The 57,671-nt window shown below is 33.9% G+C and carries 37 protein-coding genes, 1 other RNA gene, 6 pseudogenes and 1 riboswitch; of the genes and pseudogenes, 10 read left to right on the top strand and 34 right to left on the bottom strand.

The window, feature by feature from the left end:
- Positions 1–437 precede the first annotated feature (437 nt).
- Positions 438–1,139, bottom strand: a pseudogene (locus tag ACFVR1_RS18045) (AAA family ATPase); the annotation flags it as partial.
- 20 nt (positions 1,140–1,159) lie between these two features.
- Here ACFVR1_RS18045 and ACFVR1_RS18040 point away from each other — a divergent pair.
- A pseudogene (locus ACFVR1_RS18040) lies at positions 1,160–1,732 on the top strand (MFS transporter); the annotation flags it as partial.
- A gap of 237 nt (positions 1,733–1,969) precedes the next feature.
- Here ACFVR1_RS18040 and ltaS read toward each other — a convergent pair.
- Together ltaS and ACFVR1_RS18030 are read right to left on the bottom strand one after the other, a co-directional pair.
- On the bottom strand, positions 1,970–3,922 hold the full coding sequence (gene ltaS, locus ACFVR1_RS18035; protein WP_387586011.1) for a lipoteichoic acid synthase: 1,953 nt from the start codon (positions 3,920–3,922) through the stop codon (positions 1,970–1,972).
- 364 nt (positions 3,923–4,286) lie between these two features.
- Entirely contained in the window at positions 4,287–4,829 is a 543-nt protein-coding gene (locus tag ACFVR1_RS18030; protein WP_387586009.1) for a DUF3267 domain-containing protein, read from the bottom strand.
- A 308-nt stretch (positions 4,830–5,137) separates the two neighbouring features.
- Between ACFVR1_RS18030 and ACFVR1_RS18025 the strand changes: the two genes are divergently transcribed.
- The 4 genes from ACFVR1_RS18025 to ACFVR1_RS18010 all read left to right on the top strand — a co-directional run bounded on the left by ACFVR1_RS18025 (position 5,138) and on the right by ACFVR1_RS18010 (position 9,907).
- On the top strand, positions 5,138–5,935 hold the full coding sequence (locus ACFVR1_RS18025) for a helix-turn-helix domain-containing protein (RefSeq protein ID WP_387586008.1): 798 nt from the start codon (positions 5,138–5,140) through the stop codon (positions 5,933–5,935).
- Between the two features lie 226 nt (positions 5,936–6,161).
- Entirely contained in the window at positions 6,162–6,560 is a 399-nt protein-coding gene (locus ACFVR1_RS18020; protein ID WP_387586007.1) for a cytidine deaminase, read from the top strand.
- A gap of 496 nt (positions 6,561–7,056) precedes the next feature.
- Positions 7,057–8,481, top strand: a complete 1,425-nt coding sequence (locus ACFVR1_RS18015) for a YfcC family protein (protein WP_387586005.1) — start codon at positions 7,057–7,059, stop codon at positions 8,479–8,481.
- Positions 8,482–8,749: 268 nt separating this feature from the next.
- Positions 8,750–9,907: a M20 metallopeptidase family protein gene (locus ACFVR1_RS18010; protein ID WP_387586003.1), complete on the top strand. Its 1,158-nt coding sequence runs from the start codon at positions 8,750–8,752 to the stop codon at positions 9,905–9,907.
- Positions 9,908–10,032: 125 nt separating this feature from the next.
- Here the strand turns inward: ACFVR1_RS18010 and ACFVR1_RS18005 are convergent, their stop codons facing one another.
- The 7 genes from ACFVR1_RS18005 to ACFVR1_RS17975 form a co-directional block, all read right to left on the bottom strand.
- Positions 10,033–11,670: a pyridoxal phosphate-dependent decarboxylase family protein gene (locus ACFVR1_RS18005; RefSeq protein ID WP_387586002.1), complete on the bottom strand. Its 1,638-nt coding sequence runs from the start codon at positions 11,668–11,670 to the stop codon at positions 10,033–10,035.
- 114 nt (positions 11,671–11,784) lie between these two features.
- Positions 11,785–12,978, bottom strand: a complete 1,194-nt coding sequence (locus ACFVR1_RS18000) for a methyl-accepting chemotaxis protein (RefSeq protein ID WP_387586001.1) — start codon at positions 12,976–12,978, stop codon at positions 11,785–11,787.
- Positions 12,979–13,317: 339 nt separating this feature from the next.
- Complete coding sequence (locus ACFVR1_RS17995; RefSeq protein ID WP_387586000.1) at positions 13,318–14,028, bottom strand: hypothetical protein; 711 nt, start codon at positions 14,026–14,028, stop codon at positions 13,318–13,320.
- A gap of 46 nt (positions 14,029–14,074) precedes the next feature.
- Positions 14,075–14,443: a hypothetical protein gene (locus tag ACFVR1_RS17990; protein ID WP_387585999.1), complete on the bottom strand. Its 369-nt coding sequence runs from the start codon at positions 14,441–14,443 to the stop codon at positions 14,075–14,077.
- A 128-nt stretch (positions 14,444–14,571) separates the two neighbouring features.
- A riboswitch (cyclic di-GMP riboswitch) is annotated at positions 14,572–14,658 on the bottom strand.
- 294 nt (positions 14,659–14,952) lie between these two features.
- Positions 14,953–15,162, bottom strand: a complete 210-nt coding sequence (locus ACFVR1_RS17985; RefSeq protein WP_387585998.1) for a hypothetical protein — start codon at positions 15,160–15,162, stop codon at positions 14,953–14,955.
- A gap of 199 nt (positions 15,163–15,361) precedes the next feature.
- Positions 15,362–16,540 (bottom strand): NupC/NupG family nucleoside CNT transporter, encoded by a 1,179-nt coding sequence (locus ACFVR1_RS17980; RefSeq protein ID WP_387585997.1) that lies wholly within the window; start codon positions 16,538–16,540, stop codon positions 15,362–15,364.
- An 881-nt stretch (positions 16,541–17,421) separates the two neighbouring features.
- Positions 17,422–18,909, bottom strand: coding sequence for an MFS transporter (locus ACFVR1_RS17975; protein ID WP_387585995.1), 1,488 nt, complete (start codon positions 18,907–18,909; stop codon positions 17,422–17,424).
- Between the two features lie 211 nt (positions 18,910–19,120).
- Here ACFVR1_RS17975 and ACFVR1_RS17970 point away from each other — a divergent pair, with 211 nt between their 5' ends.
- Both ACFVR1_RS17970 and ACFVR1_RS17965 read left to right on the top strand, forming a co-directional pair.
- Positions 19,121–19,393, top strand: coding sequence for a DNA/RNA helicase domain-containing protein (locus tag ACFVR1_RS17970; protein WP_387585994.1), 273 nt, complete (start codon positions 19,121–19,123; stop codon positions 19,391–19,393).
- A 119-nt stretch (positions 19,394–19,512) separates the two neighbouring features.
- On the top strand, positions 19,513–20,277 hold the full coding sequence (locus ACFVR1_RS17965; RefSeq protein ID WP_387585993.1) for an SDR family oxidoreductase: 765 nt from the start codon (positions 19,513–19,515) through the stop codon (positions 20,275–20,277).
- 67 nt (positions 20,278–20,344) lie between these two features.
- On the opposite strand, the pseudogene ACFVR1_RS17960 reads toward ACFVR1_RS17965, so the two are convergent.
- Positions 20,345–20,512, bottom strand: a pseudogene (locus ACFVR1_RS17960) (IS3 family transposase); the annotation flags it as partial.
- Between ACFVR1_RS17960 and ACFVR1_RS17955 the strand changes: the two are divergent.
- Positions 20,508–20,896: pseudogene (locus ACFVR1_RS17955) on the top strand (flavin reductase family protein); the annotation flags it as partial. The pseudogenes ACFVR1_RS17960 and ACFVR1_RS17955 sit on opposite strands and share 5 nt — an antisense overlap.
- 192 nt (positions 20,897–21,088) lie before the next feature.
- Here ACFVR1_RS17955 and ACFVR1_RS17950 read toward each other — a convergent pair.
- The 11 genes and pseudogenes from ACFVR1_RS17950 to ACFVR1_RS17900 all read right to left on the bottom strand — a co-directional run bounded on the left by ACFVR1_RS17950 (position 21,089) and on the right by ACFVR1_RS17900 (position 36,160).
- The gene (locus ACFVR1_RS17950) at positions 21,089–21,694 is read right to left on the bottom strand and encodes a flavin reductase family protein (RefSeq protein WP_387585992.1); all 606 of its coding nucleotides are present in this window, start codon (positions 21,692–21,694) and stop codon (positions 21,089–21,091) included.
- A 17-nt stretch (positions 21,695–21,711) separates the two neighbouring features.
- Positions 21,712–22,650 carry a ring-cleaving dioxygenase gene (locus ACFVR1_RS17945; RefSeq protein ID WP_387585991.1) on the bottom strand — a complete coding sequence of 313 codons (939 nt, stop codon included), beginning with the start codon at positions 22,648–22,650 and terminating at the stop codon, positions 21,712–21,714.
- Positions 22,651–22,758: 108 nt separating this feature from the next.
- Positions 22,759–23,700: a ring-cleaving dioxygenase gene (locus tag ACFVR1_RS17940; protein ID WP_387585990.1), complete on the bottom strand. Its 942-nt coding sequence runs from the start codon at positions 23,698–23,700 to the stop codon at positions 22,759–22,761.
- 143 nt (positions 23,701–23,843) lie between these two features.
- Entirely contained in the window at positions 23,844–24,449 is a 606-nt protein-coding gene (locus tag ACFVR1_RS17935; protein ID WP_387585988.1) for an NADPH-dependent FMN reductase, read from the bottom strand.
- 18 nt (positions 24,450–24,467) lie between these two features.
- A complete protein-coding gene (locus ACFVR1_RS17930) occupies positions 24,468–25,451 on the bottom strand; it encodes a ring-cleaving dioxygenase (RefSeq protein WP_387585986.1) in 984 nt (327 codons plus the stop codon).
- An 81-nt stretch (positions 25,452–25,532) separates the two neighbouring features.
- Positions 25,533–25,928, bottom strand: a complete 396-nt coding sequence (locus tag ACFVR1_RS17925) for a MarR family winged helix-turn-helix transcriptional regulator (protein ID WP_387586032.1) — start codon at positions 25,926–25,928, stop codon at positions 25,533–25,535.
- 454 nt (positions 25,929–26,382) lie between these two features.
- A pseudogene (locus tag ACFVR1_RS17920) lies at positions 26,383–27,740 on the bottom strand (IS3 family transposase).
- A gap of 194 nt (positions 27,741–27,934) precedes the next feature.
- Positions 27,935–29,221, bottom strand: a complete 1,287-nt coding sequence (locus tag ACFVR1_RS17915) for a DUF2399 domain-containing protein (RefSeq protein ID WP_387585985.1) — start codon at positions 29,219–29,221, stop codon at positions 27,935–27,937.
- Entirely contained in the window at positions 29,221–33,468 is a 4,248-nt protein-coding gene (locus ACFVR1_RS17910; protein WP_387585983.1) for a TIGR02680 family protein, read from the bottom strand. Before ACFVR1_RS17910 ends, ACFVR1_RS17915 begins: the two co-directional genes overlap by 1 nt.
- On the bottom strand, positions 33,465–34,637 hold the full coding sequence (locus ACFVR1_RS17905; RefSeq protein WP_387585981.1) for a TIGR02678 family protein: 1,173 nt from the start codon (positions 34,635–34,637) through the stop codon (positions 33,465–33,467). Before ACFVR1_RS17905 ends, ACFVR1_RS17910 begins: the two co-directional genes overlap by 4 nt.
- On the bottom strand, positions 34,637–36,160 hold the full coding sequence (locus ACFVR1_RS17900) for a TIGR02677 family protein (protein WP_387585980.1): 1,524 nt from the start codon (positions 36,158–36,160) through the stop codon (positions 34,637–34,639). The genes ACFVR1_RS17905 and ACFVR1_RS17900 overlap by 1 nt, the downstream gene beginning before the upstream one ends.
- Positions 36,161–37,110: 950 nt before the next feature.
- Between ACFVR1_RS17900 and ACFVR1_RS17895 the strand changes: the two genes are divergently transcribed.
- On the top strand, positions 37,111–37,359 hold the full coding sequence (locus tag ACFVR1_RS17895) for a hypothetical protein (RefSeq protein ID WP_387585978.1): 249 nt from the start codon (positions 37,111–37,113) through the stop codon (positions 37,357–37,359).
- Between the two features lie 52 nt (positions 37,360–37,411).
- Here the strand turns inward: ACFVR1_RS17895 and ACFVR1_RS17890 are convergent, their stop codons facing one another.
- The 11 genes from ACFVR1_RS17890 to secG all read right to left on the bottom strand — a co-directional run bounded on the left by ACFVR1_RS17890 (position 37,412) and on the right by secG (position 55,619).
- Positions 37,412–39,472: a UvrD-helicase domain-containing protein gene (locus tag ACFVR1_RS17890; protein ID WP_387585977.1), complete on the bottom strand. Its 2,061-nt coding sequence runs from the start codon at positions 39,470–39,472 to the stop codon at positions 37,412–37,414.
- A gap of 2 nt (positions 39,473–39,474) precedes the next feature.
- Entirely contained in the window at positions 39,475–41,496 is a 2,022-nt protein-coding gene (gene gajA / locus ACFVR1_RS17885) for a Gabija anti-phage system endonuclease GajA (RefSeq protein WP_387585976.1), read from the bottom strand.
- A 1,067-nt stretch (positions 41,497–42,563) separates the two neighbouring features.
- On the bottom strand, positions 42,564–43,640 hold the full coding sequence (locus tag ACFVR1_RS17880; protein ID WP_387585974.1) for a DGQHR domain-containing protein: 1,077 nt from the start codon (positions 43,638–43,640) through the stop codon (positions 42,564–42,566).
- On the bottom strand, positions 43,621–45,201 hold the full coding sequence (locus tag ACFVR1_RS17875) for a hypothetical protein (protein WP_387585973.1): 1,581 nt from the start codon (positions 45,199–45,201) through the stop codon (positions 43,621–43,623). The genes ACFVR1_RS17880 and ACFVR1_RS17875 overlap by 20 nt, the downstream gene beginning before the upstream one ends.
- Before the next feature lie 652 nt (positions 45,202–45,853).
- Entirely contained in the window at positions 45,854–48,505 is a 2,652-nt protein-coding gene (locus tag ACFVR1_RS17870; protein ID WP_387585972.1) for a DEAD/DEAH box helicase, read from the bottom strand.
- A gap of 5 nt (positions 48,506–48,510) precedes the next feature.
- Positions 48,511–50,421, bottom strand: coding sequence for a site-specific DNA-methyltransferase (locus tag ACFVR1_RS17865; RefSeq protein WP_387585971.1), 1,911 nt, complete (start codon positions 50,419–50,421; stop codon positions 48,511–48,513).
- A 723-nt stretch (positions 50,422–51,144) separates the two neighbouring features.
- Positions 51,145–51,498, bottom strand: a transfer-messenger RNA (tmRNA) gene (ssrA, locus tag ACFVR1_RS17860).
- Between the two features lie 126 nt (positions 51,499–51,624).
- Positions 51,625–52,092, bottom strand: coding sequence for an SsrA-binding protein SmpB (smpB, locus tag ACFVR1_RS17855; RefSeq protein WP_387585970.1), 468 nt, complete (start codon positions 52,090–52,092; stop codon positions 51,625–51,627).
- A gap of 45 nt (positions 52,093–52,137) precedes the next feature.
- Positions 52,138–54,447 carry a ribonuclease R gene (gene rnr / locus ACFVR1_RS17850; protein WP_387585968.1) on the bottom strand — a complete coding sequence of 770 codons (2,310 nt, stop codon included), beginning with the start codon at positions 54,445–54,447 and terminating at the stop codon, positions 52,138–52,140.
- A gap of 42 nt (positions 54,448–54,489) precedes the next feature.
- Positions 54,490–55,236, bottom strand: a complete 747-nt coding sequence (locus ACFVR1_RS17845) for an alpha/beta hydrolase (protein WP_387585967.1) — start codon at positions 55,234–55,236, stop codon at positions 54,490–54,492.
- A gap of 155 nt (positions 55,237–55,391) precedes the next feature.
- Positions 55,392–55,619, bottom strand: coding sequence for a preprotein translocase subunit SecG (secG, locus tag ACFVR1_RS17840; RefSeq protein WP_387585966.1), 228 nt, complete (start codon positions 55,617–55,619; stop codon positions 55,392–55,394).
- 196 nt (positions 55,620–55,815) lie between these two features.
- On the opposite strand from secG, the gene ACFVR1_RS17835 reads away from it, so the two are divergent.
- Positions 55,816–57,354 (top strand): hypothetical protein, encoded by a 1,539-nt coding sequence (locus ACFVR1_RS17835; RefSeq protein WP_387585965.1) that lies wholly within the window; start codon positions 55,816–55,818, stop codon positions 57,352–57,354.
- A gap of 222 nt (positions 57,355–57,576) precedes the next feature.
- Here ACFVR1_RS17835 and ACFVR1_RS17830 read toward each other — a convergent pair.
- Positions 57,577–57,671, bottom strand: a pseudogene (locus tag ACFVR1_RS17830) (polysaccharide biosynthesis protein); the annotation flags it as partial.

The raw sequence follows: 57,671 nt of genomic DNA, 5'->3' as shown, positions 1-57,671 counted from the left end.
CATTTTTATTTGATCAGTTGTAATTTTTTTCATGTGATTCACCACCTTATTTAGTTAATAATGAAACATATTATTATAATACTCAAATATTTTACAATAGTCAATTTTTTTGTTAATTTTACAACATTTTGTATTAATTTCAATCTAATTTTCAAAAAGGATTAATTTATGAACCTATTATTTCTAATTGAATCTTGCAATTGCTCTAGCTTGCTAATCGTGACAACTATTATGCGATTAAACTATATATGTTGAAAAATCCATACTATATTGCGCCAATTCCATGGAATGTTGTGGTATAAGATAAAATCTTGCACATAACTTATAAAGCACTTTATTTGAATTTCATAGGATACTCCCATTTTTATGAAACACTCAAAAAAGGGTTAATACAAGTTACTTCGCCACTTCCATCAACCAATTAATATTGTGTGGAATTATTGAATTTTTAATTGGTCTTCTTCAATTGTAGTTACTACTGTACTACCAGGAAGAACAGTGCCTCCGACTAAAAACTTCGCAACGACTGTTTCTAAATGACGTTGGATAAATCGTTTTAATGGTCTTGCACCAAATGAAGTATCTGTACCTTCTGACACAATCCATTTAATGATATCATCGTCTACTTGCAACGTAATTTCCTGCTCCAGCAGCCTATCTTGAAGTTGTTTCACATACTTTTCTGCAATTTTTTCAAAATGGTCGTTCGTTAAAGAAAGGAACATAATGATGTCATCCAACCGATTTAATAATTCTGGTTTGAAATGCTCACGTAAAGAAGCCATTACAAGATTCTCTTCTTCTCCAATAACACCAGCAGAATTCGTCAAATATTGAGTTCCAATATTTGACGTTAGAATAACAACCGTAGTTGTAAAGTTGACAATTCTACCTTTGCTGTCTGTAATGCAACCGTCATCCATTAATTGCAATAAAATATTCGCCACAACGGAATGTGCCTTTTCAATTTCAACTAGCAACACAACAGAATATGGATTTCTGCTTACTGCTTCCGTTAATTGACCGCCTTCTTCATATCCAATATATCCTGGAAGTGCTCTAACTTAACGAAAAACACTATGTTTTTCCATATACTCCAACATATCAATTCGGACAAAATGCTCCTCCGAGTCAAATAAGTTGAAAGGTTGGTAATCGTTGGTTAATTAGTGGAGCACTATTTATCGGTGCAATCGGAATATTCGTTCTTCGTTATATGATCGAAGCTCCGGTTGAATGGAGCTATCTAATGCCCGGTTTTATACTTTTAGGTATTAGCAATGCTTTAGTCAATCCTCCTATTTCAAATGCTGCTATGAGTTCAGTTGATAAAGAGCAAGTGGGGATGGCTTCTGGTATTTTAAATGTCTTTAGACAAGTGGGGATTTCTTTTGGCGTTGTGATGCTAGGAATTAAATTAACGGAAGGATATAACGATTCGCTGAACACTAATATCATGAACTTAACCAATATTCCTACCGAGTTTGGAAATCAAATGCTGGCTGTTTTCCATAAAGCTGGAGCTTTTGCAGGTTCACAAATTTTTGATAGCAAGCAAGCTGAAACATTTAAAGCTATGCCAGCTTTTGATGAAATGAAGAAACTCGTTTTTAATGCTTTTAATTCAGGTATGCAAGATGTAACACTAATGATTGGTATCTTCTTATTAATTGGTACATTCGCTAGTGCAATTTTGATTAAAAACAAACAGAATATACAGATCGGGAATTAATCTTCTTTCATCAGAGTTTTTGTTCCCTGCGTTACTAAGAACAATTTGTGAGTACAATAAAAAAGACCATTTGATGTGTGGGCATCAAACGGTCCAATATAATAGTGGGCTCCCTACAAGGGTTCTTTTTGTTCCCTATGTCAGAAACAAACATGAAAATCACAACATTCATGATTGTTTGAATTAACGTGAATGTTTTTGACACAGGGACACGATTTTACACAGGGACATGATTTATTAGTTAGATTTTTCATTCGCATCTTTGTTGTAATTGAACTGAGAAGGATCAACTGGAGTATATCCTTTTGGCGTATAGAATCTTAATAAGTCACCATTCACGACTTTATCAGAAAGCTCCAATTTACGATCCACTTCTTTTTTAATAGTATCTGCGAACTCTAATTGACTATCATCTAGTGGTAAACCTGTTTTATTGTCATAAAATTTTTCATTAATTGAATCAATCATAGGACTGACAAAATCACCATTTCTAAATGGAACAATTTCATTATGCTCCTCTGATAATAAGTCTGAACCAAATTGAACAAACTGTTTCGTATCAATTCCTAATAAATGTAATAACGTTGGTAGAAGGTCTGTTTGGCCACCATAAGTGTGGTTGATTCCACCTTTCATCCCTGGAACATGTATGAATAATGGTACGCGTTGTAAATTAGCACTCTCATATGGTGTAATTTCTTTTCCCATGACTTGTCCCATCGCTTTATTATGATTACCCGAAATTCCATAATGGTCACCATAAAGAACAATCATCGAATTATCATATAAGCCTAATTCTTTTAATTGATTGAAGACCTGTTCGATTGCTTCATCTGTATAACGAGCTGTTTGAAAATAATCGTCAACACTTGCATCTCCAGTATCGGCTTTATTAATTGTTACTAGGTCTTGATTCATACTATATGGAAAGTGGTTTCCTACCGTAATAAATTTCGCATAAAAAGGTTGTGGTAACGAACTTAAAAGACTTTCAGATTGTTCATAGAATGGTTTATCTAACAAACCATATTCAGCCATATCTTTTGAAGAACTCGTGTCATAATAACTAGCATCATAGAAGTGATCGAATCCAAATGATTTATAAATTTCGTTTCGATTCCAGAAGCTTCCGTTATTACCGTGGAATACAGCTGATGTATAACCATAATCTTTTAAAATACTAGGAGCTGCTTGGTACTTATTTTGTGCTTTTGTAATATAAGCAGACCCTTGTGGTAACCCAAATATAGAATTTTCCAACATAAATTCTGCATCGGACGTTTTACCTTGACCAGTTTGATGGAAGAAATTATCGAAATACATTGTATTCTTATCTTTTGTTAATGAATTTAAAAATGGTGTAACTTCTTCGCCGTTTAATTTGTAGTTGATAAGAAAGTTTTGGAATGATTCTAAATGTAAATAGATGACGTTCATTCCTTTTGCTTTACCAAAATATTTTGCATTAGGGTCGGCGTAGTTAGATTGTATATAGTTATTCACTTCTGTAATATCACTACTATCCGCCATAGCTCTAAGTGATGATGCTTTCATAGTTTCTACTGAGTCATAAATCGAATAGTTATACATTCCTAGATATTTCACAATATAGTTTCTATCAAAACCCCTAGTTAATAGTTGCGGACGACTAATTTCAGCTAGTCCTAAATTTATGATTGATACTACTAAAGCAAAAGCAATAATTGCTATTGCTTTTTTATACCCAAAACGATTTGTTTCTTTTTGTATTTTTCTTGAGAATCGTAAGAATAACATTACAAATACATCCACAAAGAACAAGATATCAAAAGGTTTTATTAAAGTAAGAATACTTCCACCTAAATCTCCGAAGTTCTGCGTTTGGAAAATTGTGGGTAATGTTATGAAATCACTAAAAAATCGGTAATAAACAACATTGGCATATAAAAGAATAGACATAAGAGTATAAACTATAACTAGTGATGTGTATTTTTTCTTTCCTCTAAATAAAAATGAAATTCCTAGAAATAGTAATGCTGAACCTAGTGGATTTAATATTAAAAGGAATTGTTGAAGAGGTCCTTCTACACCTAGTTTAAATTGTGATGTTTGAGTGATATATGTTTTAATCCATAACATCAAAACAGCTATTATATATATTCCTAAAAAGTTGTTTAAACGATTATCTTTTTTACTTATTAGATTTTTCATTTTCGCACCAACCTTTTACTTATTTGAATTCAAATCTTGATTTATAGTAATTTACATTATTGACATTAAACTTTAATAAATGTTACTTTACTATAACTTTTTTCTGTAACTAGTGTAGAGTACTCCCATTTTACACTTCCGTCAAGTTATTAATATCCTATAACATGACACTAAAAAAACGTCAAAGCCTTGTTGTATCAAGGTTTTGACGTTCATAGAAAATATATCATCCCATAAATTGGAATCTGTGTGTGACGGTGCATTTGTGAGAAACTTTCATGAGAATGCACCCCAATCCTAACTTTTTATTACGGGAAATGTTGCCTCTCTCAACTTGCACTCTTAAATCCTACCCCCTTCTGACTTAGATGACTTTTCCCCGATAGTACCCTCTGCAAAATACAGATTGATTTGGTTTTATTATGATCAAAATTGAATTAACAATATCGGATGCAGAGATGATCAAATTGAACCAACTGATAAATAACAGGAGTGCTTTCAAATCCCCCGATACAAAAAACGAACTAACTGCCGGGATTATTGATAATCCTATAAAAGGTAAGCTCATGAAGACCCAATATCTTTTTTTAGAAAGAATTGCATTTGTATGGATCCAAAAATAGATTCCTCTGAACGTTAAGCTCATGTCGCCTTTCTTGTGTATGACAAGCATATGAAGCGCTTCATGTATGACAAATACTAGAAGAATGATTAGAAGAAGGGGGAAGTTTGTCAATTGAGCGAAGCTTACCTCGAACCAAATTGGTGCTAGAAAAAAAGCAGCCATTAATAAGTAAACAAACTTCATGAAATGCTTTCTAAACCATGGATGTTGAATGAAAGGCTTCCAATCTTCTACATCCATACTTATCTGAGGCAAATGTCGAAACCACACGATCATAACCATTCCTGCCTTTCCTATAATCTACTCTTAACAATTATATGCACTTAGCTATTTTCATTTTTTATTTACTCCACCTGCTTTGTGAAATGAAAAGCGGCTACCTCTACTCCCTTTCTTAAAGTATCTATTTCGTTGTCATTTCCTGAAATCCTTTATTCCTGTTTTAATAATGTTTCTTACTCAGGGAAGATATTTTATTTTCAGAATAGCGGGAATTATTCCTGACACAGGGACACGATTCAAAACTTTCCCATCCCCCTGTCCACTTTTCGCTTCCTCCCTTCTATATAGAAGGAAAAGGGGGAATATTAATGACTCACTACTTACAAAACTACGCTCGTTTCAATTCAATAGCGGAGATGGATGATGCTGCTGCAAAACATTGCGCGTTCCATCGAAACGAGCTAAACCAATCGGACCAACTTGTGCTAGATGTAATCCGAAGGTATTCGGTGAAATATGGAGCTGCCCATTTAAAACACGCAACGATTGAAACAGCTATCGGCAAGTCGAATGCGACTGTTCGTCGGGCGATTCGGAAGCTCGAACAGCTTTGCATTATTCTACGCCTTCACTATGTACGTCCTGTTATGAGCGGGCTAGGTGCTAACATTTATATTATTTTACCCTTCGATGACCAGGGGGGGCTGAACAGTCGGGATGATGCGAACAAACCGCATGACGACGAGGAAAATGAGCCGATTTCTGAGAATGAACCGTTATTCTTAAAATCTTCTATTAAAAATATTACTACCACGTCTCCTATGGAATCAAAAAAGTTATCCACAAGTCTATTTAGCAGAATGAAAGAATTACTTGCAAATACAATTGGTGAAACAAAAGGAGCACGCGATTTTTTCGGCATCCACCTGTCTTTATCGGGTGATATGTTGCGTTTTGATGTTTATAAAGATGATGGAGAAGTTTTTGATGACCTGGCCTATCGTGCGCTGAGAATTGCAGTGATGGCAACAAAGCGAAAACAAATTCGTAACTTGCCTGGTTATTACAAAGGCGTGCTTCGCAAATTAATTGATGAGACTTATTTTAAGGATATGTTTATGTATTTTGATGTCCCACTAGAAGACTTTTATTTTCCGGAGAATTGAAATTTGTTCCCTGTGTTAGAAACAAACGTGAAAATCACAACATTCACGTTTGTTTGAATTAACATGAATGTTTCTGACACATGGAAGGTATTTGACACAGGGAAGGTATTTCTACAGATATATTGACAAATATTTTTTTAAATATATCATTAGAAGTCCTGCCAACAAAATGTTGGTGTTAAGGGAACTGTGAAAAGTTCATTCTTTTTTATGGAGGATGGAAAATATGAACAAAGAGCTACTAATGGAAAGTGCACGTAAAATGAAAGCAGCAGCATATGTACCTTATTCTAAATTCCCAGTAGGAGTAGCATTATTACTAAAAGATGGTACTGTAATTAATGGAGTGAATGTAGAAAATGTTTCATTAGGTGCAACTAATTGCGCCGAAAGAACAGCTATTTTTACTGCAATATCAAATGGTTATAGAAAGGGAGATTTTCAGGCTATAGCTGTCTCAGGTGACACGGTAGATTTTCTTCCACCTTGTAGCATTTGTAGACAAGTTTTAGCAGAATTCTGTTTACCCGAAATGCCTGTTTATTTAACAAATGAGAACAAAGATATATTAGAATTGACCTTGGGGGATTTACTACCCTACGCTTTCACTGATTTAGAGATGTAAATATAATATTTAATGAACTAATGATTGTTCCATAAATTCAATAAGAGCATGTTATGATTAATATTTTTTCATAACATGCTCTTTCTATTTGTTCATTTTTATTAGTATTCTGTTAAGTATTGTGTCGGCATGGTTGTTTCTTTTCGCTTCCAATACCCAGCAGGATCATTCAGTAATCCATGAACGGACCCTGTTAGTTTAGCTAATATTTATATCATTCAGTTCATCATTCTATTTCCCCTTCCCCTAACTAAATAAGTAGGGCTATTTTTCTCCTCCTTACAACATTCATTAACTTCTCTCATTACATTTTGTATATTTTTTGATTTGCTTGAACTTTGCAGAGAGCTTTTGAATTTCATAAAAATACTTATAACATCTCTAATCTACCACTATATTTCTCAACAAAATAAAAATTTCCATTGCACACTTAATGAATATACCTTACAATAAGTTGAATAAAAATTCATAAACAATCTTAAAAGGAGCTTATGGAATGGAGAAAAACATCGAAGTTACACACCAAAATCATTCTCAAAAAAAAGACAAGAAAGCTCTGAACATTAATGCATTTGTATTACTTTTCTTTGTGATTGTCATTTCGGCTATTTTGACATACATTATGCCAGCTGGAGAATATGATCGAGTAGAAAAAGACGGACGTACGATTGTCACTCCTGATTCTTTTCATTTAACAGATTCATCTCCAGTCGGTTTTTTTGATATTTTTTCTAGTATTCATACTGGTTTGGTCAATGGTGCCGGCATTATCTTTTTCATTTTAATTATTGGCGGGGCTTTTGGAATATTAAAGACAACAGGCGCTCTCGATGCATTGATACTAAATTTAACAGCCAAACTTGCCAATCGAGAATTACTGCTTATCCCAGTTCTTATGTTGTTTTTTGGAGCAGGCGGCACATTAATGGGGATGTCTGAAGAGACCATTGTATACATTGCAATTATCACTCCACTCGCGATTGCTTTAGGGCTGGATGCAATGGTTGGTTTTGCAATTGTATCACTTGGAGCAAATATCGGTTTCATGAGTGCTATCTTGAATCCTTTTAACGTTGGAATCGCACAAAGTATTGCCGAATTGCCTACATTCTCAGGGATCGGTCTCCGAATTGTATTATTCGTTACGTTATACCTTGTTGGAGTCATCTACGTTTACCGTTACGCTAAAAAAATCAAAGCCAATCCTGAAAAGAGGTTTATCGGAATCGTTCAAGAAGGAAATCAAGTGAACGTCGATTCTACTGTTAAACTAACGACTCGTCATAAATGGATTCTATCCATCTTTTTACTAAACTTTGTAGTCTTGATTTTCGGAGTTATCAAACTAGGTTGGTATATAACTGAAATCGCCTCTTTGTTCCTACTATTTGGCATTATTATCGGAGTCGTTGGTAAACTAAGTCCGAACAAAATGGCAGACAGTTTCATAGACGGTGCAAAAGAGCTTATTGGTGGTGCTTTAATCATTGGGTTCGCACAAGCAATTCTCGTTGTTATTCAAGATGGGAAACTTATTGACTCTGTTTTATTTTACTCTTCAACCTTTTTAAGTCAGCTATCGCCGATTATGAACGCAATCGGCATGTTCTTTTTACAACTCTTTCTCAATTTCTTTGTTCCTTCTGGAAGTGGGCAAGCGGCACTTACAATGCCAATCATGGCACCATTATCTGACCTTGTAGGCGTGACAAGACAAACTGCAGTACTTGCTTTCCAGCTTGGTGATGGTATTTCCAATTCTATCTTCCCAACATCAGGCGTATTACTTGCTGGACTTGCTGTTGCAGGAATACCCTATACTAGATGGGTAAAATGGGTTCTCCCTTTACTTTTGATTCAAATAGTTATCACTATTCTTTTCTTAATTATTGCTCAAGTAATTCATTACGGACCGTTTTAACTTCATTCAACTGAAGTCCCCCACTTCTATAAGTGAGGGGCTGAATGAGGCTAAAGCCTCCGACTGATGCCACAGATTTTAAAGGGAGTTAAGGAAGGCTGTCTAAGTTCGCGACGTCCTGTCGCAGACTGCATAACCAAAAGCTCAATTCAAAATCTTGGAGCAATCAAGCCGAGGCGAGATTGATTAATTATTCAGTAAGAGGTCAAACTCTTGCTGAGTTTATTTTTTCTCTGCGTAATTGAACATGACTAACGGAGGTTTAACTATGTACAAAACAAAACTTGTAGATTCAAATTTAATCGATTGGACAATTGAACAACGCAGACATTTTCATATGTACCCTGAGTTGTCTGGTCAAGAATATGAAACAGCTGCATATGTAAAAGGAAAATTAGACGAATTTGGCATCCCAATCGATCCAAAATTTTCAGCACCTAATGTTGTGGCGTATTTCAAAGGGACAGAAGGGAAAAAGACGATTGCTCTTCGGGCGGATATGGATGCCCTTCCACTGTATGAAGAAGGAGATAAACCTTATATTTCAACAGTTCCTGGCGTTATGCATGGTTGTGGACATGACGGACACACTGCAACTTTACTTGCAGTTGCAAAATGGATGAGTACGCACCCGGATTTAATAAAAAATAATATCGTTTTGATCTTCCAAAGCTCTGAAGAAGCATCACCGAGCGGGGCGAAACAGCTTGTCGAGGAAGGTGTATTAAACGGTGTCGATGTCATTTATGGCATTCATTATATGTCCAATATGCCGCTAGGGAAAATTGGATTTGCGACTGGTCCTGCAATGGCATCTTGTGATGACTTTGACATTGTTATTGAAGGAAAAGGTGGACATGGGGGTAGTCCACACGAAACAGTAGATCCTATCTACATAGCAACTCATCTTATACAAGCATTCCAATCCATTATTAGTAGAAATTTAAATCCTTTACATGCAGGTGTCATTTCATTTGGAGGCATGCAGGCTGGAAATTCATACAACGTCATTCCAGATAAAGTACATTTACAAGGTACAATTCGTGCTTTAACGTATGAAGGTGCTGAGTTAATGAATACTAAAACTGCTCAACTGACGAAATCTATTTGTGAAAGTTTTGGCGCAACAGGCCATTATCATTACATCGAAGGCACGCCCCCAGTATACAATCATCCAGAAGCATGTGAAGTTGCAAAAGAAATCATCCAAAAGACGTTTGGGGATGAGGTGTTTATACCATTTGAACCTGTACTCGGAGCTGAAGATTTTGCGTACTACTTAAAAGAAAAAGTAGGTGGCTTTATTAACGTAGGGATGCAAAGTGAAAATAGCCAGTATCCTCACCATCATCCGAAATTTGATATCGATGAAGCTGCCATACCAGCTGGAATTGAACTAATGATTCATTTAGCTTTATATGCTTAACAAAACAAAAGGCGATTTATCCCACATTAAGTGAGATGAATCGCCTTTTGTTTTGTTCCCTGTGATAGAAACAAACGTGAAAATCACAACATTCACGTTTGTTTGAATTAACATGAATGTTTCTGTCACAGGGAAGGTATCAATTCTTTTTTCACAAAAAATTCTAGGTGTTCTTTTAGAAATCCAACATAACGGTCGACTTCTTCTAATGTTGTGTATGGTGAGATTGCAAAAAATTTATGTGCATATATGGATATCCGCTTGTTTGAGTCTGCTGCTTCGACCAGACACTGCTTTTTTGTGTTTCCAAAGAAGACGGTATCTCGTTCGATACCAATAACCTCGGCAAACTCGTCATTAAATTGATTAATTTCCGTCAATTCTTCTACTGTTAACAGTCCGTTCAATTCATCATTCCATTTTGTCTTTTCAGGATAAAAACGGAATGTTGTAATCGGTGAAATCTCATTCGTGATCACCACATTTGAAACTTCTTTTATTAACGTCTCTCTAAATGCTAAATTGACACGAATATAGTTGGCTAAAAGCTCTTGATAGCCTTCGATTCCAAATGCTAATAAAGACGCATAAATCGACAAAGCACTTCCCATTCGTGAGCATTCGAGCGTGTAGCCTGTATGATAGCTACCATAACCTCGATTTCCAACATAAGGCGTTTCCGCCGCATCCAAATCAACATACTTAAGATACTCTCTGTTTTTGATTAAAAATAAACTCGTGATGTATGGAGTTTGTCCAAGCTTATGGAAATCAAAGACCATACTATCTGCAAGCTTGATATGTTTAAAATTCTGTTGATAGGATTTCAATACCTCATTAACATTGTCTTCAAATCCCAGAGCATTGCTTTCAAAGTCGTAATTATTAAAGAATGTATACATGCCACCCATAGCAGAGTCTGCATGAATGTAGATTGGATATATGTAATGTGTGCGTTCCAATTCTTCCGCTATCTTCTTAATTCCTTCAATGTCATCAATCCCGAATGTATCAGTACTTCCCATTGTGGCAAGGACATAAAGAGGAACGCCGCCTTTTGCAATAACATGCTCCATTTTTTCTTTTAAATCTTCTAGATTCATAGAATGATCAGCATTAGCCTTCACGCGAATCATGTTTTCTACGCCAATCCCAGTTGCTTCTACAGATTTATACAGACTGTAGTGTGATAGCTCAGAACAGAAGCAATAGAGATTTTGCGGTACTCCATTTTGATTAGAGGACGGCGCGTAACGGGCAATGGCAAGACGTAAAGAATTAAAGACAGCCCCTTGTCCTCCCCAAGTTGTATATCCTGCACTGATGTTTTCATCGTATCCGATAAGTTTGGATAGCATACTTGTTATTTCGATTTCTGCTGTAGCAGCTGCTGGGCCTTCCACATCCCAAAGATTGTTCCCATTGACTAGCACCATTACTAAATTCCCAATAATACTAGCAATATTCGGAAGTGGCGCTGCATTGGCTACATAATTTCGATTGACGTACCGATGTCCTTCAACAAGTTTTAGAAGCTCTTGAATCACTACTTCCATTGACACTCCAGTTTTCGGAACATCCGCCTTTTGAATGACACGATTATAGTAATCCTCTGTGTACTCGGGCATTTCTCCTAGAGTTAGTTTGTTAGGATCCTTTAATTCATCTATTTTCGTTAAAATCGTCCTAAAGTGGGACAATAATTCCTCTCTTTGAAAGCCATTCCCGTCCATACTAGGAAACAATTTTTGTACTTCCTTCATTGTTTTACCTCCTTGATGTTTATAGTATTTACCCGCATAAAAAGGTGCTTCCCACAAGTTGGATCAACCTATAAGAAGCACACTTATTTTTATCAGCTAGCAAGGTGAATATCTTTAGACAGCTGCACTGACCTTATTTTTAGCATCTTTATCTTCCACATTTTCTACACCGTGATTCCATGCAAATAGTAATTTGTTAACATCATTTTTCATTTCTACAAGATTCTTTGCTTCTTGATCAAGTTTTTGCATTGTATTCAGTTCATCATCACTAATTTCTATTAGTTCTTCAAACATTTCAACAGATTCGCGAGAGATAGAAGCTATCTCAACAATTGTTGACATTATCTGCTGAGAAACAGAAGATAATTCTTCTGTACTTGCAGATGAATTTTCATTATTTTCAGCAATGATTTTTGTAATAGATAGAATCTTTTCAAACATGGTTCCAACCTCTACAATGGTCGTATTTGTCTCTTTAAACTCTTCTGTTCCCTGTTGCATTGACTTGACTACAATTTCAGTTTCTTCTTGTATATTCTTTACAATATTAGATACTTCAGAAGAAGACTGGCGTGATTGTTCGGCCAATTTTCGAACCTCATCAGCAACAACCGCAAATCCTTTACCGTGTTCCCCCGCACGAGCTGCTTCTATTGCCGCATTCAATGCCAATAAATTAATTTGTTCTGAAATCCCTGTAATCACTTTTACAATAGTGCCGATTTCGAGAGATTTTTCTCCAAGTTTATTTATTGCACTAAATGTTGTATTTACCGTCTGATTAAACTGCTCCATTTTTTCTAAGGAATCCTTTAGTTTCTCGTTTCCTTCTTGCGTCAATTCTAAGGTTGTGTTCGATTGTTCTGAAATTTGATTTGATCTCACTGATAGATCTTCAATAGCATGTGCCATATCTTCCATAGATTCGGCGCTTTCTTCTGTTGCTACTAATTGTTTCTGTAATCCTCTACCTACCTCATCAATTGCAGCTCTAACAATATCCGCTTTCTCAGAAGCATATTCACCGATTTCAGCGAGCTTTTCTCCTTTTTCATGTACATTATTTGAAAATGAAACAAACTTTTCCCTTACACGGCTAAAGAACTCAATTAGTTGATTAAATACAGCATAATCAGCACTTCTTTCATTAACTTTGCTTGTGATATTACCTGCTGATATTTCTTTCATTCCATTTATTATTTCTTTATTAATATGAGGATGATTTTTTAGTGAAAAATAGCGGAAAGCAAAATACACCGATACCCCAATTAAGATAACAATTATTCCTAGCAAAATAGCTTCCATGATATATATATCTCCTACTCCTATTTATTATTGAATTAGATTTTCTCGAATCAATTTCATAATTCAAATTTAGAACATAAAACACTAACAATATTAATGTGAAATGTATGAATATATATAATATACTCTTCATAAATCAGTATGATTTCCGCTATAGGCAGACGCTTTCCGCGGGGTGAGAGATGAGCCATCACCGCCGCATTCGCGTCGTTTGTAATGTCTCATCTTTCTCACTCATCCCGCTGGAGTCGCTGCCTGTCGCTCCAATCAATAAATTAAAGATTGTTCGCGTTTTAATAATTAAATGCTATTTATGAAATTAACTTAATTTTGAATATTTTAAAGTTCCTTAATAAGGATATATGTTCCATCCGCTACAGTTGCAGAAATACCATTCAACTTACTATTATCCTGATATTTATGAACAATATAATTTCCTTCTACATCTTCATATCTTTTCATATTATGATATTTTTCCATTACACGAATTGACTTCGGGTTTGTTGCTTCACCTAAAACAGCTTTTACCCCTTGTGATGATGCCTTTGTTATCAATCTATTTCCTAATTGCTGAATAATCTCGTGACGGTCATGTTCAGCTATCACTCCTAACATGAATAGGTGTAATAACTCTCCGTCTTCAACTTCTTTTCCGTTACGCAATTTATAATCTTCCATAAAACGTTTATCCACATCCTCCAGGACACGCAGAATTACATTCATATCATAAAAAGAACCTTCAAATATATCTTCTCCGATAATCTCTGGTGCATTTGTATCTCCAGCAAGTACACCAACAACGTTATTATTAATATCCTGAGCGACTGCGCAATATCCTTGCGCTACTGTAGAGTCTAAATAACCCTTGGTAAACTCATAGAAATCTTCATAACCTATATTTAATTGACCTACCATCGGTTCCTGAACCCATTTTCCAGAAACGTCCACTCCAATGAATGTACGAGCTAGACATTCAGCTGCTTTCTGGATTAAATCTGTTTGTTCCTCCGTAATAATTTCATATTTATACAACTCTTGTGTTGTTTGCACTTAATGATCTTCCTCTCAGATTATAAAATTTCTATAGGAACTAACATTACATAGAATGTTTTACTTTATCGATAAATGTACCTGTGAATTTAATTCTTTCAAGTGCATTCCTAACTTGCACTTGAGCAATTTTAGACGAAGGTTTTACTACAAGGACATCCTTAAAACCTAAGCTAGAATAAAATTGCATCGTTTGCTCCAACTGTGGTACAACCTTTGATGGGACGGGTGTTTGGTGAGTCCCATCGACAACAAACGTATAGTTTTGTCTCGATACTTTATTAATCGTATCCTGTAAATCTATCATGTAACCTTCTGCATCTTCTGCTTTCATTAATCCATGGACCTGTACATGAACTTCCTTTGCGACCTCATTAATTGCCATTTTATACTTCTTTCTATCTACGACTATCATCTCTTAATCCCCTTTTTCACTTTAGTCTGCTTTATTTCAATGTTGACATTTGTACGTACTTTTCGTATAAGTGTAATAAAAAAAGCTATCCCAAATAAAGATAGGATAGCCAAATAAACGTTGTTATTGTTGGCAACCCGACTATCATTATCCAAGTGGATTTTAGACTCGTAGCTTTGCGTCCTTACCTTTCGATAAGTTTGCCTTTTTCAATTATAGAAAAAATAGTACTAATCTCATGCTTATATATTACTATCACATTATATATTACATGTCATTTTTTGTCGAACTTGATATTTCTCTTGATTTACTTACGAATAAGGATAATCCCTTTATAAATGGTGAATTTTGACGTTTTGTAAGAGATAGTTATTTTTTTGTAAATTTTTTTAGATTAGAATAAATTACTGTTTTTACTACAACATAAAAAGAGAATCCTCAAAAATAAGGATTCTCTTTAAATATATATTTGTTACTATAACAGCTTACCCAATTCAGATAGCGTAGATTTATTTTATTGGTCCTTCATATTCCTTAACTATAAAGTATTGTACGTTAGCTTTAACTAAGACTAAGTCATCAGTTAACGCCAAACTATTTTCTCCATCTTCGAACTGATTTTTAATAGAGTTTCTAGCCCGAATAAGGGAAGTTTCTTCGATTAAATGCCCTATTTCTCCGTTGATTAAATAGAAGGTTACTTCATATTGTTTCTTCATCTCTATTTCCCCCCATTATGTACTAGCACACTATTATAACTCAATAGGAAATTATTTCACAAAAATTATCTTTTTTCTTTCCGAAACCTCTCAAGCCCACTATTTAAATTTGTGCCTTGTTAGAAACAAACATGAAAATCACAACATTCACGTTTGTTTGAATTAACATGAATGTTTCTGTCACAGGGAAGTCCTTTAACTAAAGGATAAGACTTACAATAATCGCTGATAATATGCTCACTAACGTTGCTCCGTATAAAAGTTTCAAGCCGAATCGTGCTACAACGTTTCCTTGTTTTTCATGAAGTCCTTTTACAGCACCTGAGATGATTCCAATGGAAGAAAAGTTTGCAAAGGAAACAAGGAAAACAGAAATGATTCCGATTGATCGTTCACTTAAGCCTGACGCTAAATCGTTTAATGAGAGCATCGCTACAAATTCGTTTGTAACTAATTTGGTAGCCATAATACCACCCGCTGTTACTGATTCTGAAACAGGGATACCCATTAAAATCGCAAATGGAGCAAATACATAGCCAATAATTGACTGGAATGTGACTCCAAATATCATATCAAATAAGTTATTTACTCCTGCCATTAGCGCAACGAATCCAAGTAACATCGCCGCAACCACGATTGCAACCTTGAATCCATCCATAATATACTCGCCCAACATTTCGAAGAAGCTTTGTTTTTCTACTTGCACAACAAGGAGATCTTCTTCTTCAGTTACAGAGTAAGGATTAATAATGGAAGAAATGATGAATCCTCCAAATAAATTAATCACAATTGCCGTTACGACATACTTCGGCTCAATCATCGTCATATATGCTCCGACAATAGACATCGATACAGTAGACATCGCTGACGCAGATAGTGTGTAAAGACGTTGAGGAGATAATTTCCCAAGCTGTTTTTTCACGGTAATAAATACTTCAGATTGTCCAACAATAGCGGACGCTACTCCGTTGTATGATTCTAATTTACCCATGCCATTTACTTTACTGATTGCCCAACCAATCCATTTCATAATGAATGGAAGAACTTTAATATGCTGCAGAATTCCAATCAAAGTCGAAATGAATACGATAGGAAGTAGAGCAGTTAAGAAGAAAGGAGCTTGTCCTTCATTCGCAATGCCAGCGAATACAAAATTGATTCCTTCATTAGCGTAATCTAGTAATTTTGCAAACCCGGCTGCGATTCCCTTAATAAGAATCAATCCAAATTTAGTATTCAGTAATAAAAAAGTTAAAATTACCTGAATAATAATCATCTGGATAATTGGTCTGATTTTTATCCCTTTACGATTGTTACTTGCAACCCAGGCAAGACCCAGCACAACAATTAAGCCTACGATTGATATTAAATAATTCATTTAATGCCTCCACAATATTGTATTTCCAAAAGGTCAAACGTCTGACCATTAAGCGCTTACATACTTAGTATACAGCTATAACTCATCATTTCAAATGCCATTTTTTACATGTTACCTATGTTAAAAAGGGAATATATTTTTAGGGATGGAAACAAAATAAACAAAGTGAAATTAATACATATACGTTCCTATTTCACAAGTACATCTTTGCTGCTATTTCCTTCAAGTCCTCAACTATTTAAAGGCTCCTTCATTATTTACCTCAACTTCATCGAAGTAAAACCAGACTCCACTTAGGTGCCAAAAAATTTTACTCAATCAAAAAGCCACGATCACCGAATCATCTTCGGTAATCGTGGCTTTTAGATCTTTCATAAATCGCATAATCAACTCTCCAGCAGCAAAGACAATAGCATCGACAGTCCTCTTGAATTCCTAACATTTTGGAGCTCAATCCTATCAATCATTTGGCTTTCGGCCCGCCACGTAACTGTCTACGCTTAAAGTCTAATGTTACCATTAGCCCTCCAAGACTCGCTACGAGTGAATGGCTAGTTCTTTCTCGACGGGAATCGCACCCGCTATATTTACGACCTAGGCTCGGCCGCATAAGCACCCGTTACCTTACAGAACCTATCACCATAATTAGCAACGCAAACAATGTTCCTACTATATCCCTAAAATAAAAACCCATATTTTAACATCTATTTTGCAATCTAAATTCAACATAAAAATTCAAGGATTTGTTCAACAAAATGTCCTGATTCATAAAGAAAGAGCGCAATCTCTACTCTAGAATTACGTTACGCTTTTTAATTGAAGGTTGCTATGAATAATCTTATTGATATTTAAGAAAAACACTCCATTAATTTTTTCTTAATTTACTTTTCATCTTCCGAACGATTTTCAATACGTTCTTGAATTTCTTTCTTTTCTTCGTCCCACCATAATGCTTCTTCTGGTTCTTCTAAAATCTCTTTTATTTCAGCTTTTTCTTCAACCGCCGGCGGTGAACCTCGAAGAGCTTTTCCTGAAGTATCTTTTAGAAAGATGGTTACCACTACAATACCGACAATAGATGCAAGTATCACATAGTAGGCAGGTATCATTTCATTCGCCGTTTTGCTAATTAACCAAGATACAAGTAAAGGTGTCGTACCACCGAACAATGATGCAGAAATATTAAATGTTATCGCCAATGCCCCATTCCTTACATTCGTAAAAAATAGAGAAGGTAATAGTGCTGGCATTGTTCCCTGGAAAGAAGCAGAAAATATTCCAAGAATCATTAATCCCAAAAATACAAGTATGGTATTTCCACTACCGATTAAATTAAACGAAGGTATACTTAAAAGAATCAACCCGATTAAACCGCCTTGAATTACCTTCTTCGCTCCAATACGATCACTAAAATAGCCCATTAACAGAACAATCGGAATCATAATAACCATTACAATAACAATTAATAAAAGCCCTTCTGTTTCTCCATAACCTAGAACAGCAGTTAAATGAGATGGCATATAAGATAAAACAATATAGTTTACAACAATATAAAAGAAAACAACAAACATACCGATCAGTATTGCTCTCCAATGGTACTGTAATATATGCTTTACGGATTCATCATCATCGTCAGATTTACTTTCCTTCATTGCCTCAAATGCAGGTGTTTCTTCTAATTTATTTCGCAAATAAAAGCCAATTAAACCAATAGGGGCAGATAAGAAAAAAGGAATACGCCAACCCCATTCTAACATTGTTTCCTCCCCTAAAATATAGGTGAGTAAAGTAACAAGACCAGATCCTGCGATATAGCCAACTAAGGTACCAACCTCAAGACCACTTGACATAAAACCTCTTTTTTTATCAGGTGTGGATTCAGCAATAAACGTCATAGCACCCGAATATTCTCCACCCGCTGAAAAACCTTGAACTAGACGAGCAATAAGTAAAAGCACGGTGGCAGTATAGCCTATAGATGCATAGGCTGGAATCAAACCAATACTTAATGTGGCCAGAGCCATCATGATCAAGGTAATAGCTAAGACTTTTTTACGTCCTAAACGGTCTCCAAGCATCCCAAAGAAAATTCCACCAATCGGTCGAGCAATAAAGGCAACTGCGAATGTTGCAAAAGCAAATACTAATTGCATGGGTCCACTTACTTCAGGAAAAAATACTTGTCCAATTGTAACAGCTAGATAAGAGTAAATTCCAAAATCAAACCATTCCATTCCATTACCAACAGCAGTTGCAAAAACAGCTTTGCGTGCGGAATTCGTGTCAACAATGGTAATTTCTTCTTCTTTCAACTTTGGTTTCGATTTTCTTTTCAACTTTGGTCTATTATGATTTTTATTATCATCCAATCGAAAAGCCTCCTTGTTGATTAATTGATACTAGTCTTAAACTACCCAAGATGTAATTTATTTATTTATTTACCTCTTTTCAATAATTATCTAAACAAACTTAGTCAGTTTTTACCATAAATCCCCTTTTACCCTCAGGTCCATTCCTCTTCCACTGCCGTTGTTGAATTTAATATGTTCAGCTCATTCGAAAACAGAAGATTATCTTGCGATGTATGTTACAAAAACTAGTGCCCCACGTGATGTGTATGCAGCAAAGCTTAAAGGAACGATGAAGAAAAAAAGCATTGATAGTATATTTAAAAGATCAGGTAGCTTCCATTCTACGGATAAGAATGAATTTGATGTATTAATAGTTGATGAAGCCCATCGATTAAATGAAAAATCTGGTCTATTTAGCAACCTAGGAGAAAACAACAATATGATGCACATCGTCAAAAACGTATTAAAGATTTATATAAGCAATGCGGCAACCAAGAGATGAACTAAGTTATCTGAAGCAATCGCCCACTTGTAACCGACTAAGAGAGCAACATTACAAATAATGTTCCATGATAAAATTCTCTATGTAATATAACTATGTTTGAACAAGGAGATGGAAGCATGAGTAAGTTATCAGGAAAAATCGCTTTAGTTACAGGATCAAGTCGAGGAATTGGCCGCAGTATTGCATTGCGTCTGGCACAAGAGGGAGCCTTTGTCGTCGTTCATTACGGGAAAAGACGTAATGAGGCAGAAGCAGTTGTTCACCAGATCGAGCAAAGCGGAGGAAAGGCTTGCGCGATTGGTGCTGACCTTAGTACTCTAGATGGTATTCAAGATTTATTTACTACTTTGGATGATACTATTCGGGAATATAAGGGCGGTGACGGATTCGATATTCTTGTCAACAATGCTGGAATTGGTCAAATTATCAGTTTAGAAGAGACGACGGAAGAATCATTTGACGAGGTAATGAAGATTAATGTCAAAGCACCACTTTTTGTTACACAGCAAGCTTTGCCACGTTTAAAAGATGGAGGACGTATTATTAATATTTCATCTTTTGTGACACGTGCAGCTTCTCCAAGTGTCTTCACGTACAGTATGTCCAAAGGTGCTATCGACACATTTACGCGTCTTCTAGCCAAACAACTAGGGAGCCGTAATATTACGGTAAACGCCATCCAGCCTGGAATTATTAATACAGAGATGAATGCCGAGACTTTAGAAAACCTTGATGGACAAAAATATGCGGCTGGTCTTTCAATCTTCAACAGATGGGGAGAACCCGAGGACGTGGCAGATATTGCCGCCTTTCTCGCTTCCTCAGACAGCCGTTGGATAACTGGTCAATTGCTCGATGCAAGTGGCGGATCTCATCTATAGAACCTGTAAGATAACGAATTTATAAGGAACTTCAAATGAAGTGACCCCAAAAAGTTAGACACATATTTTAAGCAGTTACTGAGGAATGAACTCTGTATTGGACAGGGCTCATTCCTTTTAATTTTCCTTTAATTCGTTTGTTATTGTAATAGTAAATGTACTTCTCAAATTCTGAAATAAAATGTTCCATACTTTCAAATTCTTGATAATAAAATAGTTCAGATTTTAATAGTCCTTCATTATGGGAGAATGTTGAACGATTGGCTCCATTTACAGGGAAAAATCCAGTTCCGGATTACAAGAAACAGAATGGATTTATCTATGAAGAAGAAAAGTATGATATTAGTGGATTAACTCCCGTTGAGTCTAAATTGGTAAAACCTACTCGGATTCAAGAATGTCCAATTCAAATTGAAGAAAAGGTGAAACACATTCGAATTCCTGAATATTCCCCTGATTTTGTAATTGTTGAGACACAATCTATACACGTACACGCTCATAAAGAAATCATCAGAGAAAATCATATTGACCCAAGTAATAGAGTCCACTTATATATAATTTTCGACATTACTTTGGTTTAGGCGAACAATTGAGAAAAACCTATCGATCGGAAATATAATTCATCATCAAACTTTGTACGGCACGATCTTTAGCAATCGGGCGCGATTGCTGAACAATATAGGTAGAAAATGATCAATCTTTTTTATAAAAACAAATCTTAAATCTACAAAATGTCTATGTTCCCTGTGTCACATACAACTAATTAACGTGAATGTTTCTAACACAGAGATGAATAGTAGGGTTTACATTACTATTTCGGTCTATCAATAGAAAAAATATCACCAATTTTCGCGTAATTAACACCGGCTAAGCGACTTACTGCGTTTAAACCTCTAGGATCAATACGACCATTTTCATAAATTGCTTCATCTATATGGAACCGTACAATTTCTCCGATAAACAAATCGCTTCCAGGTCCGTTGCCACCTAGAGGAATAGCTTGTACAAGTCTGCATTCCATTCGAACTTTTGCTTCTTTTACACCCGGTACAGAAACATTCTCACTTGGTACGAGCGTTAAATTCGCTAATTCGATTTCGCTTTCTGATGCAGGTAATGAAGCTGCTGTTTCATTGATTTTCGCCACATTTTCATCATCCACAATATGCACTACAAATTGACGATTGTTATAAATATTTCGAGCAGTATCTTTCAGATGATTATTAGGTCTTTGGACAGCAAGTGAAACCATCGGCGGGTTTGACGAAACAATATTGAAGTAGCTGAATGGTGCACCATTCACGATACCATCCTCCGATTGGGTAGTAACAAAGGCAATGGGTCTTGGAATTATAGAACCAATTAGAAGTTTATAATTATCTCGCTCACTATTTTGTTTTGGATCGATCGAAATCAATTTGGTCAGCCCCTTTACTAGTCGATTGGACGCACTTGAATAGGAATTAGCGAATTAACTAGTTGGTCTCGGTGTTGTTCGTATTGGGCAGGTAACATCAACTGTGTCCCCATTGTTTCCTGTGATTCATCATGTGCAAATCCTGGAGGGTCTGTTGCAATTTCAAATAATATTTCCCCTGACTCACGGAAGTACAACGCATTAAAGTAGTTGCGATCCTTCACCTCTGTTACATGTTGGCCATTATTCATGGCATGTTGTTGCCATTCAAGATGGTCTACATCATCCTTAGCACGCCATGCAATATGGTGAACTGTGCCGACCCCCATAGAACCACTAGTACCAGTCACCATTTTTAAATCAATGGTATTACCGATATCAGCTGGAGCTTTAAAACGTGAATAATCACCTTCAGTGCCTACCATTTCTAGCCCTAATACTTCCGTTAATGTTTTAGCGGTTTCTTCTGGTCTGCTAGAGTAAAGTGTTGCGCCACCAAAACCTTTAATCGCTACTTCCGGTGTTACCCCGCCAAATGTCCAGTTGTTTTGTTCACCTTCTGCGCGTTCAACAAGTTCTAAATGTAAGCCATGTGGATCATCAAATTGAATCACTTGTTCACCAAAACGCTCCGCTTTTTTAAATGGAATCGCAAATGTTGCAAGACGGTTGATCCAAAAGCTTAATGATCCTGTTGGTACTACATATGTTGTAACTCCGACTTGACCGTCCCCAATTTTCCCTTGATAAGCATTCGCCCAAGGGAAAAAGGTAATAATTGTACCTGGTTTCCCTCCACCATCTCCAAAGTATAGATGGTATGTGCCGGGATCATCGAAGTTCACTGTTTGTTTAACTAAACGTAAACCTAATACACCTGCATAAAAATCAATATTTTCCTGTGGATGACCTACTATTGCTGTTATATGGTGAATACCTGCAGTTTGTTTTTTCATTATTATTTCCTCCTTTGTTAGATAAATTTCACAACATATTTATAGTAACCAAGTAACGTCGATTACTTTCTTTTCCTTCGTTATCACTAATATGACTTCTTTTTACTTTTACTCAATAGGCTCTAATTTTGCTTCGATTTCCGCTCGCTTGCCTTCTAAAAATGGTGGTAAGTCTAGCTCTTTACCTAGGGTTTCAATGGACGAATCTACCGTAAAGCCTGGTCCTTCTGTTGCTAATTCAAACAAAATACCGTTTGTTTCTCTAAAATATAAACTCTCAAAATAATAACGGTCTGTTATTTTCATCACTTCAAATCCAAAGTCTTGAATACGTTGGTGCCACTCCCTTAGTTCCTCGCCATCTTTTACACGAATAGCTACATGATGTACACTGCCTTTTCCGGGTTTTTCTTTTGGACCATCTTGCTCCACAATGACAATCTCACCAAAAGCCTGCCCTTTTACCGACTGATAGATAGCTTCGTTTTCTTTACGCGAAGCAAGTTCATAGCCAAACAGGTTTTCTAATGTATTCGCTAAGCTATCGAGTGATTGCACGGTTATTTCCACAGCACCCATTCCCAAAATACGATGCTCCTCTAGAACGATTGAATCATCCCAAGATTGCCAATACGCTGGCACTTCATCGCCATTATTATTTAGAAGGACGAGTCGTAATCCATCGCCATCTTCAAAGTGGAGTGCATCACGTCCTGCGTACATAGTCAGCTCCCCATGTTGCACATTGTGTAATTCAAATCTTTTCTTCCAATATAGTAAACTGTTATACGACGGCACTAGTAACCCGATTCGTGTTATAGCATTTGTTCCTCTCTTTGTACTTCCTGCCATTGGAATTTCAAAGAAAGATAGTTCTGTCCCAGCACTTCCTGTTAAATCTCCATAGAATAAATGGTACATACTCGGATCATCTTGATTGACTGTTTTTTTCACTCTACGAAGCCCAAGCACTTTTTGATAAAACTGATTATTTTGTTGGCCATTTTTCGTAATCATCGAAATATGATGATGTCCTGCTATCTTGTTCATCTTGGTTCCTCCATTTCTACTATAAATACCGAGCAAAACCTTCAATATACTTGATATCGTTTTGCTCGAAATTTATTCATATAGATCACAAAATGTACATGTGTGCATGCACATTTTGTGATAAGTAGATCTAATTCATTAAATTATTTACGTATTGTATTTAATGCAGTTGTCCAAGGGATAACTTGGTCTAGCATTTGGTTTACTGAATTTGCTTGTACAGCTGCTGGTTTGAAGTCTGTACCATTTTCAAAGTCTGTAAATAATGATAATGCCGGATGTACACGAACATGTGCTACTAGTAATTCACTTAAAATACCACGTAAATGTTCTGTTGCACGAGCCCCACCTACTGAACCGTAAGATACGATACCTGCTGCTTTGTTGTTCCACTCTTCACGTAAGTAATCTAAAGCATTTTTAAGTGCTCCTGTGATCGAGTGATTGTATTCCTGAACGATGAATACGAATCCGTCTTGTTTTGCAATGATTTCTGACCATGCTGCTGCACCTGATGCATCGCCGCCTGCTTCACCTAAAAGAGGTAATTTGTATTCTGCGATATCGATAATAGTGTAATTTGCATCCCCACGTTTATCCGCTAATTCTTTTACCCATGCCCCTACTTGTGGACTTACGCGTCCCTCACGTGTTGATCCTAAAATAATACCTATATTTGATTTTGTCATTGTTTTTTCCTCCTCATGTTGTTGTTCTTGTGTTCCAAATAATTTATTTAAAAAGCCCATTTTTTCTATTTCACCTCCTTATAAGTATTCTTTTTTTATGTTAAGTGTGCTACGTACTGTATTGATCGGGCGCACAGATGCCTCAATTTGTTCTCTTTTTCCTTCAAGGAATGGAGGTAACGATAATATTTCCCCTACTGTTTCGTAAGGCTCATCTCCCATAAATCCAGGTCCATCAGTTGCCCATTCAAAAAGAATTCCAGGTGCTACACGAGCATATAAAGATTCAAAGAAGAAGCGATCCACATACCCCGAAGTACCGAAACCAGCAGCTTGCATATGGTCAATCCATTCATATAACACTTTCGTGTCTTCTACACGGAAGGCTGCGTGATGAACTGTACCGTAACCTTGTCGACCAGCTGGGAAGATCTTATTATGTTCCACAATTACTTGTGCTCCATTGCCACCCTCACCAACTTCAAATAAATGTAGTGAACCTTCTTGTGCGATTTCACGCATCAACATTACTTTTTCCAATACTTCCTTAAAATAATCAAATTGGACGATACGAATATGAATTGGTCCTAAGCCTGTAATCGCAAATTCCAACGGTACTGGCCCATTTTTCCAAGGTGTTCCAGATGCAATACCCTCATTAAATTCATCAGAAACCAACATATATTGTTGATCATCAAAGTCCACAAATGAAATAGTCTTCTTGCCAAATACTTCTTCAATACCATTATTTTTTACTTCGTACTTATCAAAACGTTTCACCCAGTATTCAAGTGCCTCATCTGTTGGTACACGAAAAGCTGTTTTATAGATCTCGTTTGTTCCATGCGTTCCCTTTGGAATACCTGGGAAGTCAAAGAATGTCATATCTGTACCAGCTGACCCTTTATCGTCTGCGAAGAATAAGTGATACGTTTGAATATCGTCCTGATTGACTGTTTTCTTTACTAGACGCATTCCTAGTACATATGTGAAAAATTCATAGTTCTTTTCTGCACTACTTGTAATCGCTGTTACGTGGTGTATCCCTTTTAAATGATTCATTACGTTTCCTCCTTTTATTTGTATCGAATTAATAATTCTCGAATTCGAGATAATTATTTAAAAAATTTTTTTTCTTGCAAACTATTCAATTTTTATTAGTAATTCAACCATTTTATTCAAATCCGCTTCTGTTAACTGATCAAAGATTCCTTCTATCTTCTTCTCATATTGAGGATAAATTTGATCCATAAGTGTCTTCCCTACACTCGTCAGACTTGCATAAGTCACACGACGATCCTCCGGACATGCTTTACGAACAACAAACTTCTTCTGTTCAAGCTTATCTACCACATAAGTGATACTACCACTTGAAATGAGAACCTTTTTCCCAATCACTTGAATCGGCTGATCGCCTCTCTGATTGAGTAATTCTAATACAGTAAACTCTGTAGGATTTAATTCACTACAAGCTGCATCTCTTCTAATCACTTCTTGAATCAACTGGGAGGCACGAAGGATTACGGAAACAGCATTCATTTTTTCTGTGGCTAATTCCAATCGTATCACTCCTCTACATTAGCTATTATATCTTGAATTACGATACCTCAAATTAATATATCTTTAATTCGAACTAAATATAACATGAATTCATTTTTCCTGTCAACACATTTAACTAATATTAAATAGTATTTAAGTCAAGCCTGCAATTTATGAGATGTTTTGTGGAATTCAACAAAAACAAATGAAATAAACAAAGTAAAAATAATACATATACGTTCCTGTTACACAAGTATCTGAATTAAATTCAACTATTATCTTTACATGTTTGCTGCTATTTCCTTCGTCCTCAACTATTTATAGTGTTCTTCATTATTTACCTCAACTTCATCGAAGTAAAACCAGACTCCACTTCCGTGTTAAAAAATTTTACTCAACCAAATAGCCACAATCACCGAAATCTGATCTGACCCAATAAAGTTAGACAAATAGGTTAGGCAGCTTCTAAGACCTGAGTTCGGTATTCTACTGGACTTAGGTCTTTTAATTTTGCCTTCATAAGCTTGTGGTTATAGTATTCGATATATTCATGTAGTTCACGTTCAAAATGTTCCATACTCTCATACTCTTGTAGATACAGTAGTTCCGACTTTAATAAGCCAAAGAAGCTCTCAATGACTGCGTTATCTAAACAATTACCCTTACGGGACATACTTTGTTTTATATTGTGTTGCTTGAGCATCTTTTGATAATTCTTCATTTGATAATGCCAGCCTTGGTCGGAATGTAGAATGAGTTCATTTCCTAAATTTAATCTTCCAATCGCTTCGTTTAACATGTCACCTACAAGTTGGTAAACTGGACGGCTCATTACCTTGTAAGCAATGATTTCTCCATTACATAAATCTAAAACAGGTGATAAATAACGTTTCTCACCGAATAAATGGAACTCCGTGACATCGGTTACCCATTTTTCATTCATCTTGTCTGCATGGAAATCACGATTTAGTAAATTAGGCGCTATTTTACCTACTTTTCCACGATAAGAACGGTACTTTTTCATTCGTACTTCGCATTTTATTCCCATCTCATTCATTAATGATTAATTGTTTTCGGATCATGATGAATGCTCTTTTTCTCTAATTCTTTGGCAATGCGACGATAGCCATAACGCGCTTTATGTTCATGGTAAATGGCTTCAATCGCTTCTTTTACCTTTGTGTATTTATCTACACACTGTAAACGTTTTTCCCAGTAATTGTACGTACTACGTGGAATGTCAGCGACTTTAACTAATTCCACTACATCAAATTCTGCCTTTAGTTCAAAAATTACTTGCGCTTTGATTTTATTTGTAATTTTTCCTGTTCGTGAACTAAAGTGTTCAACTTTTTTAGATAGGCAATCTCCATGCGTAAACGTTCATTCTCAGCACGTAGAGCTTCCATAGACCCTTCAACTGGAGATGTTTTTTTGTATTCAATTTGGTTTCTTTTTTCATGGAAGGACCCCCCTTTTTCTTTTGTTCTAGGGCATCAGTTCCACCTTGTTCAAACTTTTTTCGCCAATTTCGAATCATCCCAGGAGATGAAATATTAAAAATAGCAGCTGCGTCATAAGAGGATGTAACCGTTTCGTTCATATAATTAAGTACATCCATTTTAAACTGTGATGAATAGCTTGTATAGGTTTTTAGAAAAGCTTCGATACCGTGTTGTTCGTAAAGGCGAATCCATCCACTCACAATATTTCTATTTACCTGTGTCTCTCGCAAGATCTCCTTCATAGATTCGTTACCATTTTAATATCGTAATACAATTTGTATTCTTTTTTGGCTGTAAATTTAGCCATAAAAAACCCCCGTAAATGTCAGATTAGTGTCTAACATTTACGGGGCAGTTCAATCCATCTTCGGTAATCGTGGCTTTTATATCTTCATTAAATTTGTTCCCTGTGTAAGTAACACACGTGAAAATTACATTATTCACATGTGTTTGAATTACCATGAATTTTTCTAACTCAAGGAAGTTAATTAATTTTATTTCCTATGCTTCTACTTGATTTGAACTTTTAATGTCTGATAAATATAACTCAATTAACGGTTCTTGATAACCAGCCTTCTTTTGCTTTTGCATTTCGCCTATTACTTCTTTTAGTTCACTCTCTACTACAGAATTTAATCTCTCCATAGATGTAGCGGGTAAGTAGACTTGTGAAACACAACGAAGGTATTCTTCTCTTCCCATTCTCCAAAAATGCATCATATTTCCGTACCTGTTTTTCAAACTATTTGCCATTAATACCCCAGTTACATCCAAATCGCCAGAATAATACAACTCTGCTCCATCTTGAACTAGTTTATCTAACATTAATAACCCAGATAATTTAAAATTTCCATGTGTGCACACGACAGGATAGACTTCTTTCAGTTCATCTAATACGCTTGAATACACCCCACTATTTTCTAATACAAACACCTTGTTCCCTTTTTCTGGTTTCACTTGGTCAATAGACTGTAAAGAACGAAGAGGGATATTTTGTGCATTCCTTTCTTTATTTGCCCAGTGCCATTGTTGTAATTCTTTTCCATCTCGAAAAGCTCTTAACCCGTAGCACGTAACAAAACTATGCAAATCATCTTTTGCAAGACCCACCAAGGATAAAAGATTCACTTCTTCTTCCGAATTCAATTTACTACGGTAGGTCCGTTGTTCCTTTTCGCTGAATAGTACTTCAAGTGCCTGGTATATTTTTTTATGGGTATCAAAATAATGAGGGTCCCCAGTTATTCGTTCAGCGAATACAGGTAGACGTTCAAACTTTCCTTCATCAGGTAGTTCTGAAATCGCTTTTAATATTAACTCAATAGTTTCGTAATCTCTTGCATTATAAGTAGAAATAAAACCTGCGGAGCCTTTTTCCTTTTGTTGAATCTTCTTTATCAAAACTTGGGCATGTGGATGTTTATATGTATCCAACAAAGAATCAAAATACGTGTTTTTTTGTGTTTCCTCTTTCACCATCCTTTCTTTTTTCAAAATAATCGAAGAACCTGTAATCAATTCAACCAATTCCCACAAACTAATGTCTTCAAATTTGGATTCCTTTAACCTTTTCTCGAATTTGCTTAATGATATAGTTATTATTTGTGAATCCATATTTCCACCGAGCCAGTTCCGAATCATACTTCTTTCTTCAAACGTTGGCGTCATCTTAACTGTTCCACTAACTTTCTCTCTGCTTTCAATCTTTCCTTTAATAAGAAAGAAAAGGCGTAAAAATGACTTATTCCCAAAGTAATCCATAGCTTCTTTCTTTATTTTTTCATTCATTATTCCTCACTCCTTATAGAGTCGAACACAAACTCAAATTGAAGTTCATCATGAGTAATTTCTTCCATGAACTCATCATTCTCGTCCAGATATAAACCTTTGGAAGATAAGATTTCTTCATTTAATGTCATTTTTTTCCCATCCCACTTCCAAGGCTCTGCACTTACAAAGCGTGCTACTTTGTCAAAGTTTAATTCAAATATATTAATATTCGAGACGGTTGGATAATCCCCCCAAAGCGCTTGTGATGTTAAAATATAATCAAATCCTAATTGTTCCATCAGCCCAAACATTTCTGAAATATTGTCTTCATCCACCCCAGCAAATGCCTCATCCAGTGCGATAAGGTAAGGTGCATCAGGTGCAGCAGTACTATATTTCGAATATGCTGCGGAGAATAAAGGAATATAAATAGCCATCGCTTTTTCTCCACCGCTTAACAAATTCATACGTGTAGGAGTCAATTCTTTTTCGTCTTCACCTTCTAGCTTGTACATAATTTTAAATTTGTACCAATCACGATAATCAAGTACTTGCCTCAATGCTTCTTCTAGATTTCTCACTTCCTCTTCTGTTTGATTACTGTTTAATTTTTCTTTAGCAATATTAATTTTCGTCATGAAATGCTTACTTAATGCGTCTACATCGATTTCTTTCAATGTGTCAAAGTCACGACCTAATAAGTCTACTAATTTTTTTGTAGATAAAGAATAAGAAGTATCTTTTTCTTCTATCGGGCTCCACATTAAGCGAATTTCTACCGAGCTATTTAATTGTTTCATAAACCTATTTATATCATCTTTCCAAACAGTTGCTTTTTCAACCAATTTGCGAATTTTTTCTCCAACACCTTGAATCATTACATTTTTAATTAATTCTGCTTCTTCTTCTTTTAAATAAGCGTCTTGTTGCACTTTTAACTCTTTTAGGTAATCGAAAAATTCAGTTGGGTTCATTTTGGAGCCTTGCACAAACAAACTTATGTTTTTCCTTTTCTTTTCATTGTAGATTATTTCAATCTTGTCTTTTTTGTGTGGATAATCATTTACTTTTATTGAAGCATTCCCAGAACTTACATCTTGACTTGTTAACGCATAGTCTTCTAGTCCAATTGCACGGATATCTGAAACCACATCATGCATTTGTTGTAAAGCTTCTATGACATTTACTTTTTCATTTGCATATTTAGCAGCCAGTTCGTCCAAGTTAGATGTTGTTTCTATTCCTTTCAGTCGAAGGTCTAAATTGAACATTTCTTTTCGAACCTCAAAATATTCTTCCGTGAATGCCATTTCATTTGTAAATTTGGAAACGTCCTCTTTGACTCTTCCCAGTTTCGCTTCCACGGTAGGAATCTCTTTTATTTTGTAATCCCGTATTTTATCAAGCTCTTTAATTCTACTTCTTGTTTCTTCTATTTCTTTTTCTTTTTCTTCCGCATTCATTTCTTTTAATATCTTATTAATGCCATCGATATTCACCGTAAGTGTCTTGATTTGTGAAGTTAAGCTATTTATCTCACCTTGTAACTCATTCGCTATATCTTCTGTATTAGTTAGGTTATCTTGGTTGTTTTCGTATTGATTTTTCTTGCTTTCAAATTGATGCATCAGATTAGTTAGACGTTGGACTTTTTCCAGGTATTCACTTTCTACTACATCCAACATATTTTCTATGGTATCTATATCCTTTACACCATCTAAAAAAACACTTACTTCTGCTCGAGCAATGCGTTTTTGGCTATACGTTGTGGTTAAATCATCGTGTGCAATAAATAATTTATCTTTCTTTTTCTCTAGTTCCTCTTTTCGATAAAGAACACGATTCATCTTCTCATGTAAACGGACCATTTCATCTAATGAAGGACGACCATTAAATTCTAAGAGTAACAGTATCTTTCTATTTTCTAATTCCGCTTTTGCTTTTCGAAGGATATTTAGTGTTTTTGCTAATTCATCCAACTGATTAACGAATTCCTGTATTATACTTTCCCTGTGTCTTCTTCTAGCTTCTTCCCCAATGAAAGATGTTTGTTCATTTAATACCGCAATACCTTTTACTAATCCATGACGGTATTCTCCCGCTACCGTGACATATGTTTCGGTTTCTACTTTCTCTAAAGAAATGTTTGTTAAAACAGCTAGAATGTCTTCTTCGTTTACTGCATTGTTTTCTGGAACAATTACTTTTACAACAGATGCCAGTGTATTTCCTTTTGGTTGAATAGCAGTAGGTACAAAAACAGAATCATTCATTCCAACCATCTCAATAAACTCTTTTGGAACAATTAAACTATCCAAGATACCCATATCAATAAGAGCAGATTCTATTCGTTCTTTGCTTTCTTCTACAACTTCTTCTTTAAATTCAATAGTTTCATAAAAACTAACAAATGGAACCCCAATGGCTTTTAAATGCTGCCGCTCCAATATCGTACTTAAACGACGGAAAGATGGCTGCACTTCTACTTGTTTTTCTAATTCCTCCTTTTTTTCTTTTAATTCTATTAATTTCTCTTCTATACTTTTAACACTCGCTCGAATTTCGTATATTTTTTCGTTCATTTTTTCCAATAATGCATCTTTTATGACGGTCATTTCTTGTTCAATTTTAGCTGGTTTCATGTCTTCAAAGTCAAATAAATTTTCAACTGTGTATACAATTTCAGCTATGTTTTCTTCTTCTAAATGGAGTTCTTGATTACCCCCATTCCAACTTGAGAGTCTTAATCTATATTCGTTTTTTTCGAATTCTGAGTCTTTTTCTAATTCCTTAATAATTTTAGTTTCTTCTTCGATACCCGACTCCACTTCTCGAATTTCTTCTTTTTTGTTTTTTAGCAATTCCTGTATACGTTGTTCTTCCTTCAAAGCATATAAAACATTATTTAATTTCTTCGAATGGTCTTTAATTCTTTTGTTCCATGATTCGAAATAAGTTTTATCCATTTCGTAGTGTAGTAAGTTTTCGTTCAGAAGCAATTGATAGGAATCATGTTCTCGAAATTGTACTTCTTCTGCGATATCTTTACTATCACGAACCAATTCACTTGTCTCTTTTTCAATTTCATAGCATTTTAATTCCAATTGATTGATTTGGTATTTTAAATTGAGAATATTATCCTCTAGTACCTCCCTCTGATTAGTTTTGTTTACTAGTTCTTCTTCTTTGTCTGACTTTTCTTCTTGTTTTTTGTCTCTTTCGTTTCGAAACCCTCGAATTTCTGAAGATTCCATTAAATCTAATTGTGTCCTTTTCGTATAAAGCTCGATATCCACGTCATTCAATTCTTCGTTCAATCTCGCCACGTCAGCTATCAATTCCAATAACTCTATATCTTTCTTTTTTAATCTCCTAGAAGCATTTTGTTTTTCCTCAGAAGCTTCTAGATAACGATATGCTGTATTACCTAATGTATTAAGTAAATAAGTACCATATTCTCTTGAAAGTCCTTCCGCTAACGCCAAATCAGTTTCTGTTTTTTCGACTTTTCTGTTTCTATCATCTATATCTTTAATAGTGTTGGAAATCATCGAAAAGGATGTTGCCGGCAATTCCCCTAAAGAATTTCTAAGTGCTTCATGCAAGTTTTTTGGCGATACATCTTTCGATAACTTGGGAGAGCGTACTTGAATTAATAAGTTTGTAAGTTCTCGCAACTGTGCATTCTCCCCATATTTAAAGATATGCTTGTTCACTTCGTCAGCATATTCTTTTGCAGAATCCAAAACTTTTCCGCAACCTAATTCTTCTATTTTTTTCATTAATTCATCCTTGGAAATCGTAACAAACTCTTCTCTTCCTAGAGTATTATATCCGGCACTTTTCGTTAAATTGAAGCCATTATTAATTTCCAACCCTTTAATAACAAATCCCCAAAAATCCACTTTTGTTTCATTTACTGCTCTTAAACCAATGCCTGTTGTGATTACTTCATTTGTTTCATCTTTTTTATAAGTAATATAGACATATGCAATTCTTCCTTTTTCTACTTCATCATCCACTTTTAGGTAATCTATTATTTTCTTTTTCTTTGAACCAAAAGAATCTATTCGAGCAGGACTTATATCTCCATCTAACAACATTGGCACAATGGATTGCATAGATACAGACTTCCCATGGCCATTTCTTCCCCTAAATAATATTTTTCCACTTCCAAACGGAAACTCTTCATTAACGTACACCCAAAAATTCACGAATCCTACTTTATCTGGAACCCATCTACTGCTTCTATCTTGAAAGTTCATATACCTCTCCCCTCCTTAAAATTAAATTCATCAATGTATTCTCTTAAATCGCGATCATACTCTCCCACGGTTCGAACAAACGCAGGGTATATCGTTAACTCCATTGTATCTTCATCATATTGAGCTAATTTCCATTCTACGGCATAATCAATCACCTTTTTTTTCAATTTGTAAAATGGCATTTCTCGGTTCGCTTTTGACCACCCTAGAGAATATTCAGTCCACGCTTTTTTTAAAATATCTTCAAATTTACTATTCTTCAGTACCAATAACTCAATGGAAAGTTCTTTTTCTGCTTCTTTCAGAAGCGTATTTGATATCTGACAAACAAGATACGAGAGATGTTTAAAACTTGGATGCTGTTTAAGTGTTCTTTTTCTTTCCTTTTGCACAAAATAAATCGACTGGTAGTTCCTTTCTAATTCAAAATTCGTATACTGTTCAATAGTTTTTTTTACGTCTTCGTAGTTTTCTTCTTCTTCGATAAACTTGATTTCTTCCTCTGATAATTCACTCATAAACACGACTGCTTCAAAATATAATTTTCTAAATAGGGAATGGCGAACATTTTCTTGATTTACGCCATCATGTAATATTTCTTCCTCGGATTCAAACGAAGCCAGTGATTTAGAAAAATTGCGAAACATGTACCGAATGAGCGGCGTCACCACATACAATACATCCCCTGCTTCTGAGTTCACAAAATCAGATATATTTCCATCCATCACTTTTATTAGTTCCATATCCTGCGCATATACTAAAGCCCGAATTAAACTTTCCCGTTGATGTTTAACTTTCCATTCCGTTTCATAAATACCTGTCAGAAAGATACTTATTTCTATAATTAAATCACTTATTGTGAACTCTTCGTCTACTATTCTTTTTTCCAACAAAGCAAGAGTTGCCATTAAAAATACATAATCGAGTTCATTCGTAAAAGTTTCAATACCCATCCATGGTCGTGCAAAGTACGGTTTTTTTTCTAATTTTGCAGTTTCTGAATCCAATTTTAATTGATATCCAAAGTTTTTAATCATGAATATGCGTATAGCTTTTTCGTTTCGAATTAATTCTCGAAACACATCTGGATTATTTTTTCGTTGGACCATAAAGTTCTCCATTAATAATTCGACCGCATCCGGAATTAAGTTATCTTTAAGATTATCCATCACAGTTCTCCCTCGAAAATAATTTCAATATCCGGGCTCGTAAGTGTACCATCTGTACAAGTTACTTGTATTTTGTTCTCCGACCGTTTTTGTACTCGGAACAATAGACCTGTTTCTGTTCGGAAAGGAATACTTTTTTTGTTGTTTGTTTTTCTTAAATCAGGAGATCGAGATAACCATTTCAAGATTACTTTTCGTTGATAAGGTTCTAACACGTCTAGTTCCGAGAAAATTATTTTTCCGTCTTTAATCAGTTTCGCAAGTTTATCTTGTTCTTCTTTTCGCTCTTTCATTTTTTCGAGTAATTGTTCTCGTTGTTTTGCTTTATTATCATTCATCGTTCTTTGTTTCGTCGTCCCTTTTGGTCCTCGGTTACTCATGTTGGGTATTTCTAATGGAGTAGATGAAGTACCCCACACTTCTTCAACACTTGTAAAGTTTCCATCTTCAACTATGTCCAACATGTCCTTTGCGTAAATAGAACGAGAATGAGCAGCACCAAAGATAGAGGCGAACAACTTATGTGCATCCTTTACCGTTGAACAGTCTTTGAAACGAGCAGCTGCAGATCGATAATCATCTAACTTACTTTGAGAATTAGTCATAGTATCCGTCAAACGATTTGCATAAGAAACAATCATGCTTATTGCTTCATTTGTCTTATTGCTTAATCTTTCTACTTCGCTCATGGTATCTCCTTTATACAAGTACCAATCTTTTAATTTGACCCACATATTTTGATAATTAAATTTCATTCTCTCTTCCGAAACATCTTCTCTAAAAATACTTAATGGACGATTGAATTCGATTATTTTATCAATATATCTTATGATGTGTTCATCTGAAACAGATTCTAGTAAGCGAATTATTTTGTATTTGTTTTTATTTAATTCTGTTATATACGTTCCTAAGTATTGAATAAAATTATTCTTGAACTCTAAAAAGAGTTCCGTGTTAAATAGATTTGTCTTTTCTGCTTCTTGAATTTGACTCAAATACCAAGCAGCATTTTTAACCAGGTCATTATGTACATCGAACACATTTTTCCATACTTCAATGACCGTTTCATTAGGAAAAATTGGTTCGTAGTCTTTAAATATTTCTAAGTGCCTATATAATTTAATGAATTTACGGCTGTCCATACTGATAATCATAGTTTCCTCTAGTTCTACTAAACGAGATAATAGATTTTCTATCTCTACACCCACATCTGTAATTCTGTAAATAAATCTTTTTTTCTTCCGTTCCTCCAAACTCAACCCTTTTTCTTGGCTTTGATGAGAGCGAATCGCTTCCCAGTTCTCTAATGCCTTCATAGACTCTTCTACACGAGAAAGTGAAAAATCTTCTGCCACCACTTTGTATGCTAACAACATCTGATGAATATCTTTCAAAGTCGCACCAAAGGTTTCAAATTGTCTGTGTTTATCATATAAAAACTTCATAATTGCTCGGTAAATATATGCATTCGGTTCTGTTAAGTATTTGAATGACTTGACAACATCAAACTGATAATTCTCCATTAGTATTCCCCTTTCAGTCTAACAGCATCTGTTTCTTTGTGAAGGATTGTAGGTATAAGTGTCATTCCAATTAATTCTTTATCAAAATACAGCATCACCACAATATTCTTCTTCATTACGTTCATATCCTCCTAATTTTAAAAAAAGACATGGTCATTAACTAACCAAATCTTTTAAGAAAATTATTTAATTATTTTTTTGTTCCCTGTGTTAGAAACAAACATGAAAATAACAACATTCACGTTTATTTGAATTAACATGAATGTTGTTGACACAGAGTGGGGTTGATAAAGGTACCTAATTATAGGTGTTTTTTTGCGAACTGAATATTATGAAAAGTCTATCCGGAAGTTATACAGATTTCTACCTATGTAGAGTGATTGTGGCAACATAAGAGGTGTCGGTAGGTTTGTTTAAAATGCTCGGTTGACTAAGAACCGAGCATCTGTTTTGAATCCTTTCCAAATACTACTTTGAAATTCGCAGTAAAATATACTGATTATTCTCTAATTCAAAAGTAATAGGTAAAAATCTTGTTTTACAACTTTTCTAATAACCTTCGAAAACGTTATATTGGTCAGTTTTTTTTTTATTTGGAGTCAGTGGTTCAATTAGTGAGTAGATGAAAGAAAAATCAATGGCTGATCCAATTTTTCTTACAAGATTGTTCTATGATAATCATCTCAATAGAAGAATTTGTTATTTATAATTAATTAAGTGGTAATTAACACATTACTTAATGATTAAGACTATATACTTTTGTAAACACTTATCACCAAGATGTTTTACCCCATCAATCTGCTCATATATAAAAGCTAATAATAAAGGAATAAATCAAAGATATCCGTAATATTGTTATATTAGGTTTGATTATTAATTCTTCAAGGAATATTTTGTAAATATTGTAAATAAAACTATTTATTAATGTTATTTTTGAAAGGGGTGAAATAATGAAACAACCAAAAATAAAAATTTTCGGTCAAATATTTAATGTTATACTAATTGAATTTGATAAGAAAACTGGTAGTGTAAAAAAAATTGTATATGAAATAAATGAACACCATCACCAAACAGTATTTAAGAGCAATGAAATGATTACCAAATCGTTAAATTCTAAAATCAAAATTCAAAAACCAACACGTCATCCTTACCATGATTATGCTAATGCACCTGACTTAGAGAGATTGCTTATAACGTAATACAATTAATTAAAGAAACATTAAAAGAGATATTATAGTTACTTTAAAAAATTTACTTCCTACTATACGAATAAATTCTCCCAAATACTTCCTTTATTCCACTTTCAAAGTAGTTTAATTCATCAATATATAAAACTCTTAAATTCTTTATAGCTCTTGAGCATGAAACATATAGCAAATTTTTAATTTTTTCAAATTTTTGTTTGTCTTTACCCTCTAATTGGTCTGATTCCAAGTTTTGAAAAAAGAAATTAAAATAATCTCGATCTCTTCCAAACGAATTTCCCATAATAATTATCACATTATCAAATTCCCGACCTTTTGTGCCGTGAAAAGTATGATAGATAACCTTCTCCTCTTGTTTATCTTCAATAAATTTATACCACTTCTCAAATTCATTCATGTTTATTCCCAGTAATTCTTTTACAATATTATTTGCACGATCGATATCATCATCCGATCTATTATTAAATAGCTTTTCTATAAGGTGGGTTATAAAAAATTCACCTTTGATATTTTCAAATCCAAAAGTCCAATCAATTATTTTTTTATAATCTCCTTCATTGCTTTCAGTATAGACAGTTGAGATAGCTTCTATATATTGACCAAGTGTTTTCCCTTTGATTTGTTTTAATGTATTAATTAGTTTCCTTAAATCTTCTAATTTCATGTCATCAAATAAGCTTAATTTTGGCGATATATTAATAACTGGAGTCATTTTATTCGCAAGATTATTGTAAAGTCTCACAATATTAAATAATAACTTAGGGATTTCACCTAGCTTAGAAAAATCATTACTTAAAAGTTCAGTATTGAGTAGGTTATAATTGATACCTTTATATTTATCAGTCTCTTTAAATACTTCATATATGTTTTTGAATCCACTATATTCAGCAACAATCTTATTTGTTAAAACTAAACAATGTAGTTTATTTTTTTGATTTACTTTCCATTCATGGATGTACGTATCTATAAAATCCTGAATATCATTTGGAGTGCCTTTATAAAATTTTACCCCTCCACCTTCACAATCATCGTAAATTGATACTTGTTCTATTTCATCATTCCTAATTTTATTAATAACTGTTATTACTTCTTTTGTTGACCTTCTATTAAACTCTTTATTAATTGGTTTTAAATCCGAGTGAACTTCAGTTATTTTACTCCCTACACCCTCCTCATATATATTTTGAGCAGTATCTCCAAAATAACCTATAAAAATTTTATGACCAATTTTATTAGAATATTTCTCTAAATGACTCATTATTAATACAATTTTTTCATTGGTATCCTGATATTCATCAATAAAAACAAAGGGGTATTTATCAATTATAATTTGCTTCAATACATCATATTTTTCAATAATTCTTAGACCATAATCTAGCAAAGTATCATGGCTAATTTGCATTTTATGGAGTCGGTCTATATTATAAATCGAATTATATTCCACGTTTTTATAACCATTTTTATTTAGAGAAATACTCTCATAACATTTACTCAACTTCTCTACGTTATATATTGTATTTATGATTTTTTTAAAATGACTTATGTTTTTTAATAAATTTGGGTAATGATTTAAGAGTGTTTTAAATGCTTCTCTTAAATCAGCTGCTTTAGTATTATAATTTTCAAAAAACAATTCCTTATTATCAATTATTATGTTCTTAAAATATATCTTTTGGTCATGGTCTAATTCTTGAAAAGATAAATAGTCCTTACCAGTTTTTAATTTGTGATTTAAACTTGAAATTTCTTCTTGTAACTTTTCTTTATGAATCTCGACCAATTCTTTTTGATAATCTTTAATAAGTCCCCATATTCTCTCATGGATTGTTGAGACTAAAACTAAATCTGTGTTACCTAGCCTATCTTTTACTTCGTTAGTGGCAACGTTTGTATATGTAATACAAACGATCTTTTGACTATGTTTTTTTAAATGTACCCCATAGTTTCTTACTACATATTTCAAGCTTTCAATAAGTGAATAGGTTTTTCCAGCACCAGCACCAGAGTTAAAAATTATACTTTCACTTTTATTGATGGAGTTAAAGATTGTATTTAGTGACTCTTGTTCTTTTTCTCTAATAGTTGGGGAAATTATTGATAAACTCATTATTATTCTTCCCCCTTTAATTTACTAGATAACCATGTAAGCCCTTCTTCAATATATATCGGCAAGTTGGGAATTTCTAAACCTTCAGCTATAGTAATATAATTGAAGAGCAGTTCATTGGCAAAATCACTTTTATTATTTGATAATTTTCTTTGAAGCTTGTACGAATTTTCCTTGATACTATTTAGATTTATATCCTTACCTACAATTTCTTCATAGATATTCGGTTTCATTTTTCCTAATACAGTATTTAGTAATTCATTTTTAAAATTAGTTAAGATAAATGCTTCTTCAAAACTTGTTGCATAATAATCTTCAATTTTATCTTGAAATGTAATAAACATGTTATTTATTTCAAATTTTACAGCATTTATTTCTCCCAGCTCATTAGAACCATTATATTTTTTTATTGTTTCATTAGTTGTTAACCTATTTTTTATGTCAGATATTTGTTTAAAATCGTCTTTTTCTTTGTCATTTCTTTTTATATCTAAATCTGTAATTATTAAAGCAGGTACTTTTAGAACTTTTATTAATTCGTGATAAACTAGCCCATGAGCCCCGTCAATATTGAAAATTGATATATAGTATTTATTTAACATTTTATTATTATCGATATAAAACCTAATAAGTGTTTCTTCCGTTACACCTTCAACAAAAATAATGGCGTCCGAAAAAAATAATTCAGAAACTTTATATTTAATATGTTTCTTTAGAAACTTAAGATCATTTTCTCTTTTATTACTTTCACTAGGCATAATATTATCATCACTTAAACTAACTACATGGGTAAAATTATTTTTTACCGTAACATAATTTATGTTATTAAAAGTATTACCACTATGTATTTTACTATTCAGAATATGTGATGAATGTGTTGTTATGATTAACTGACTATTTACGTTTTTATTTTTACTTTTAAGTAGAGAAGCTATTGCCTCATTAATATTTTTTATAAATAACTCCTGCATTTGTGGATGCATAAATGTTTCAGGCTCTTCAATTGAAATTATATTTACTTTACTATTAAAGGAGTTTTCTGGGTATTTCTCCATATAATCTATTAAATCAGCTATTATCATCATCAAATTGGTATATCCAAGCCCAAATTGATTCTCAGGTATGTTCATATCACGTTCAATATATTCATATTTGATTAAATTACTCATCATTTTTTGAAATGTCAAATCCGCACTTAAAAGGACTTTAAGTTTTTCATTCGATTCAATTTCTTCCAAAGACTCGTTTATACTATTTGTATGCTTTTCACTAATTAACACAGTTAGATCTTCATTTATATCATTTATTTTCAAACTAATATCATTTACTTCTTCTCCAAATAATGACTTATACCGGTATTCAATTATTTTGCTAAAAGCTTTTGATAAGCATTTTTCACTTTCAATATTATTTGCTTTAATCGCTCTCAATTCAATTAGATTTTTTATGTTAAAATCACGTATTTTATCATTGGCAGCATTGTAGTAGTTAATTTTAAAACTTGAATTATCTATTAACTCCAAATATTTTCTAAATAGTACACTTGAATTGTGATTCTTCTCAAATAGCTTTTTCAAACCTGCAATAAAAACCTCTTCATCTTCTAATTCCACTTTTACGTTAATTTCCAATTCAGAATTATTTACATCATCTAATCTCATAAAAGGTACAAGGTTCGTAATCAAATCATTGCTATTATCTTCAATTCCTATACCGATTTTAAATTGAAGATATGGTGTTTCGATTGATTTACCAGATCCTTCTAATAGCCTTTTCAAGTATAAAAAATTAAAATCATTTGATTTAAAAGCATCTTTGTTATTATTAATCAGATTATCTAACGCCTTAATAATGGTTGTTTTTCCACAGTTATTCTTTCCAACTATTAAAGTTGTAGTTGGAGCAATATTGATTTCCTTTTTATTTTTTTGCTCTTGATAACTTTTAGAATCAACAAATTCTATCTTGTTATTTTCTATTCCGAACTTTCTAAAATTGTTGATTGTTAAGCTTTTTAAAAACATAATATCCCCCCATTTTTTGGATACATAATTATTAAACCGTATTCTTCAGATCAGCCAAGTTAATGTAAATTTTTCTTTTTACCCAACTTATAAGATATCTACCAAAATTATACCAGAGATTATTTAAAGATAAATACATTATATGAAATGTTTGTAAAAACAAAAAATGGTAACGACTTCGTAGTCATCACCAATCATTAAACCATATTATTTGTAGATCATTTTCTTCTAGTCACTCATCTAAAATAGCAGCATTCATTAGTGCAAATGGATGATCTTTTTCTCGTTCACTTGGATCTAATAATACCACAAATTACATAATTTTTTCATATAATTATGATATAGATACTAAAGGTATTTTCGAAGGACCTTTATTAGATGAGCTTTTAGGAGCAAAAATATGGGGGCATATAAATCTTGACCCTATGGGAGTCGAACTTCCTTCTCTTCAAAACACTAGAATGGAATTGTTTACAAAGGTTTTAAGCTAACATTAAAATTGATTGACTACGTTTTTGACTACGATTGATAAAAATTACGTTGCGAGGGCAAGTTTTTTTCTTTAAAAGACCTAGAATTTGAGCAGCTCAAGTTATTCAAAATACTATATTGTCAGGCTCATTTCCAGCTCCAGCTATACACTCAACATGTGTCGAGTGTATGTGGAAAAATATGTGTGGTGGTGATTTTAGTAATTGGCTAGATCCTATCATAGTAGAACCTAGGCTTTTTTATTTATCTTCAACTAATCCCTCAGTTAGCCTTCCATGAATCGCAAAATCAGCTCTTCACCACTGAGAATGAAAATGGTTTGAGGAGTCAATACTAGTAGTTCACCGAAATCAATAGTCTTATTAATCTACGCTCTCCTCTTTTATTGTAGATTAAGCAGGGGTCTCAGAAAAACAAAAAAAGAAAAAGAACGGACTCCACAAACGGAAATTCGTTCTTTTTCATTATACTAATTCTAACCACACAACCGCTTCACAATGTGATGAGTGCTGAGGGTGGTGAATATATTCAAAATGGATGTAGTAGAATCACCAAATATTCTTCAAAACACTCAATTACTGCACTAATGCTTTTTTCTTTATCTCATTTGCTATATATCTAAATCCGGATTCTGAGCTATAACCACTAAAATTTCCTCCAGTAAGCCAATCTTCACTTTCAACGCCACTCATTTTAATATACTCTTTAAAAAGGACCATAGCTTTTTCCTTGTTGCCCTCCTTTTTCTCTAGGCATTCATTAAACAAGAGGTGAATTGAATATGTGCCTGTTCCCTTTTGTAAATTGTAACCCTTTTTAAACATTGGTATTGATTTTTCAAAGCAGTCATCCCAATTATTCCTAATAGTATCCCAAATTTCATTCACTATTTTAGATATACTTTCTACAATATCATTAACATTTTCTACACTTATCTGTTTGTAATCAATAACGTTAGTTTCAACTATTTTCTCAATAATAGATGATAGTGACCTACAAAATGCATTTATACTTATTATTGTACCTTTAACTTCAGGACCGGTTTTTATTGCTCCATACCACACACTTACCTTATCTTCGTTGTTGAGAAATAGAGCCACTTTAGTTGCAATAGCTTCTATTAAATCCTTATGTGTCTTATAATATCCTGCATGATTACGTAATTTATCTCTCAATCTAATTGCTAAATCCGTACTAACTTTCTTACCTTTACTATTTATATCAATAAATGTATTAACTTCATGTATTTCCTGACTATTTTCAATCGATAATAATGTAACTGGCATCTCTACATGTTTTAATTCATTATATCTAGAATTATTTATTTGTTTTAAATATTTTAAAGCTTCGATTCTATGTTGACCATCTACTAGTCGTAAGCTGTCATTAATGATAAGAGTGTTATTACTAAAGGTAATATCTTCTTTATCTATCGCCGCTAATATTGTAGGGGGTAAAATAGGAGTCTCCTCATCTCTAAAATATTTTGTTATTTTTTTGTAATGTGTTGGGCTTACAGGTCTTTGATAGCCTTCTCCTGTTTCAGAATTAAATATATTTACGTACGAATTATTAACTAATTCTTCTATTGTCAAAGTTAAAAGGTACATTTTCAAACCAAATTGATTAAATTCAATTGCTTGTTTCTGCATAAGATACCTCCTCTAATATTTCACCTTGAAGAATTCTCAATACTATATCACTCGGAAGATCTTCACCTTGAATAAATTTTTCTAGCTTCTCTTTTTCATTTATATTTGGTTGCCAACTAACTCGCTTATTCATGTAGTTATGAACAATTGGAGCTAAATATTCACCTGAAATTTTACCGTCTACAGATATAATTATTTGGCTTGATAAAAAGCAAGTAATATAATTTAATACTTCTTCATTTCTTTCATCCATTGTAAGCTCCTCAATCGACTCTTGATATTCTTGAATAAACTCACTTACAATATTTACAATTTGTTCTCTCTTATTTATAAAATCAATCTTCTTGTAATAAGATAATGCATTTATTATTGAGGATAAAATAGCACTGTTCAAATAATTTGAAGCATTGGTATCTATAGTTATATCACCTAAATATCCCGTTCTAAATAATTTAATTATTTTATCTGAAATACTTTGTATTATAGTCGTGTATTCATCTTCGGAATCCATTTCTAAGTGACTAAATGTAACAAATAAAAGCGACCAATATATATCATTACTTTTTAAGAGACTATCTAGAAGTTTTGAAAGTTCTTTGACACCTTCAGCTTGACCTATATTATTTCTTTCTAGTAGAATTTCACTTCGGAGATTTAATTGATCCTCAGTTAATGTAAATTGTGCTGCCTTTACTATATTATGATTAGCTTTTTCAAAGACTTTATTTGTTTTTGTGACATTGTGATAAGAGATACTTACCAAACAATCATATAATTCTCTTAAATCTATTTTACAACCTAAACATTCTTCAATTTGCTTTTGGATATTTTTATGTAATATTTTTGCAATCATCTCTTTTACTTCTCTGATTTCTTTACTCTTATCACTATCATTTAAATGATTTTGTATTACCTTTAATTGATTATCAACATTTTTTAATAAATGATATGTTGAGTCCATGATTTCACTATAAAAATTAGAATCAACTAAATAATTATAATTTTTATATATCAACATATGTTCTAATTCTCCCCAAAACATATGGATTAGTGACTTCACTTGAATTTCAACATTGAACAATTTACCGTTCCTTGACCAGATACATGAATATTTATGTATAGGGTTTTGATTTTTTTGAATGTCTGGCTCTTCTTTTAATTCAATATAAAAATTATCGTGTTTACCATTTTCAATACATCTATACCCCTCAAAATCCGTACTCTCCTCTTTAAATATTTTAATTAAATCATTTACAACTACCTCTTCATCATCATTCAAAAAGCATACGATTCTTACTCCAATAAGATCTGGTAATCTAGATACAAAGTCTTCATGATTACCGTTATACTTTTCGTAATAATTTTTTCTAATTATTTTTTCACTTAGACTTTCCGAACCTTTAACCCGATCCTGAAGAATAATTTTATTCGTAGATAATTGCGATATTACATTAGTTTTTAAGAATTCATGTAATAGCTGTCTCTCATTTTCTAAATCCTTTTTCATTTCTTCTAATAATTCAACACTATTAACTGTAAATTCACGTAATTCTTTCAGCATTTTATCCCTCCCTGTAGTTATTATACATTATTTTATTTACTTTTTTTTCTTTTGTAGGAAGGTTATAAAGTTTTCAGCTTACCTAATGCTCTTAATATTTACATTTTATTAATAAAATCTTAATAAATGAAGCTTAATAGATTGTTTTCCAGTACCTTGGTAATAATTTTCATTTATTTAATGTAGATGAAGCTTTTAAGGAATTTTCTTTATACCTCATTAAAAAAAGAAGAGAGTAACACTTTATAGCGTAACTATTTATTTACAAATTTATTAGAAAGTGTTTGTAATGAAATAGGTTTACCATGTTTTCTACCCATAAAAAAACCTCCTAATTTAAATAATTTAGAAGGTCAATCTTCACAAATTCGATTGGGAGTTTATTAGAGAGATTCCTCCCTAGTTCAAAAACCGTTCAAACTCACTATAGTTTAAAACCGTTGATATGACTGCACTCAGCAGCCATTTTAATAAAGTGACGGCGGTAGTCGAACCAACCGTCACATAGAACACTATAATATCAGCAATTATAAGAACTTTTTGCTACTATTGTAATCCTTGACTACGCTTTTGACTTCTTTTAATGAAAAATACAGTTTACTGGGGCAATATTAATGTCAGAATTTCATAATACAACTCATTCATTTTAGTATTAATATACTTGCATAAAATCTAGTTTAAATACTCTGTCTAATTCATTCTTATCATTTTTTGAGTTGTACTCTACAGTCATCCACCGATCGCCATCTAGATATAACATCATGATATCTTTATAATCTGGATGTACAGCTTGCGCTTTAATTTGTGCATTCTCTTTTTGATCATTTATAACTCTTTTTATTTCAATTAATAAAATCCCTTCACCTTTCTTCCTATCATTTACTCCTACAATAAAATCTGGATGATAGTTAGGCTGTCCAGGAATCGGTACACTTACAGAATAAAGCTTTCTAGAAGGATTTCTATGCCACCATTTCACTACATCTTCCAAGTCCTCGTCTAAATACCTTGCAAAACCTAGTTCCCATTTATTAAGATCATCAGGATATATCCCATAAATATTATATCTAGATGGAGATAAGGCTTTTATACTACCTACCATTTTTGGTAATGTATCAGCTAATTCTGATTCAATATTATTAGCTAAAGCCTCACTTACAGCCTTTTTTAAAGCATCGGGTTTCAGGGCTAAGATTTTGTGTAAACCTTCTTTTACTTTTTCATCACTAGTCATATGTTGCCAACCATAGTTCTCAAAAGCTTTTTTTAATCTTTTAGCTAGTTCTTCATGGAGTGATCTTACATCAAGCATACCATCTTTATTTGAATCAAAAAGTGATTTCTGCGCTAAATTATCTATCTCTACTTGTGCCAAATCTGCATTTATTTCTTTTAAAGATGCATGAATATTTTCAAAAACTTCAATTTGTTCCATTAATATTTTTGTTGCACTTTGTTGTGTAACAGCTAAAACTTTTTCATCAAAAATGAAACGTTTTATAACATCATTTAAAATTTTATTGGTATCTAATGTCACCGTAGCAGTCTTAAAATTTTTCGGGAAATCTATGTCTTCTCTTAAATGATAGTTGTACCCATCTAAATTAGATTTTTTTGACAAATCGCTACCTAAACCAAGACTATTTAATACTGGATTAGAATGCGAATTTAAAGTTGTGCCTATGGTCTCAATAGAAGGTATATCCTCATGTTCATTTTGCTTACTTTCTCCTATTACCTGATCAACATTTTCTTTATTAGTTGCTGATGTTTCTTCTTTTCCATCGATAGAATGATTTTGACTTATATCAGAGTCTAATATATTTTCTGATCCCTTGGACAGATCAACATCAGATGATAGAAAAGGAAATAATACAAGTTGGTAGGTATCTCCCGGATCTTTGATTATTTCTGTTTCAACTATATTTGAATTATCATCTTCATTCGTATGCTCAATTGGAAACAAATTAATTTGACCGTCATGTACTTCTAATAATTCGTCCTCTACTACGATTAAATCAACAGACTCTGTTATGTCTGCCAATTCATCTCTTATCGAATTTATATTTTGTGCAGCTTCTATTAGACCTCCTTGGTATGCTTTATTAGCTAAAAATACATACCCATAATCTAATACATCAGGATACTGTTCTAAATTTTGCATCCTTTTATCCACTCGCATAATTCTTCCGACAATCTGTGTACCAAAATTAACATCTCGTGCAGAACGCATAGACACCAAAGTGAATGCCCTTGGCACGTCAAATCCGGTAGCAACAGCCATTTTAAAAATTAGTGCTTCTACTTCTTCATTATGGGCAATAGACATTAAGTCTGGATTGGGCTCATCAGAAGTATGAACCCTAATTTTCTCTTTAGCTATACCTAGTTCAATAAGCCAATCTTTAGCTAGATCAATGCTTTGATCTTTAGAATCTACCTGAACAAGCAATAAAGGAGTAATGTCAATATTAGCTTCCTTTAACTTTCCTTTAATTTCAGAGTGGGCTTCTACACCACATTTCAATGCAGTTTTTTCAAAGTTTATTAATTTAGTTACATTTTCATTAGCCTTAAAAACAGCAACTTTAACACCTTTTTTTATTAACCTTGCTTCTACACCCTGTTTTCTTGAAACAGAAATCTTATGCACTTTGTCAATATTGTTACATTCAATAAACTTTTGTATCTCTTGATCTTTAGGCGTAGCAGTAGCTAATATGGTTATATCCGGAATTAGAACTTCTCTATAAAAACTTTGGGCTTGAGAGTCTATCGAAAAACTGTGATGTGCTTCATCTATTACAGTTCCTATAAAGTAGCCTCTAGATCGTGCATAGTCTATTAAATCATCAAAAGATAACATGGTTTCTGAATCTTTACGAACTTTCCTCGTATCTTTATTATTTACAGCGACATTAGCCCAAGTAGTAATATACACATCACCACTTTTAATGTTATTTGCAGTACGATCATCATTTAAAGACTTAACTTTTAAGAAATTAAATCCATTATATAAATTCTCTGTACTTTGATTTACTAAACCTGAGAAAGGCGTAAACCAAAACCAAATCACATTGAAATCTCTACTTATATTATTCATAATTTCACTAGCCATTAAGGTTTTACCTGTACCAGTTGGAGCTTCAAATAATATATGTCCCTTTTTGGAAATAACTAAGTTTCTGTTCTGTTCATACAATTCATCTCGTTTTATTTTTGATAACATTTCAATGCAACTACTTAAAATAGTAGTTGCATTGTCAATAACTTCTGTTTGAAATATTTTAGGTATAATCTTCAAAAATATTACCTCCTAAATAGCTCCACTAATTTCTCTGGAATGCCTTCGATTAAAACATTTTCATTTTTGATTTTTTGGTTTAGAATACCAGGCTGCCAGCAATAAATTACAGCTTGTTTTTTATCATTTAGAATATCCGATTTTACAGAATGAATGATCTCTTTAGATACTTCTGATATATAGTAAAGATTTAAATTTTCACCTTTTGAAACTTGATATTTATCCATTGGTTGGTAAGAATCCAAGAAGTTAAAATGTAGTTGCTGCAAACAGTACCAAATTTGCTCATGTTTAATATCTAAGTGAAGATTCGCATAAGAAATTCTCTCACATTTCATATAAGCGAAGTTTCCTTCTGTTCCCTCAACCTCATGAATCCCTTTAGCATCTTTCCAACTGTATCCATTGATAGTAGCATCTAGCCTTTTATAAGTGATTTCTTTGCATACGTTTTTTGAAGGATGCTTTTTAGTTGCTTCTGTACTTGAAACTAATATAAACTTTCTATCTCCACCATCTTCATCATTAAGCTCTAATACAGCCTGCCCCACTGTTCCACTACCTGCAAAGAAATCTAGAATAATATGCTCAGATTCTGGATCTGTACTTTGTTGTATTAAAGATTTAATTAAACTTAATGGTTTAGGATAAGAAAAATCTTTATTTCCTATCATTCTCGATAAAAGAGTAGTTCCTTCTGTATTAGTTCCTACCTTAAAAGCTTCCACTTCTTTTAAATCCAGCAATTCTAAATCTTTTTTCTTGATAGAAGAAGGCATTATCCAAGTAGAGACAGGTTTCTCAGTTTTCTTTATTTCAGAGATAAATCTTTTAATTCTAGGCTTCCCTAAGCCTATCTTCTTTCCAACCCAAAACTCTAAAGGCGGTATATTCAATAAAACTTTTTCTTTTATACGTCCATTTTTAAAGTCTTCTTTATATGCTTGTAACCGTTCATAGATTCTTAAATTATGCGGTAAATTACCATCTTTCATGGCTTTATCTAATTGCTCCATATTTTCAAAAAACGCTATTTCTTCCTTAGACGGCCATGATATTCTTTTTTCTTCCACTATCTGCTCCATAAATTTAGTTCGGATTTTCTGTCCCTCTACCGCTCGCTCTCGACTAGCAAACCTCCAAACACTATCTGGATCACATGGATACCAAACGGAAGTTTCCGGGTTATAAATTGGATAATACGCATCTGGACGTTGCTTAATGTCCTTTCCTTGATTTAACGGGCCATCCACCCATTTCCCTCTCTCATCTCCATCATCTTGGGCTTTAGACCAGTCTTTCTCTACTCCTGAAAAACTAAAGTCTTTATTTGCATAACATAGGACATATTCATGATCCGAACTTAAAAACCATTCTTTTTCATCATTAGAGCCACTTCTTCTTCTCCATACAAATGTCCCAACTTTCATATTAGGAAAGATTTCATCCATTAACAGCGATAAATGAGCATATTCTTCTTCCCCAATAGATACAAATATAACCCCATCATTTCTCAGTAATTCTTTTGCTAGATTTAAACGTTTATACATAAAATCTAGCCATTTTGAATGTTTCCAACCATCATATTTGTCAATAAAGCTATCGTTATATATAAAGTCTTTATTTCCTGTATTATATGGCGGGTCGATATAGATGCATTTTATTTTGCTTTTATGTGTAATATTCAAATATCTCAAGGCATCAAAATTATCAGCTTCTATCAATAAATTATCGTAAGGGCTCCCACCTAAAGACAACTTTGGAATATGTGTCATTGTAATAAAATCATCATTTAGCGTATTATCGGGTTCAATTTCGCTTTTTTCCCAAACTAAACCTAACTTCCTATTGGAATCTCGAGCTTTTAATATTCCTATCAATTGCTCTTTAGTTAAATGGTCATATTTAGAAGTCATTAATTTTCACTCCAGGCTTCAATTTCTTACCTTAATTATATCATTAATAGTTAATGTTAAAGATACTCTTAAATTTTTAAATACAATCTCTAAGAAGCTCTTTCAATTGTTACATTTTCCAGACCATTTAAGTTCATCCACGCACATAGAATAGCCCACCTATCGTGCGGTCATCTCTGTGATACCGATTTTGACTGGATAGGGTGATGCAGCTGGCAAATTCGATTGTTGTGTGACTGATTAACAAATCGCAGGAGCTACCCTGAAACTCTCTTGGAGGCTCAATAAGCGCATAGTTGCCTTGGTAAACCCCTTGATACCCTAGCGCATGCCATGATGGTTTATCTTGTATGGAGACACACTCTATATATAGTTCTGTTTTTAGATAATACCAATTTGCCATAGTATTTGTGTATTTTTATTTTCTCTTTTTGTGTCAAGCCCCCTATAAAAGGCAACTAGATTCTTCTCTATATACATGTTCGTTTAGGCCACTCTGATTTAAAAATAACTATGGATATTTACACACACGTGACAGAAAGCAAAAGATGAAGCAATTTTAAAGTTCGCCAGCTATATTGAAATGTAGTGGAGTGACTACGCTTTGACTACGTTTTTGACTACGTTCGATTGATTCTCATTGAAACTAGATGATATAGACAAAAAGAAAAAACCCTTGAATACCAAGGGTTTTGACGTTCATTGAAACTCAATGAAATTGTAATATGGAGACGGCGGGATTTGAACCCGCGTCCAGAAACTCTAACACTTAAGCTTCTACGCGTGTATCTTGCCTATTTAGGATTCGCGTAGCATTATGCCGACAAGCGGGCGTCCTGTACGCTAACTTGGAAATCTCTTGCTGACAGCTCAAGTGGCACTGCCAACCGTATCCCACTAAAGTTGAGCTCTACCTAGCCACATGGGCGATGGATAGATAAAGCAGATCCGAGCTTACGCTGCGAATGCTAAGTTGTTGTTTGTTTTGCCTGTTATTATAAGGTCCGTTTTTACGGAGCCGAGCCTCCGACGCGCAACTCAAGCTCAGACTATCCCTGTCGAATCCATAACGTCCCCGTTTATGGAATAAGTCAGACTGTTGACAAACGTTAGTTTGCAACGCTGAACTTTGTTACATAGCTAACTATACATCAAAAATGGTCAAATTTCAAGTACCATGTAATGCCACATCGTGGCAGCACGTTATTGATTGCGCTCTTTGAATGCTCGTTCAATATCTCGTTTTGCTTCTTTTTTCTTTAAGACGTCTCGTTTGTCGTAATCTTTCTTCCCTTTTCCGACTCCGATTAATACTTTTGCATAGCCATTTTTTATATACATTTTAAGCGGAACGATGGAGTATCCATCTCGTTTTGTTTCTCCGATTAATGTGCTAATCTGCTTTTTATGTAAAAGTAGTTTTCGTGATCGTAATGGGTCATGATTGAAACGATTTCCTTGTTCGTATGGACTAATATGCATATTCGATATCCATGCTTCGTTGTTTCGAATTCGGACGAAGGAATCTTTTAATTGCACCTTAGCATTTCGTATCGATTTGATTTCGGTGCCTTGCAGTACAATGCCTGCCTCAATTGTTTCTTCGATAAAGTAATCATGGCTCGCTTTTTTGTTTTGTGCAAGCACTTTATCATCATGCTTTTTTGCCATCTCATTCACCTCTTTAAAAGCTCGAAGGGGCAATCACTCGCCCCTTTATTTTTTCTTCGGTCTTTTACGTCTTTGCGACTTTTTCGCAACAGCTTCGTAAAATTTCTTTTTCTGTTTGACTCCTTTTTTCGGACCTGGTTGAGAAGCTCCTTTTCTAGCTGGAGTAGTTTCTTTTTTCTGCGCGTGGATTACTTTTGGTGCTTCTTTTCTAGTTCGGTGGAATGCTTTTTTCATTCCTACGATTTCAAAGTCTACTGCAGATTCTTCTGCATTGACATTAGCTACTCGAATCGTTACTTCATCTCCGATTCGGAATTGCTTACCTGAACGTTCACCAATCATTATCATTTGACGGTCATCAAAACGATAATAGTCATCCGTCATATTTGTTACGTGTACAAGTCCTTCTATTGTATTCGGAAGCTCGATAAACATTCCAAAGTTTGTAATGGAACTAACAATACCTTCGAACTCTTCTCCGATTTTATCCGCCATATATTGTGCTTTTTTCAGCGCATCTGTATCACGCTCGGCATCTACTGCACGACGTTCACGTTTAGACGTATGCTCTGCGATATCGTCCATAATAGCTCCCCAATGATTTAGGGTAGCTTGTGTTACATCTCCTTCAACTAAATACGTACGAATTAATCGATGAACGATTAAATCGGGATAACGTCGAATCGGAGAAGTAAAATGCGTATAGAATTCTGTTGATAATCCAAAATGTCCTAAGCATTCCGAGTAATATTTAGCTTGCTGAAGCGATCTCAACAGCATAGTAGAAATTACGGGTTCTTCAGGCATTCCTTCAATGGACTCGATAATTTCTTGTAATGCTTTTGGATGTATATCATTTCCTGTCCCTTTTACAACAAGACCAAAGTTTGTTAAAAACGCGAAAAAGCGTTGCAGTTTTTCTGGCTTTGGATCTTCATGAATTCGGTAAATAAACGGAACATCCATCCATTTGAAATGCTCTGCTACTGTCTCATTGGCAGCTAGCATAAATTCCTCAATAAGTCGTTCTGCGACAGTTCGTTCACGTATTGCAACATCTGTCGGCCAACCATCTTCATCTACTAGAATTTTTGCTTCCGGAAAATCAAAGTCAATTGCTCCACGATTTTCACGTTTTTGTCTAAGAACAGCTGCTAACTCTGCCATAGTTTCAAACATTGGTACGAGTGGCTCATATCGCTCGATTAACGCTGCATCTTTTTCTTCCAAAATTTTATACACATCAGTATACGTCATACGTTCTGTTGTTCGAATAACACTTTGGAAAATTTCGTGAGATGTAACCATACCTGATCCATCTATAATCATTTCACATGATAACGTTAAACGATCCACTTGTGGGTTCAGTGAGCAAATACCATTCGATAAACGATGTGGAATCATTGGAATAACGCGGTCCGTTAAGTATACACTTGTTCCACGATCATACGCTTCCCTGTCAAGTGGTGACCCTTCTGTAACATAGTGGCTTACGTCAGCAATATGTACGCCAAGCTTAAATGTCCCATCAGGGAATTTAGTTACCGTAACTGCATCATCTAAATCTTTTGCATCTGCTCCATCAATCGTTACAATTACTTCTTCACGTAAATCTCTACGATTTTCCAAGTCTTTTTCATCAATTTCATCTGGAACAGATTCTGCTTGATTGATTACTTCTTCTGGAAAATCAATTGTAATACCATGCTTATAAATAATTGATAATATATCGACACCTGGATCATTTTTATGTCCAAGAATTTGTGTAACAATCCCAGTTGCAGACTTTCTTTCGTTTGGCCAATCTGTAATTTCTACAACTACTTTATGTCCTTCAATCGCTCCAAGTGTATCCCCTTTAGCAATAAATACATCCATTGGAACTTTCTTATCATCGGGAATAACAAAACCGAATCCTTTATTATCCTGGAATGTTCCAACTACACTGGTAATACCTCTTTGCGTAATTTTAATAATCGAACCTTCTCTTCGGTCACCTGAAGATTCAAGAGAAACACGAACAAGCACCTTGTCTCCATTCACTGCACCATTTACTTCCGTTGGTGGAATGAAAATATCATCCATGCCATCCTCTTCTGGTGCAACAAATCCAAAACCTTTAGCATGGCCAATAAACTTTCCAACAATTAAGTTCATACGCGATGGAATACCATATCGATTGGATCTCGAACGAACAACAAGTCCTTTCTCTTCCATTTGAACAAGTGTTTTTACTAATTCTTTAAATTCCTCCGAATGAGTTAAACCAAAATGATTCTCAATTTCTTTAACCGTTAACGGTTTATACTCTTCCGAGCGCATTAAATCAAGTAGAGTTTCTTTCATATTTTCCATAGTACATCCCTCCTTTTTCAGCGTGTGCACTTTTAGGTTGTTTTACACATTCCAATCAAGTGACTCTAAAAAGTTTAATATATCTTCATGTAATTGTTCTTTTTCGGAACCAAGCGTTATGACATGACCTGAGTTTTCATACCAATTTATTTTTTTATCAATGGATTCCGCTTCTTCATAAATAATATTCGCAGAATTTATATCTATCACTGTATCCTTCTTACCTTGTGTAACAAGGAGTGGAGCATAAATATGATCGACGTGATCACGAACATTATAAACAAATTCTCTTAAGTCTGCTAATGTCTCCATTGGTGTTTGTCGTATTGCTTCTACTTCTTCTTCAATTTGTTGATCTGTTTTTCCTTCATACTTCTTATATTCTCTCGCATATTTTAAAACACCCTCAAACATAATGTCTGTCGTCTTCATCGACATTGGAGAACACATGGTGACAATTCCTTTCACAGGAACTGTATACCCTAATTTCAATGAGAATACTCCTCCAAGGGACAGACCAGCAACCGCAATCTCCTCATATCCTGCAGCCTTTAAACGTTCATAAGCACCAATTACATCTTGCCACCAATCCGTTGGACCAGTTTCCAGAAGCTCTTCAGGTGGTACTCCATGTCCCTTATAATGAGGTGCTAATGATGTATATCCGTTTTTCTCTAAGAAGCGTCCGAGCATTCGAACATCAGACGAATTACCTGTAAATCCATGAAGAAGTAATACTGCACGTTTCCCAGCTTCAAAGAAAAAAGGTTTTGGCGTTGAAATTCGCATAAAAATAAATCCTCCAATCAATAATGCAGAATCTTTTCCCCACAAGTAATAGTATGGGCGAAAGGGCGATGCATCATGACAATTAAAAATATGAATGTATGTAAAATTTAAAAGAAAACGCCTAACCAATCAGAAGTCGGTCAGGCGATCTGTTTTTAAAATTTAGTTATAGCAATCGTTAAGATAAAAAATAACACCGCTAGAACAATCGTCACTCTATGTAATACAAGGTCCATGCCTCGAGCTTTTTGTTTTCCAAAAAGTTGTTCAGCTCCACCAGAGATGGCTCCCGAAAGACCAGCACTTTTCCCAGATTGTAACAATACAACAACGATTAATGCGAGCGATACGATGACAAGTAATACTAATAAAAACGCATGCATTTATTCCACCTCCTGATAAGAACGTCCACAACAACTTTAATTTTACCAAAAACAACTAGAAGTTACAACAGTCTATCAATAATATAATGTTTCAAGAAATATAATATTCTGATTTTCTTTACGAATAATCATACAATTGATAGAGTTAAAGGAAATAGATAGAAATTATTTGTCCTAAAGAAAAGAGAGGTTCATGATGAAAAACAAGTTATTATCAATAAGCATACTATTTTTAGCATGTATTGTAGGATTTCTATACTGGTTTACGTTGCAAGATCAAACAAAACTCCCTTCCAAAGAATGGAGTCGCTCCTACTCAGTTAACACAGAAGTGAGTAACTTCTCCACTCTTCAAAGTGTTCAAGAAGAAAATGGCTACACGATTAGCCTTTTAGATTTCAAGAAGTTAATTGTTTTATCTTGTGATAAAGAAATGACGTGTAATGAAAATCGTACGCACGAGTCATTAAATACATACAAAAACAGTTGGAGCGATAAAACCGATTCTTACTTTATTAAAGACGATACGCTAGTTCACTCCAATATTTCATCCGGACAAACAGTGGTAGCTACGAATGTTTCTAATTTTTCCAAAACCAAAAATACGCTTGTATATTGGACAGAGGATCAAGAAATTATCGTTTTAAACAGTCCTTTTTCTAACGAAAAGCAACGTTTCAAGATAAACGATCCCGTATACTTCGTGAAAGTATTGGGCAATGACATCTTTATTATAACCAAAAAAGACAAAGAGGATCTTTATACTGTTTACAACTTAACAGATCAACTTTCTAAGCTTTTTCAATTCAATGTAAGCTCACAAGAAATTCTATCATCTTTAGATATAATTCAGCTCGAAGATAACAATTTCTCTCTAATACAAGATAAAAAAACAATCTCTGGTGGTACTAGTACGAATAAAATAGTAACAGCGCTATTTAATCTATCCTTCAATCAAGAACCTACTTACAACATACTTTCATTTGTTGAGGAACAATCTGGATCACCCTTAAAAGATGTTTATTCTCCAACTTTCTACCAAGGAACATCTGGACCAATGATTACAGTTTCATCTACTTTTTTAGATGAAACTGGAGAAAAAGTTACAAAAGTTTTTGTTGGTAACTTCTCAGAAGATACAATTAAAGTGAACGCTCTAACTAAAATCCCTAACCGTTATGAACGTCCTATCTTTTTAGATGAACAAACAGTTGCCTATTTTAAAATGAAGGGATCAAACCGCTTTCTTGAATACTCCTCATCTGATGAATTGAAGAAACAGGAGAGTAATGGGATTATGGCGGGAGATTATAAAGAAGCAGGTTATACTTTACTTGGTAAATTGTTTAATGGTTTTATACTTGTCCTATTTTCATTTGTATGGATTATTATAACTTTTATCGTATCCTATGGAACGGTACTATTATTGCAAAAACTAAGATTTGCTCATTCTTTTAAAACGGCATTTATCGTTCATATAATTACGTTGTTTAGTATTCAAACGTATTTCATTTATAATTTTACTTCAATAGAATCTATCATTTACAAAATTCCTTATATATCTGAAAACTGGCATTTTGTAATTTTATTAGTAATCTCTACTATTCTTTCAATCATTCCTTTGAAAATTCTTCGATATAAGTTAATGGAAGATACTTTCAATCTTTTTGTAGTATATACAACTTTTATGAATTTAATCATTTTATTTTTCTTAGTCGGGCCTTATCTGTTCTAATTTAGAGTGTATTTCTAATCAATTTGCTAATAAATAGCGACCACACGGATTTAGCGCTCTGGCATTCGCTTTCCGCGGGGCGATATAATGCGTGATTTAGTTCGAATAACCACTTTTTGGACATTACTAACTTTCTATTAAGAAAAGCACTAACGACCTGTAAGTGCATCTTGGCTTCACTAATTCCTGAGTGCTGTGGACGAATCATTGGCTACACTATTACCCTAATACATTTGTCTTGAAAGCTTCAATAGGATTTTCTTCACATACTGGCACATGTTTTAATGCTGCCAAATGAAATACATAGTCTACTCCAA

The sequence above is a fragment of the Psychrobacillus sp. NPDC058041 genome (assembly GCF_042885655.1).
Taxonomy (GTDB): domain Bacteria; phylum Bacillota; class Bacilli; order Bacillales_A; family Planococcaceae; genus Psychrobacillus.
This window is presented reverse-complemented; position numbering and strand designations above follow the sequence as displayed.

Coding starts and splice junctions, on each gene's coding strand:
- ltaS (WP_387586011.1), bottom strand. CDS start 3,922: ATGAAAAATCTAATAAGTAAAAAAGATAATCGTTTAAACAACTTTTTA.
- ACFVR1_RS18030 (WP_387586009.1), bottom strand. CDS start 4,829: ATGGTTATGATCGTGTGGTTTCGACATTTGCCTCAGATAAGTATGGAT.
- ACFVR1_RS18025 (WP_387586008.1), top strand. CDS start 5,138: ATGACTCACTACTTACAAAACTACGCTCGTTTCAATTCAATAGCGGAG.
- ACFVR1_RS18020 (WP_387586007.1), top strand. CDS start 6,162: ATGAACAAAGAGCTACTAATGGAAAGTGCACGTAAAATGAAAGCAGCA.
- ACFVR1_RS18015 (WP_387586005.1), top strand. CDS start 7,057: ATGGAGAAAAACATCGAAGTTACACACCAAAATCATTCTCAAAAAAAA.
- ACFVR1_RS18010 (WP_387586003.1), top strand. CDS start 8,750: ATGTACAAAACAAAACTTGTAGATTCAAATTTAATCGATTGGACAATT.
- ACFVR1_RS18005 (WP_387586002.1), bottom strand. CDS start 11,670: ATGAAGGAAGTACAAAAATTGTTTCCTAGTATGGACGGGAATGGCTTT.
- ACFVR1_RS18000 (WP_387586001.1), bottom strand. CDS start 12,978: ATGGAAGCTATTTTGCTAGGAATAATTGTTATCTTAATTGGGGTATCG.
- ACFVR1_RS17990 (WP_387585999.1), bottom strand. CDS start 14,443: ATGATAGTCGTAGATAGAAAGAAGTATAAAATGGCAATTAATGAGGTC.
- ACFVR1_RS17985 (WP_387585998.1), bottom strand. CDS start 15,162: ATGAAGAAACAATATGAAGTAACCTTCTATTTAATCAACGGAGAAATA.
- ACFVR1_RS17980 (WP_387585997.1), bottom strand. CDS start 16,540: ATGAATTATTTAATATCAATCGTAGGCTTAATTGTTGTGCTGGGTCTT.
- ACFVR1_RS17970 (WP_387585994.1), top strand. CDS start 19,121: ATGTATGTTACAAAAACTAGTGCCCCACGTGATGTGTATGCAGCAAAG.
- ACFVR1_RS17965 (WP_387585993.1), top strand. CDS start 19,513: ATGAGTAAGTTATCAGGAAAAATCGCTTTAGTTACAGGATCAAGTCGA.
- ACFVR1_RS17945 (WP_387585991.1), bottom strand. CDS start 22,650: ATGAAAAAACAAACTGCAGGTATTCACCATATAACAGCAATAGTAGGT.
- ACFVR1_RS17940 (WP_387585990.1), bottom strand. CDS start 23,700: ATGAACAAGATAGCAGGACATCATCATATTTCGATGATTACGAAAAAT.
- ACFVR1_RS17935 (WP_387585988.1), bottom strand. CDS start 24,449: ATGGGCTTTTTAAATAAATTATTTGGAACACAAGAACAACAACATGAG.
- ACFVR1_RS17930 (WP_387585986.1), bottom strand. CDS start 25,451: ATGAATCATTTAAAAGGGATACACCACGTAACAGCGATTACAAGTAGT.
- ACFVR1_RS17925 (WP_387586032.1), bottom strand. CDS start 25,928: ATGAATGCTGTTTCCGTAATCCTTCGTGCCTCCCAGTTGATTCAAGAA.
- ACFVR1_RS17915 (WP_387585985.1), bottom strand. CDS start 29,221: ATGAATGAAAAAATAAAGAAAGAAGCTATGGATTACTTTGGGAATAAG.
- ACFVR1_RS17910 (WP_387585983.1), bottom strand. CDS start 33,468: ATGAACTTTCAAGATAGAAGCAGTAGATGGGTTCCAGATAAAGTAGGA.
- ACFVR1_RS17905 (WP_387585981.1), bottom strand. CDS start 34,637: ATGGATAATCTTAAAGATAACTTAATTCCGGATGCGGTCGAATTATTA.
- ACFVR1_RS17900 (WP_387585980.1), bottom strand. CDS start 36,160: ATGGAGAATTATCAGTTTGATGTTGTCAAGTCATTCAAATACTTAACA.
- ACFVR1_RS17895 (WP_387585978.1), top strand. CDS start 37,111: ATGAAACAACCAAAAATAAAAATTTTCGGTCAAATATTTAATGTTATA.
- ACFVR1_RS17890 (WP_387585977.1), bottom strand. CDS start 39,472: ATGAGTTTATCAATAATTTCCCCAACTATTAGAGAAAAAGAACAAGAG.
- gajA (WP_387585976.1), bottom strand. CDS start 41,496: ATGTTTTTAAAAAGCTTAACAATCAACAATTTTAGAAAGTTCGGAATA.
- ACFVR1_RS17880 (WP_387585974.1), bottom strand. CDS start 43,640: ATGCAGAAACAAGCAATTGAATTTAATCAATTTGGTTTGAAAATGTAC.
- ACFVR1_RS17875 (WP_387585973.1), bottom strand. CDS start 45,201: ATGCTGAAAGAATTACGTGAATTTACAGTTAATAGTGTTGAATTATTA.
- ACFVR1_RS17865 (WP_387585971.1), bottom strand. CDS start 50,421: ATGACTTCTAAATATGACCATTTAACTAAAGAGCAATTGATAGGAATA.
- smpB (WP_387585970.1), bottom strand. CDS start 52,092: ATGGCAAAAAAGCATGATGATAAAGTGCTTGCACAAAACAAAAAAGCG.
- rnr (WP_387585968.1), bottom strand. CDS start 54,447: ATGGAAAATATGAAAGAAACTCTACTTGATTTAATGCGCTCGGAAGAG.
- ACFVR1_RS17845 (WP_387585967.1), bottom strand. CDS start 55,236: ATGCGAATTTCAACGCCAAAACCTTTTTTCTTTGAAGCTGGGAAACGT.
- secG (WP_387585966.1), bottom strand. CDS start 55,619: ATGCATGCGTTTTTATTAGTATTACTTGTCATCGTATCGCTCGCATTA.
- ACFVR1_RS17835 (WP_387585965.1), top strand. CDS start 55,816: ATGAAAAACAAGTTATTATCAATAAGCATACTATTTTTAGCATGTATT.